Origin of the sequence: Chitinophaga alhagiae, from assembly GCF_003568665.1 — a bacterium.
Lineage (GTDB): Bacteria > Bacteroidota > Bacteroidia > Chitinophagales > Chitinophagaceae > Chitinophaga > Chitinophaga alhagiae.
In genome coordinates this window covers 1784987-1841804 of record NZ_QXMH01000001.1, presented here as the reverse complement: position 1 = coordinate 1841804, position 56818 = coordinate 1784987, and the positions used below count along the sequence as shown (strand labels likewise).

At 52.2% G+C, this 56818-nt stretch carries 56 protein-coding genes and 1 tRNA gene (2 of these 57 cut by a window edge); 29 read left to right on the top strand and 28 right to left on the bottom strand.

Features of this window, described 5'->3' with window-relative positions:
* The 4 genes in view from D3A97_RS07465 to D3A97_RS07450 are tightly spaced (at most 24 nt apart) and all read right to left on the bottom strand, a layout consistent with a single transcriptional unit that may run on beyond the window.
* On the bottom strand, positions 1-298 hold the 5' end (the start) of the coding sequence (locus D3A97_RS07465) for a Gfo/Idh/MocA family protein (RefSeq protein ID WP_119077752.1). It extends 1106 nt beyond the left edge of the window; the window shows 298 of its 1404 coding nt (coding positions 1-298); its start codon is at positions 296-298; its stop codon lies beyond the left edge, outside the window.
* Positions 299-322: 24 nt separating this feature from the next.
* Positions 323-1078, bottom strand: coding sequence for an SDR family NAD(P)-dependent oxidoreductase (locus D3A97_RS07460; RefSeq protein ID WP_119077751.1), 756 nt, complete (start codon positions 1076-1078; stop codon positions 323-325).
* A gap of 4 nt (positions 1079-1082) precedes the next feature.
* A complete protein-coding gene (locus tag D3A97_RS07455; RefSeq protein ID WP_119077750.1) occupies positions 1083-2447 on the bottom strand; it encodes a putative oxidoreductase C-terminal domain-containing protein in 1365 nt (454 codons plus the stop codon).
* A gap of 17 nt (positions 2448-2464) precedes the next feature.
* A complete protein-coding gene (locus D3A97_RS07450; RefSeq protein ID WP_119078475.1) occupies positions 2465-3241 on the bottom strand; it encodes a ThuA domain-containing protein in 777 nt (258 codons plus the stop codon).
* A 280-nt stretch (positions 3242-3521) separates the two neighbouring features.
* Between D3A97_RS07450 and D3A97_RS07445 the strand changes: the two genes are divergently transcribed.
* Entirely contained in the window at positions 3522-4526 is a 1005-nt protein-coding gene (locus D3A97_RS07445; protein ID WP_119077749.1) for a LacI family DNA-binding transcriptional regulator, read from the top strand.
* 22 nt (positions 4527-4548) lie between these two features.
* Here D3A97_RS07445 and D3A97_RS07440 read toward each other — a convergent pair whose 3' ends face one another.
* From D3A97_RS07440 to recQ, 3 genes are all read right to left on the bottom strand, one after another.
* Entirely contained in the window at positions 4549-5556 is a 1008-nt protein-coding gene (locus D3A97_RS07440; RefSeq protein ID WP_119077748.1) for a hypothetical protein, read from the bottom strand.
* Between the two features lie 343 nt (positions 5557-5899).
* A tRNA-Phe gene (locus D3A97_RS07435) sits at positions 5900-5972 on the bottom strand.
* A 103-nt stretch (positions 5973-6075) separates the two neighbouring features.
* Positions 6076-8256, bottom strand: coding sequence for a DNA helicase RecQ (recQ, locus tag D3A97_RS07430; protein ID WP_232825877.1), 2181 nt, complete (start codon positions 8254-8256; stop codon positions 6076-6078).
* Between the two features lie 198 nt (positions 8257-8454).
* Here recQ and D3A97_RS07425 point away from each other — a divergent pair, with 198 nt between their 5' ends.
* Together D3A97_RS07425 and D3A97_RS07420 are read left to right on the top strand one after the other, a co-directional pair.
* Entirely contained in the window at positions 8455-9429 is a 975-nt protein-coding gene (locus D3A97_RS07425) for a KpsF/GutQ family sugar-phosphate isomerase (RefSeq protein WP_119077746.1), read from the top strand.
* A 3-nt stretch (positions 9430-9432) separates the two neighbouring features.
* Positions 9433-10524, top strand: coding sequence for a mannose-1-phosphate guanylyltransferase (locus D3A97_RS07420; protein ID WP_119077745.1), 1092 nt, complete (start codon positions 9433-9435; stop codon positions 10522-10524).
* Between the two features lie 55 nt (positions 10525-10579).
* On the opposite strand, the gene D3A97_RS07415 is transcribed toward D3A97_RS07420, so the two are convergent.
* From D3A97_RS07415 to D3A97_RS07405, 3 genes are all read right to left on the bottom strand, one after another.
* Positions 10580-11254 carry a carbonic anhydrase gene (locus tag D3A97_RS07415; RefSeq protein ID WP_119077744.1) on the bottom strand — a complete coding sequence of 225 codons (675 nt, stop codon included), beginning with the start codon at positions 11252-11254 and terminating at the stop codon, positions 10580-10582.
* Positions 11255-11278: 24 nt separating this feature from the next.
* Positions 11279-12925 (bottom strand): SulP family inorganic anion transporter, encoded by a 1647-nt coding sequence (locus tag D3A97_RS07410; protein WP_119077743.1) that lies wholly within the window; start codon positions 12923-12925, stop codon positions 11279-11281.
* Positions 12926-13135: 210 nt separating this feature from the next.
* Positions 13136-13441 (bottom strand): hypothetical protein, encoded by a 306-nt coding sequence (locus D3A97_RS07405; protein WP_157986400.1) that lies wholly within the window; start codon positions 13439-13441, stop codon positions 13136-13138.
* 376 nt (positions 13442-13817) lie between these two features.
* On the opposite strand from D3A97_RS07405, the gene D3A97_RS07400 reads away from it, so the two are divergent.
* The 4 genes from D3A97_RS07400 (at position 13818) to D3A97_RS07385 (ending at position 19190) form a co-directional block, all read left to right on the top strand.
* Entirely contained in the window at positions 13818-14159 is a 342-nt protein-coding gene (locus D3A97_RS07400; protein ID WP_119077741.1) for a PadR family transcriptional regulator, read from the top strand.
* A gap of 39 nt (positions 14160-14198) precedes the next feature.
* Positions 14199-15980, top strand: a complete 1782-nt coding sequence (locus D3A97_RS07395) for a PspC domain-containing protein (RefSeq protein WP_119077740.1) — start codon at positions 14199-14201, stop codon at positions 15978-15980.
* Between the two features lie 154 nt (positions 15981-16134).
* A complete protein-coding gene (feoB, locus tag D3A97_RS07390) occupies positions 16135-18261 on the top strand; it encodes a ferrous iron transport protein B (protein WP_119077739.1) in 2127 nt (708 codons plus the stop codon).
* A 41-nt stretch (positions 18262-18302) separates the two neighbouring features.
* A complete protein-coding gene (locus tag D3A97_RS07385) occupies positions 18303-19190 on the top strand; it encodes a M28 family peptidase (protein ID WP_119077738.1) in 888 nt (295 codons plus the stop codon).
* A 47-nt stretch (positions 19191-19237) separates the two neighbouring features.
* On the opposite strand, the gene D3A97_RS07380 is transcribed toward D3A97_RS07385, so the two are convergent.
* Genes D3A97_RS07380 through D3A97_RS07370 form a run of 3 tightly spaced genes read right to left on the bottom strand, consistent with a single transcriptional unit; the run spans position 19238 to position 21785 of the window.
* The gene (locus D3A97_RS07380) at positions 19238-20665 is read right to left on the bottom strand and encodes a S41 family peptidase (protein ID WP_119077737.1); all 1428 of its coding nucleotides are present in this window, start codon (positions 20663-20665) and stop codon (positions 19238-19240) included.
* A gap of 33 nt (positions 20666-20698) precedes the next feature.
* Positions 20699-21154 (bottom strand): carboxypeptidase-like regulatory domain-containing protein, encoded by a 456-nt coding sequence (locus D3A97_RS07375; protein WP_119077736.1) that lies wholly within the window; start codon positions 21152-21154, stop codon positions 20699-20701.
* Positions 21155-21164: 10 nt separating this feature from the next.
* The gene (locus D3A97_RS07370) at positions 21165-21785 is read right to left on the bottom strand and encodes a hypothetical protein (protein WP_119077735.1); all 621 of its coding nucleotides are present in this window, start codon (positions 21783-21785) and stop codon (positions 21165-21167) included.
* A 110-nt stretch (positions 21786-21895) separates the two neighbouring features.
* On the opposite strand from D3A97_RS07370, the gene paaA reads away from it, so the two are divergent.
* The 5 genes from paaA to nadD all read left to right on the top strand — a co-directional run bounded on the left by paaA (position 21896) and on the right by nadD (position 25163).
* The gene (gene paaA / locus D3A97_RS07365; RefSeq protein ID WP_119077734.1) at positions 21896-22894 is read left to right on the top strand and encodes a 1,2-phenylacetyl-CoA epoxidase subunit PaaA; all 999 of its coding nucleotides are present in this window, start codon (positions 21896-21898) and stop codon (positions 22892-22894) included.
* 68 nt (positions 22895-22962) lie between these two features.
* On the top strand, positions 22963-23340 hold the full coding sequence (locus tag D3A97_RS07360) for a 1,2-phenylacetyl-CoA epoxidase subunit B (protein WP_119077733.1): 378 nt from the start codon (positions 22963-22965) through the stop codon (positions 23338-23340).
* The gene (paaC, locus tag D3A97_RS07355; protein WP_119077732.1) at positions 23337-24092 is read left to right on the top strand and encodes a 1,2-phenylacetyl-CoA epoxidase subunit PaaC; all 756 of its coding nucleotides are present in this window, start codon (positions 23337-23339) and stop codon (positions 24090-24092) included. Before D3A97_RS07360 ends, paaC begins: the two co-directional genes overlap by 4 nt.
* Positions 24086-24568, top strand: a complete 483-nt coding sequence (gene paaD / locus D3A97_RS07350; RefSeq protein WP_119077731.1) for a 1,2-phenylacetyl-CoA epoxidase subunit PaaD — start codon at positions 24086-24088, stop codon at positions 24566-24568. Before paaC ends, paaD begins: the two co-directional genes overlap by 7 nt.
* A 22-nt stretch (positions 24569-24590) precedes the next feature.
* The gene (gene nadD / locus D3A97_RS07345) at positions 24591-25163 is read left to right on the top strand and encodes a nicotinate (nicotinamide) nucleotide adenylyltransferase (RefSeq protein WP_119077730.1); all 573 of its coding nucleotides are present in this window, start codon (positions 24591-24593) and stop codon (positions 25161-25163) included.
* Between the two features lie 16 nt (positions 25164-25179).
* Here nadD and D3A97_RS07340 read toward each other — a convergent pair whose 3' ends face one another.
* Complete coding sequence (locus D3A97_RS07340; RefSeq protein ID WP_119077729.1) at positions 25180-26259, bottom strand: AI-2E family transporter; 1080 nt, start codon at positions 26257-26259, stop codon at positions 25180-25182.
* A gap of 225 nt (positions 26260-26484) precedes the next feature.
* Here D3A97_RS07340 and D3A97_RS07335 point away from each other — a divergent pair, with 225 nt between their 5' ends.
* The 3 genes from D3A97_RS07335 to D3A97_RS07325 are packed head-to-tail and all read left to right on the top strand — an operon-like array spanning position 26485 to position 27558.
* Positions 26485-26679 (top strand): YtxH domain-containing protein, encoded by a 195-nt coding sequence (locus tag D3A97_RS07335; RefSeq protein ID WP_119077728.1) that lies wholly within the window; start codon positions 26485-26487, stop codon positions 26677-26679.
* A gap of 34 nt (positions 26680-26713) precedes the next feature.
* Positions 26714-27139 (top strand): hypothetical protein, encoded by a 426-nt coding sequence (locus D3A97_RS07330; RefSeq protein ID WP_119077727.1) that lies wholly within the window; start codon positions 26714-26716, stop codon positions 27137-27139.
* A 56-nt stretch (positions 27140-27195) separates the two neighbouring features.
* A complete protein-coding gene (locus D3A97_RS07325; protein WP_119077726.1) occupies positions 27196-27558 on the top strand; it encodes a hypothetical protein in 363 nt (120 codons plus the stop codon).
* Between the two features lie 11 nt (positions 27559-27569).
* Here the strand turns inward: D3A97_RS07325 and D3A97_RS07320 are convergent, their stop codons facing one another.
* Positions 27570-28595, bottom strand: a complete 1026-nt coding sequence (locus D3A97_RS07320; protein ID WP_119077725.1) for a radical SAM protein — start codon at positions 28593-28595, stop codon at positions 27570-27572.
* Between the two features lie 110 nt (positions 28596-28705).
* Here D3A97_RS07320 and D3A97_RS07315 point away from each other — a divergent pair, with 110 nt between their 5' ends.
* Positions 28706-29464, top strand: coding sequence for a glycoside hydrolase family 25 protein (locus D3A97_RS07315; protein WP_119077724.1), 759 nt, complete (start codon positions 28706-28708; stop codon positions 29462-29464).
* Positions 29465-29473: 9 nt separating this feature from the next.
* Positions 29474-29725, top strand: coding sequence for a hypothetical protein (locus tag D3A97_RS07310; protein ID WP_119077723.1), 252 nt, complete (start codon positions 29474-29476; stop codon positions 29723-29725).
* A gap of 8 nt (positions 29726-29733) precedes the next feature.
* Here the strand turns inward: D3A97_RS07310 and D3A97_RS07305 are convergent, their stop codons facing one another.
* Positions 29734-30267, bottom strand: coding sequence for a CAP domain-containing protein (locus tag D3A97_RS07305; RefSeq protein WP_119077722.1), 534 nt, complete (start codon positions 30265-30267; stop codon positions 29734-29736).
* A 208-nt stretch (positions 30268-30475) separates the two neighbouring features.
* Positions 30476-30970 carry a CAP domain-containing protein gene (locus tag D3A97_RS07300; RefSeq protein ID WP_157986398.1) on the bottom strand — a complete coding sequence of 165 codons (495 nt, stop codon included), beginning with the start codon at positions 30968-30970 and terminating at the stop codon, positions 30476-30478.
* Positions 30971-31523: 553 nt separating this feature from the next.
* On the opposite strand from D3A97_RS07300, the gene D3A97_RS07295 reads away from it, so the two are divergent.
* The 3 genes from D3A97_RS07295 to D3A97_RS25230 all read left to right on the top strand — a co-directional run bounded on the left by D3A97_RS07295 (position 31524) and on the right by D3A97_RS25230 (position 33208).
* Positions 31524-32195: a DUF4241 domain-containing protein gene (locus D3A97_RS07295; protein ID WP_119077720.1), complete on the top strand. Its 672-nt coding sequence runs from the start codon at positions 31524-31526 to the stop codon at positions 32193-32195.
* A gap of 75 nt (positions 32196-32270) precedes the next feature.
* A complete protein-coding gene (locus D3A97_RS07290) occupies positions 32271-32984 on the top strand; it encodes a DUF4377 domain-containing protein (protein ID WP_119077719.1) in 714 nt (237 codons plus the stop codon).
* A 95-nt stretch (positions 32985-33079) separates the two neighbouring features.
* Positions 33080-33208, top strand: a complete 129-nt coding sequence (locus D3A97_RS25230; RefSeq protein ID WP_262697034.1) for a hypothetical protein — start codon at positions 33080-33082, stop codon at positions 33206-33208.
* A gap of 107 nt (positions 33209-33315) precedes the next feature.
* On the opposite strand, the gene D3A97_RS07285 is transcribed toward D3A97_RS25230, so the two are convergent.
* The 4 genes from D3A97_RS07285 to D3A97_RS07270 form a co-directional block, all read right to left on the bottom strand.
* Positions 33316-34347, bottom strand: a complete 1032-nt coding sequence (locus D3A97_RS07285; protein WP_157986397.1) for a BamA/TamA family outer membrane protein — start codon at positions 34345-34347, stop codon at positions 33316-33318.
* A 645-nt stretch (positions 34348-34992) separates the two neighbouring features.
* The gene (locus D3A97_RS07280; protein ID WP_119077717.1) at positions 34993-35685 is read right to left on the bottom strand and encodes an NUDIX hydrolase; all 693 of its coding nucleotides are present in this window, start codon (positions 35683-35685) and stop codon (positions 34993-34995) included.
* Between the two features lie 19 nt (positions 35686-35704).
* Entirely contained in the window at positions 35705-36088 is a 384-nt protein-coding gene (locus tag D3A97_RS07275; protein WP_119077716.1) for a hypothetical protein, read from the bottom strand.
* A gap of 23 nt (positions 36089-36111) precedes the next feature.
* The gene (locus tag D3A97_RS07270) at positions 36112-37725 is read right to left on the bottom strand and encodes a M20/M25/M40 family metallo-hydrolase (protein ID WP_157986396.1); all 1614 of its coding nucleotides are present in this window, start codon (positions 37723-37725) and stop codon (positions 36112-36114) included.
* Between the two features lie 136 nt (positions 37726-37861).
* On the opposite strand from D3A97_RS07270, the gene gcvT reads away from it, so the two are divergent.
* The 3 genes from gcvT to D3A97_RS07255 all read left to right on the top strand — a co-directional run bounded on the left by gcvT (position 37862) and on the right by D3A97_RS07255 (position 40254).
* Positions 37862-38950 (top strand): glycine cleavage system aminomethyltransferase GcvT, encoded by a 1089-nt coding sequence (gene gcvT, locus D3A97_RS07265; RefSeq protein WP_119078474.1) that lies wholly within the window; start codon positions 37862-37864, stop codon positions 38948-38950.
* A gap of 88 nt (positions 38951-39038) precedes the next feature.
* Positions 39039-39512 carry an SRPBCC family protein gene (locus D3A97_RS07260; RefSeq protein WP_119077714.1) on the top strand — a complete coding sequence of 158 codons (474 nt, stop codon included), beginning with the start codon at positions 39039-39041 and terminating at the stop codon, positions 39510-39512.
* A 16-nt stretch (positions 39513-39528) separates the two neighbouring features.
* Positions 39529-40254 carry a 2-phosphosulfolactate phosphatase gene (locus D3A97_RS07255; protein WP_119077713.1) on the top strand — a complete coding sequence of 242 codons (726 nt, stop codon included), beginning with the start codon at positions 39529-39531 and terminating at the stop codon, positions 40252-40254.
* Between the two features lie 70 nt (positions 40255-40324).
* Here D3A97_RS07255 and D3A97_RS07250 read toward each other — a convergent pair whose 3' ends face one another.
* A complete protein-coding gene (locus D3A97_RS07250) occupies positions 40325-40765 on the bottom strand; it encodes a DoxX family protein (protein WP_119077712.1) in 441 nt (146 codons plus the stop codon).
* Positions 40766-41059: 294 nt separating this feature from the next.
* Between D3A97_RS07250 and D3A97_RS07245 the strand changes: the two genes are divergently transcribed.
* A complete protein-coding gene (locus tag D3A97_RS07245; protein ID WP_119077711.1) occupies positions 41060-44788 on the top strand; it encodes a DEAD/DEAH box helicase in 3729 nt (1242 codons plus the stop codon).
* Between the two features lie 22 nt (positions 44789-44810).
* On the opposite strand, the gene D3A97_RS07240 is transcribed toward D3A97_RS07245, so the two are convergent.
* Both D3A97_RS07240 and D3A97_RS07235 read right to left on the bottom strand, forming a co-directional pair.
* Entirely contained in the window at positions 44811-45494 is a 684-nt protein-coding gene (locus tag D3A97_RS07240) for a response regulator transcription factor (RefSeq protein WP_119077710.1), read from the bottom strand.
* A gap of 1 nt (position 45495) precedes the next feature.
* The gene (locus D3A97_RS07235) at positions 45496-46926 is read right to left on the bottom strand and encodes a sensor histidine kinase (protein ID WP_198673889.1); all 1431 of its coding nucleotides are present in this window, start codon (positions 46924-46926) and stop codon (positions 45496-45498) included.
* Between the two features lie 126 nt (positions 46927-47052).
* On the opposite strand from D3A97_RS07235, the gene D3A97_RS07230 reads away from it, so the two are divergent.
* Together D3A97_RS07230 and D3A97_RS07225 are read left to right on the top strand one after the other, a co-directional pair.
* Positions 47053-47901 (top strand): GLPGLI family protein, encoded by an 849-nt coding sequence (locus D3A97_RS07230; RefSeq protein WP_119077708.1) that lies wholly within the window; start codon positions 47053-47055, stop codon positions 47899-47901.
* Between the two features lie 197 nt (positions 47902-48098).
* Entirely contained in the window at positions 48099-50846 is a 2748-nt protein-coding gene (locus tag D3A97_RS07225; RefSeq protein ID WP_119077707.1) for a TonB-dependent receptor, read from the top strand.
* A gap of 8 nt (positions 50847-50854) precedes the next feature.
* Here the strand turns inward: D3A97_RS07225 and D3A97_RS07220 are convergent, their stop codons facing one another.
* Positions 50855-51175 carry a hypothetical protein gene (locus D3A97_RS07220; RefSeq protein ID WP_232825876.1) on the bottom strand — a complete coding sequence of 107 codons (321 nt, stop codon included), beginning with the start codon at positions 51173-51175 and terminating at the stop codon, positions 50855-50857.
* Positions 51176-51439: 264 nt separating this feature from the next.
* On the opposite strand from D3A97_RS07220, the gene D3A97_RS07215 reads away from it, so the two are divergent.
* Positions 51440-52333, top strand: a complete 894-nt coding sequence (locus D3A97_RS07215; RefSeq protein WP_119077706.1) for a hydroxypyruvate isomerase family protein — start codon at positions 51440-51442, stop codon at positions 52331-52333.
* A gap of 2 nt (positions 52334-52335) precedes the next feature.
* Here the strand turns inward: D3A97_RS07215 and D3A97_RS07210 are convergent, their stop codons facing one another.
* The 3 genes from D3A97_RS07210 to mqnC all read right to left on the bottom strand — a co-directional run bounded on the left by D3A97_RS07210 (position 52336) and on the right by mqnC (position 55152).
* Positions 52336-52878: a GNAT family N-acetyltransferase gene (locus D3A97_RS07210; protein ID WP_119077705.1), complete on the bottom strand. Its 543-nt coding sequence runs from the start codon at positions 52876-52878 to the stop codon at positions 52336-52338.
* A gap of 83 nt (positions 52879-52961) precedes the next feature.
* Positions 52962-53609: a glycosyltransferase family protein gene (locus tag D3A97_RS07205; protein WP_157986395.1), complete on the bottom strand. Its 648-nt coding sequence runs from the start codon at positions 53607-53609 to the stop codon at positions 52962-52964.
* 418 nt (positions 53610-54027) lie between these two features.
* On the bottom strand, positions 54028-55152 hold the full coding sequence (gene mqnC / locus D3A97_RS07200) for a cyclic dehypoxanthinyl futalosine synthase (protein ID WP_119077703.1): 1125 nt from the start codon (positions 55150-55152) through the stop codon (positions 54028-54030).
* Between the two features lie 119 nt (positions 55153-55271).
* Between mqnC and D3A97_RS07195 the strand changes: the two genes are divergently transcribed.
* Positions 55272-56483, top strand: coding sequence for an aspartyl protease family protein (locus tag D3A97_RS07195; protein WP_119077702.1), 1212 nt, complete (start codon positions 55272-55274; stop codon positions 56481-56483).
* An 86-nt stretch (positions 56484-56569) separates the two neighbouring features.
* Positions 56570-56818: the beginning of a M16 family metallopeptidase gene (locus D3A97_RS07190; protein ID WP_119077701.1), read on the top strand. Its footprint extends 996 nt past the window's final position; the window shows 249 of its 1245 coding nt (coding positions 1-249); the start codon lies at positions 56570-56572; its stop codon lies off the right edge, out of view.

Below are 56818 nucleotides of genomic sequence, written 5' to 3'. Positions count from 1 at the left end.
AATAGTCCTGCACCAGTTTTTGTGCGGACTGCAGGCGGTTTTTGTCCAGGTCGCATACCGCCATAATACGGGCGTTATCATGCTTCCATACGCCCGGCATGTCATGCTCGCGTGAAATACGGCCATTGCCGATGGCGCCTACGTTGATGCGGTTGCTGGGGGCCATGGGGCCTTTCAGCACATGCGCCGGCACAATTGTAGGGATATTTACCAACGCCAGCGAACCTACGGCGCCTTTGATGGAGTTTTTCAGGAATTTCCTGCGGGAAGATTCCGTACCAGTGTTTTTCTTATTCATGTGGAATACGATTTTACGTGTTCATTAAAAACCAATGGCATTGCCACCGTCTACCGGCAGCACAACGCCTGTAATATATTTGGCAGCCTGCGAGCTGAGGAAAACGGCGGCCAGGCCCACGTCTTCCGGCTTGCCCAGGTGCTGCATGGGCGTGCGTGACAGTACCCTGTTCTTTCTTTCCGGGTCGTTGTTCAGCGCTTTGGCAGACATATCTGTTTCTATAAAACCAGGCGCTATGCAATTGATGCGGATGCCCATGGGTGACCATTCTACCGCCAGCGCCTTGGTGATGCCTTCCACGCCGGATTTTGCGGCCGTGTAAGCTACCACCTTGGGAATGCCGTATTGTGAGGCCATGGAGCTGATAAGCAGTATGCTGCCCTTACCCCGTGGAGACATTTTTGCCACCGCTTCGCGGCTGAGGGCAAATACGGCCTGCAGGTTTACCTGCAGAATGTTCTCAAACTCTGCGTCGCTTACTTCCAGCGCCGGCTTTTTCAGGTTGATGCCGGCGTTGTTCACCAGTATGTCTATAGGCCCAAATTCCTGTTCTATGTTCTCAATAAAAGCCCCCAGGCCAGACAGAACAGACAGGTCGCACACCTTGTAAGTGGCGTTCTCTCCCAGCTCTGCTACTGCGGCCTGCAGTACTGCTTCGCGGCGGCCCGCAATTACCACTTTTGCGCCGGCTTCAATGAAAGACCGTGCTATGGCCAGCCCTATGCCGGAGCCGCCACCCGTTACAAGGGCCAAACTTCCTTTTAAACTAAATGCGTTCATGTGTTTATTTTTCTTTGGCAACGGCCAGGCCTGCTGTAGTGATATAATATTTGGCCAGCATGTTCTTCACTTCCCACTCCGGCACTTTACCTTCTTTCAGGAACTGCAGGTAACGCTGCATTACTTCCGCAAAATGCGCCTCATGGCCGGTTTTCAGGTTGTCGGGGATCACCACCTTCCAGCGGTTGCCCTTGTTCTCCAGGCTGATACCGGGGTATTTGGCGGCCAGCTGTTGGATAACGGCCTGCAGGTTTTGAGCGTAGGCGGTGTCTTTTTGCAGCGGTTCAATGTACAGCTCCGGTTTCCAATTTTCTTCCTTGCCCTGGTTGATGACCAGGTTGGCCTTGGTACCGCGCATAATAGCGTAGTGGCTGTCTCCTCCACCGGCGGGCGCCTCGTAGTTCCACAATGCGGTGGCGCGGATGTGTACCCCTTTCAGGGAATAGTAGATGGTGCCGTTGGCAGGTACGTCCAGTATGGTATCCTGCTTTACAAAACCCTGGAGGAACGCAGGGAAGGTCTTTTCTCCGGTGATGGCGGAAAACTGGGAGAGGCTCAGGGGCGTGCGCCATTTTTCGCCTTTGGAGATCTGAACGTCTTGGTGGTAGTCAATTATGGCCGTATCAAAACAGATCCACTGGGCCAGGTCTACCAGGTGCGTATTGACGTCTACAATGGCATCTCCCTGTTGTGATGGATCAAAGAACCAGGACGGGCGCTGCAGGGTTTTGCCAGAAACGGATTTGTAAAAGTGGTGGATGCTTTCTATTTCCACCGCGGGTTTGTCTGCCGTGCCTTTCTCCAGCTCCCCGAACACGGAAGGCTGATGGAGCAGTTCTTTCTGCAGCACATTGGTGATCTCTGAGCGTTCGGTCATGATATCATATACCAGCACCTTTTTCCCCGCCGCAGCGGGGAAGATCTGTTCCAGTTTTTTGAACCCTTCTTCGGAAATCACCATGGGTTTGTCTGCCAGCACATTCATGCCGGCATCTACCGCGGCACTGATGTAGGCTGTTTTCTGCTGGTTGTTGCCAGCCAGCACTACCACCGCGCCTTTTGGCTCAGCGGTCATTTTTTGCAGGAAATCGGTACCCGTATATACTTCTTCTTTCCAGTGCGTGGGATTTTCCGGGCGGGTGTTGTATTGTTCTATGAGGCTGAGGTGTGCTTTCAGCTCCGGCCCTTCCGGGGCAAAAACTTTCACCACACTGTCCAGTTCCGGGTACATAGACTTTTGCACCAGGGCGGCATGAAAGTGACCCGGCGCCAGGGTAATGAGGCGTACCATATTATTGTCTTCTTTGGGCCCGCTGTTGTTGCAGGCCATCATCATTAGCCCTGCGGCCAGTACATAGCTATATTTCATCTGTCAGTTAATTTATTCTAGTAACGTACCGGGGTGTTTGGGCTGGTGGCATAAGCGCGGGAAAGGTCCCGGTGATGCGTCTGGCTCACTACCCAATGCAGGCCCTGGTAGAGGTGGTGCAGGTAGGTAGGCTCCTGGTAGTCTTTTTTGTCGTGGCCAAAGGTGGTGTACCATACGTGCCCCCCGTCAAAATGCTGGTACCATACGGCGGGATAGTTATTGCCGAAGGAACCTACATTTTTGACCAGCACGGAATCATGCGGCCTTACCTTCAGGCTGCTCACATCGTGGGCAATCAGGGTTTTGATACCGGGATACATTTCTTTGCTGAAATAGCATTCGTCTTCCCGCATCCACTCTTTGGGCACGCCCTGCATGGAGGGGTGGCCCGGGTCTATCACCACTACTTTGAACGGCTGAAAACGGGCATGCCAGGAGAAGGTACCGCCCAGCATCATTTTAAACCAGGTCCATTTCCGTTCGGTGCCAATGGCGGAGTGTACCCCCATAAAGCCGCCGCCGGACTGGATGTAGCGCATGAACGCTACTTTTTGCGCATCCGTGTCAAACACGTCGTTGTTGGTGCTGGTAAACACCAGGGCATCATATTTTTTCAGGTTATCATCCGTAAAAACTGCGGGATTGTCAGAAACGTCAACAGCAAACCCATGCTCCTGGCCCATCTTCTGAAAGGCGGCCGAGGCAAAAGGAATATTGTCATGCACATAGCCTTTCCCGTTTTTGGTGTACACGAGCACGCGGGTTTTTTTCCAGTTAACTTTCCCGGTATCCATTTTTCCCGTGGTACTGCAGGCCGAAAAACCGGCAACCCCCAGGAACAGCAAAAAAAACATAATTGATCTGGCAAAACAGGTGCTCATCATAAATTAAATTAGAATGAATGTGGAATTAAATAATGTCATCTGCAGATGTTTAAAAGTAATCAACAACGGCATGCAAAGCAACAGTACCGGCTTGGGGTGCGGAAAAGGCAGTTTGTTACAACGATACCGGAATCGTTTGCATTAAATATATTACATTTAATAGCGGGAAAAATTAACAAATCATCATCCGGTGACCAGGAAAAACGCCACAACCATCAAAGACATTGCGCAGCAGCTCAAGATGGCGCCCTCAACCGTATCTCGGGCGCTGCGGGGCAGCCATGACATTAACCCGGCCACGCGGCTGCTGGTGCAGCAGGTGGCGGCAGACCTGCACTACACCCCCAACCCCATCGCCCTTTCCCTGAAAGAAAAACGCAGCAAGATCATAGGCGTGGTGGTACCGGAAATAGCCAATAACTTCTGCGCCGCCACCATAGCCGGCATTGAGGATTACGCCTACCGCAAGGGTTACCATGTGATGATATTCCAGAGCCATGAGGAATATGAGCGGGAGGTGGCCAATGTACGGCTGCTTGCCTCCCGCCGGATAGACGGGCTGATCATTTCGCTGGCCAATAATACCCGGCGGTTTGACCACCTGGAAGAAATGGATACCCCCGTAGTGATGTTTGACAGGGTGTACGAGGGGCTGGGCGGCCCCCGGGTGGTGGTAAACGACCACGAAGGCGCCTTCAGGGGGGTGGAGCACCTGCTGGAGCGGGGCTGCCGCAAAATAGCCATTCTCTCTATGGCGCCATGGCTTTCCACCTCTCAAAAACGCCTGCAGGGCTACCGCGATGCGCTGGAGCAGTACAATATCCCGGTCCGGGAAGAATGGATTGTGCAAAGCTGCGAAACGGAAGCCCCTATTGAGCAGCTTTTTACCAGCGGCGCCGATCAGCCGGACGCGCTCTTTTTTTCCATGGAACGGCTGGCTATCATGAGCTTGCAGGTGTTGAAGAAACTGGGGCTCCGCATACCCGAAGAGGTAGCGTTGGCCGGTTTCTCGGATAACCCGGCCAGTGAGCTGTTCTCCCCTGCCCTTACCACTATCCGCCAGCCAACTTTCGAGATAGGCAGGCAGGCGGCGGAATTGCTGATTGCACAAATAGATGGTATTGCAACAGACAACCAGGTGGTGCAGCTTTCCACCATCCTTGACGTACAGGCCAGCAGTTTGAGAAATGGTTAGAGCGTTGCCCTTTCCATGCGGCTTACTGGTAATTTACCAGTTGTTTTACCTGCCGCACCCACCGCGCCTTCTGTGAAAAACTGTCCATATCACATACCAGCGCCTTGCGGCCAAGGGCGGCCAGCTCTTCAGGGCATTGCACGCCGCGGGCATTTTCCTTTAACTGTTTTAAGGCCATCCATCCCATGGCATGCAATGCATGAATGGTAATGCTGTATTTGTTTTTGGCGGGTTGCTGAAAGGGAAGCGCGGCAAGGGAGGTATTGAACAGGGCTACATCTTCAAGGAATTTTTGCATGATCTTGTCAAAATCCAAGTAACGATTGGGCACTGTGTAAATGCCGCTGCCAAGATCTCTGTACACATCAAAAGCATCGTTGGTGAGCTGCAGCAGCCCGGCCATGGGGTACAGCATGGCCCGCACATTTTCAGGCGGGTAATAGTTGAGCGTGGAATAACAGAGCAGAATGGAATAGTAGCTTTTTTTATAAGTGATCTCGTACAATTCTTCCTCGCCTACCTGGGCAGACATTTGTTTCAGTGAAGCTTTCTGCCAGTTGAAAACCTGGTGCAGGTGCGCTATGACGCGGTTGCGGCAGGGAGACAGGGTGAGGATGCGCAGGTACAATTGTTTCACGGCATGCTCGGTGAAGCTGGCGGGGCGGTGCTTTTCCGGCTCCAGCGTGAACGCTTCCAACTGGTGAAGCGGCAGGATCTTTTCATCGAACAGATCGTCATACAACAGCCCAAAAATACTGAGCAGCAAAATGCGTTCATGCTCTTCCTGGCTCAGTTGTTTATTCATCAACAGGTACAGGCTGTCACAAACAACATTCAGGCTTAACTCCCAGTATTTGGAAAACCGCCTGATGCTGGAAGGGGGAAAACTTTCGTTGCTTTCGTTGGCGTGTAAGGTCTGCAGCAGCGGCGGCAGCCGTTGTTTAATATAATGCCGTTGTTTCTTTAACCGGCGGTGCAGCAGGTATAGGTGCCTGGCGGTGTTGTAGGTATTAACAGTGCTTGGTGGCATATTGGTTGTAGGGATGAACGCCGAAAATTATGAAAAGCGACGGAAAAAAAAGAGAAAAATCCGGATCAGGTTGAGAAATTGGGGAAGGCGTAATAAAGCAGAACGGTATTATAGGACGTTGAGGATCATAACTATAATGATGGTTTAAATTTTACATAGAAAGGGGCGGCCATCTTCTTATCGGCTTCTTATCGCCTTGTTGTCGGCTTGGCACCCCGGGCTTATCGGCTTCTTGTCGCCTTGTTATCGGCTTGGCACCCCCGGTTTATCGCCTTTAAAATCGTCATACACATATACCAGTAAAGCGCATAAAAAAAGCCCCCGGAAACCGAAGGCTTTTTTGTGGTGTGGGCCGGGATCGAACCGGCGACACAAGGATTTTCAGTCCTTTGCTCTACCAACTGAGCTACCGCACCAGGTACCCCTTTTTCGTAAGGGGACTGCAAAAGTAAGACAATCTTTTAAAAAACAAAAAGTTTGAGCAAGAATTTCTTGCAGGGCCGGTTCTGGCGCGCGGCATCAATTCCCGTACTCTACCAGGAACTTGATCCGCATCAGCTTTAATTGCTCAATGGTATAGTTGCCTTCCGTGAGCTCGTCTTTGGCTATCTGCAGGCTGGAGGTTTCGCAGCCTTTGAAATATTCGATGATCTCGTCCTGGGCGTAATCGTCCAGTTCTTCGTCAATGCAATAATCCAGGTTGAGGCGGGTGCCGCTGGCTACAATGGTCTCCATTTCGTCCAGCAGCTCGGGAATGCTCAGTTCCTTGTTCTTGGCAATGGTTTCCAGCGGCATTTTTTTGTCTATGTTCTGGATGATGAACACTTTCAGCCCGCTTTTGTTTACCACGCTTTTCATCACAAAATCATCCGGTTTGATGATGTTGTTTTCCTCTACGTAGGCTGCAATAACATCCATAAACTTCTTGCCGTAGCGGATGGCCTTGCCTTTGCTCACACCCTGTATTTTTTCCAGCTCCTGCACGGTGGTGGGGTATTGTGTGGCCATATCCTCCAGGGAGGTTTCCAGGAAAATAACGAAAGGCGGCAGGTTCTTTTCTTTGGATACCTTTTTGCGAAGGTCTTTCAGCATCTCGAACAGCACGGGGTCCGCGGAGGGCTGCACTTCGCCGCCGGCGCCATCTTCCTCCTCTCCTCCACCTTCTTCGTCAAACTGGTGGTTGAGCGCAACGTAAATGGAGTAGGGTTTTTTGATGAATTTGCGGCCTTTTTCCGTGATCTTGAGCAAACCGTATTCTTCAATGTCCTTTTCCAACAGCCCTTCCAGCATCATTTGCCGGATGAGGGAGTTCCAGAAATGGGCGTCAAACTCTTTCCCCTCCCCGAATACATCCAGCTTGTCGTGCCGGAAAGTGGTGATCTGCGGGTTTACTTTACCTGTAATGATGCTCACCACGTACTCTGTGCCAAACCGTTCTTCCAGCCGCTGTATGGCTTTCAGTACGATCACCACGCGGTTCTTCACCTCTATTTTCTCCTTCGGGTTTCGGCAGTTATCGCATTTGCCGCAGTTTTCCTCCCCGTACTTTTCGCCAAAGTAGTGCAGTATTACTTTCCGGCGGCAAACGGCGCTTTCTGCGTAAGCTACGGTTTCGTTAATGAGCTGTGCCCCCATTTCACGCTCGGAAAGCGGTTTGTCCCGCATCAGGTGCTCCAGCTTCTGTACATCCTGGTAGGAATAAAAGCATACGCAAATGCCCTCCAGCCCATCTCGCCCGGCGCGGCCGGTTTCCTGGTAGTAGTTTTCCAGGCTTTTGGGAATGTTGTAATGTATAACGAACCGCACGTCAGGCTTGTCTATGCCCATGCCAAAAGCAATGGTGGCCACTATGACCTCCACCTCTTCCAGCAGGAACATGTCTTGCCGTTGCGCGCGGGTGCCGGGGTCGAGGCCGGCGTGGTAAGCCACCGCCTTGATGCCGTTGGCTACCAGCATATCTGCCAGCTCTTCCGTGGTTTTACGGTTCAGCGTATAAATGATGCCGCTTTTGCCTTTGTGCAGGTGAATGAATTTGACAATTTCCCGGATGGTCTGTTCCTTTTTGCGCTTGGGCCTGATCTCGTAGTACAGGTTGGGGCGGTTGAAGGAAGACATGAAGATCTCCGGGCTGCGCAGCTCAAGGTTCTTCACAATATCGCTCTGTACCTTGGGTGTGGCGGTGGCCGTAAGGGCTATAACAGGCAGCTTGCTGCTGATCATGTCTATCATTTCCTTGAGGCGGCGGTATTCCGGCCGGAAATCGTGCCCCCATTCAGAGATGCAGTGGGCCTCGTCTACGGCAATAAAGGAGATGTTCAGCTCCTTGAAAAAGTCTATATTTTCCTGTTTGGTGAGTGTTTCCGGCGCTACGTACAGCATTTTGGTCTTGCCAGACAGCAGGTCTGTGCGCACCTTTTTGATTTGCGCCTTGGTGAGCGTGGAGTTAAGGAAATGCGCCACATTGTCTTTGCTGCTGTAAGAGCGTACCAGGTCTACCTGGTTTTTCATCAGGGCAATCAGCGGGCTTACAATGAGCGCCACGCCAGGGCTCATCAGTGCGGGCAGCTGGTAACATAAAGATTTACCACCCCCGGTAGGCATGATCACGAATGTATCTTTTCCGGAAAGTATGCTTTTAATGATCTTCTCCTGGTTCCCTTTAAAGGAATCAAAGCCAAAGTGTTCGTGTAATGCATCCAACAAACTTACCTTTGCAACAGCCATCACATAATTAATTTAACGAATGTAATTCTAGAGCGTAAAACAGAATCGATAGATGAAAAATTTTCAACATGTTTTTTTGGGGGACACGAAATTACTTAAAAAACTAGTTTGTGTCAATATAAATTATATGGCGGCCCTGCTTATTTAAAAAATGATAAATTTGTGGTTACTGCAATGAAAGAGAAGACTACCGTAAACATCCGGGAAACGGCGAAGCGCACAGTAAGGCTGGAATCTGCGGCTATTGGGAGTTTGGAGCAATTTATCAATGACGATTTTGAACAAACCGTGGAATTGATTGCCCACTGCCGCGGCAGGGTGGTGCTCACCGGCATTGGCAAAAGCGCCATTGTAGCCCAGAAAATTGTGGCCACCCTTAATTCTACCGGTACGCCGGCGCTGTTTATGCATGCTGCAGACGCCATTCACGGAGACCTGGGGATGATCACGGCAGAGGATGTGGTGATATGCATCTCCAAAAGCGGGGAATCTCCGGAGGTAAAGGTGCTGGTGCCACTGGTAAACAACCTGGGCAACAAGCTGGTGGCCATTGTAGGCAAGCCAGACTCTTACCTTGCGCAGTCGGCACATTTTGTGCTGAACACCTTTGTGACCCAGGAGGCCTGCCCCAATAACCTGGCCCCAACTTCCAGCACTACGGCCCAGATGGTCATGGGCGATGCCCTGGCGGTTTGCCTGATGGAACTCAGAGGCTTCACCGCGGAGGATTTTGCCAAATTCCACCCGGGAGGAACGCTGGGCAAAAAGCTGTACCTGAAGGTGGCAGACCTGAGCCGCCTGCACCAGGTGCCGAAAGTATTGAAGAGCAGCCCGTTGCGGGAGGTGATCGTGGAAATTTCCTCCAAAATGCTGGGCGTTACCGGTGTGGTGAATGAAAGCGGCGGCCTGGAAGGAATTATTACCGACGGCGACCTCAGGAGAATGCTGGAAAAAAATATGGACGCTTCAGGCGTAAAAGCGGCAGACATTATGAGCCGCAACCCTAAAACCATCCAGCACGATGAACTGGCGGTGAATGCGCTGGACCTTATGCGGGAATACGACATTACGCAGCTACTGGTGATGAAAGATGATCAGTATCATGGAATTATACATTTACACGATTTAATCCGAGAAGGAATTATTTGAGCGATGACACCGTTGAACAATCATTTTTATGTGGCCATCATGGCCGGAGGTATCGGTAGCCGTTTCTGGCCCTACAGCCGCACGGACTATCCGAAACAGTTCCTGGACATTCTGAATACAGGAAAGACCCTGTTGCAGTGGACTTACGAACGATTTACACAGTTTATCCCGGAGAAGAACATCTACGTGGTAACTCACCACCAGTATGCCGGAACAGTGGCCAAACAATTGCCTAACCTCCCGCAGGAAAATATTGTGAGCGAGCCGTCCCGTAAAAATACGGCCCCCTGTGTGGCATATATTTCCCACAAGATCCACAAAAAAGATCCCAAGGCCAGCATGATATGCGCCCCGGCAGACCACCTTATCATGGATGCCACCGCGTTTACCAGCACCTGCCTGAACGCGCTGCTGTTTGCACAGAAAAACAATGCGCTGCTTACCCTGGGCATCAAGCCTACCCGGCCTGATACTGGCTATGGTTACATCCAGTTCGAGACCCAGCAGGTGGCAGACAATGTGTACCAGGTAAAGACCTTTACGGAAAAGCCCAACCTAGAGCTGGCAAAAACGTTCCTCAAAAGCGGGGACTTTCTCTGGAACGCGGGCATTTTTGTGTGGAACACGCAGAGCATCCTGAAAGCGTTCAACACTTACCTGCCTGAAATGGACGAGCTGTTTGTGCTGGAAAAAGCGGCGCTGAACACCCCGCAGGAAAAAGATGTGATAGAAAAGATCTACTCCCAGTGTACCAACATCTCCATAGACTACGGTATTATGGAAAAGGCGGATAACGTGTATGTAATACCGGCCAACTTCGGGTGGAGCGACCTGGGCACCTGGGCCAGTGCTTACGAGAACCTGGAGAAAGACTACCTTGGCAATGCCGTGCAGGGTAAGAACGTGATGGTGATAGATGCTACCAAATGCATGGTGAAAGCACCGAATGACAAGCTGGTGCTGCTGCAGGGGTTAGATGACATGATCGTGGTAGACACCACGGACGTGCTGCTGATCTGTAAAAAAGAGAACGAGCAGCAGATCAAGGAATATGTTGCAGAAGTGAAGCGGCACAAAGGAGACAAATACATGTAAACATAAAAAAAACCGGAAGTGACTGCTCTTCCGGTTTTTGATTTATACAGGCATCTTACGCTGATTTTGCCTCTGCTTCCGCAAGCGGCTGTCCGGTCCGCCTGGTATGCTCAAGGAACGTAACGGTGCCCGTTTCTACATCATACACGGCACCAATAATGCCTACCTCTCCCTTCTCAATCATTTCAGCAAGTATTATGCTTTGTTCTATAATGGCTTGTACAGATCGTTCGGTGTGTATATAGGTAACCGCTTTCAGAAACTCCTGGTTGGAGGAGGTGCGGTTTTCTTTGATGCTTTTTTCCTGGAAGATAGCGGGCCTTATTTTGCCCAGCAAACCGGTGAGGTTGCCCATCTCCACATGGTCACAAGCGCCCTTGATGGCGCCGCAATGCGTATGGTTGAGTACCACAATCGCCTTTGAGCCGGCTATCTTGCAGGCATATTCAAGGCTGCCCAGCACGTTGTCTGAAATAACGGCCCCGGCCAGGCGGATGCTGAAAATGTCTCCCAACCCCTGGTCAAAAATAAGTTCCGCGGAGGTGCGGGAGTCCATGCAGCTCACAATGGCCGCAAAAGGCCACTGGCCGGTCCTGGTCTCGTTCACCTGCTGCAGCAGATTGCGGTCTGCCCGGAGGTTGCCTACAAATCGTTCGTTGCCTTCGCGCAGCAGCTCCAGGGCGCTTTCGGGAGTAAGGTTTGATTGGGTATATTTGTTATGTGCTTTCATGTTTCTTTCAGTTTAGTGGGTGATTTAATTCACAGTCAGTTCCTTCAGCAGGTCCTTGTGCGTGCCGTTGCTGACAACGCTTACCGGTTTTTCTTTTTCCTGCGATTCCAGAAAGACATGCTCCGTATTATTGATCTTGTATGCTTCTTTGAATCCTCTGAGCACAACTTTTATATTTTTTTGCGGCGCTTTGATCTGGGAAAATTCACGGATAATGTCCAGTACATCCTGATCTATATAAACCGTTTTACCGGCATCGATCACTACGGTCGTGTTTTCCGGGAGGCGGTCAAGCGTAAGCAGGATGTTGGCCTTGTTCAGAAAAGATACCTCCTGAGACAGTTCCAGTTTGATGAGGTCTCCCGTACGGTATTTTTCCCGGTGGAAGAAGTAGGGGCTTTTCAGGTTCCCCCACATAATGAACAGCACGCTGGTAGCCAGGCCTACGCCTACGCCAATCAGCAGGTCCGTGAAAACGATAACGGCTACCGTTACCACAAAGGGTACCCACTGGTATTTGCCTTTGGCAAACATTTGTTTGAATACCGTGGGTTTACAGAGCTTGTAACCGGTAACCAGCAGTACGGCCGCGAGGGTGGCCAGCGGTATCATGTTCAGCACGCCGGGTATCAGCGCAGCGCATACCAGCAGCAGCAGGCCGTGCGTAATGGCGGCGAGCTTGGTGCGGCCGCCCGCGTTAATATTGGCAGAAGAGCGTACAATTACCGACGTGATGGGAATACCGCCAATAAGGCCGCTGATCATGTTACCGATACCCTGGGCCTTCAACTCCTTGTTCGGGGGCGAATAGCGTTTCTGCGGGTCCAGCTTGTCTGTTGCTTCCAGGTTCAGCAGTGTTTCGAGAGATGCTACAATGGCAATGGTAGCGGCCACCGTCCACACGTTGCCGTTAGCCAGCTGGCTGAAGTCAGGGAAGGTGAACTGGCCTATAAAATCCCCGAAAGAATCTGCTACCGGCAGGGTTACCAGGTGGCTTTGCGCCAGCCCCAGCGGAGAACCCATGGCTACAAAAAGCTGGTTAAGCCCCACACCCACCAATACGGCCACCAGCGGCGCCGGAACCACCTTCAGCTTGGGGATCTTGGCCCAGTACAACAGAATGAGGATGGAAATGATGGTGATAATAACTGCCCCCAGGTGAATGTGGTTCAGCGTGCTCAACAGCGCGGAGAAAGTGTTCTCGCCGTCTGTTTGGATAAACGCAAAATCACCTTCCGCATCAGCATCGTACCCGAAAGCGTGCGGTATTTGCTTGAGAATGATGATAAGGCCAATGGCCGTGAGCATGCCCGTAATAACGTTAGACGGAAAGTAGTTGGCCACAGAGCCGGCTCTTACCAGCCCCAACACCAATTGTATGGCGCCGGCCAGCACTACGGCCAGCAGGAACGTTTCAAAAGCGCCGAGAGACATCACGGCAGACAGCACAATGGCCGTCAAACCGGCGGCGGGGCCGCTCACGCTCAACTGCGAGCCGCTTAACGCGCCTATTACAATGCCACCCACAATACCGGCAATCATCCCGGAAAACAGCGGCGCGCCTGAAGCCAGTGCAATACCCAAACATAACGGTACGGCAATCAGGAACACTACAAGGCCGGAAGACAGGTCTCCCTTAATATTTGAAAATATAGAAGTTTGCTTGTTCATAATGAACGATGGTTTATGATTACGGACAGGAAATGCAGCAGTCATGATGCATGTTGCCAAAGTGCCGGGACCAGCGCAACCCGCCGCATCCTGCCAGGAATGCCGCATGGCGCAAATCCGCTACAATAGCAGAAACCAGTGCGTAATGCTGATGTAGAATAAAAAAAGTCGGGAACGCGTCAGCTACCGTGGGCAGCCGCGCAGCAGTTATTAACCAAGGTGGTTGTTGGGAGGCGGGGTCTGTATTTCTTGTATGGGACTGGCCGGAATATCTTCCCGGTAGCCATAAGAGAAGTTGGTCAGGAACAGGTCCGGATTCATTTCTGTTTCGTAATCGGAGTAACGGTGGCAGTTGATATCACCATTGGAAAGCTTTGCGCCTTTCGAAGATGATGAAGATCCGTCAACGTGCTCTTCCACGATCTGATTATTAAACAGCAGTTTCCCTACTTCCTTTATAGGAAGTACCTGGATACACATCAGGCTCATGAGGAATATACTGAGTAACTTTTTCATCCGGTCTACAATATCCAAATTTTTTCTCAAGCAAAAGTAACCCCATGGATCAAAAAATCATACTTCCGTGCGTCAAAAAAATGTTAAATCGCTATACATCGCATTATAAACCTGTCAGTTACAGCAGTTTCTGGTGCTCATCCCTCCCTGTTACCGTTCATCACAATTCAAAAAACAGGCATTTAGCCCTCCAGAGCACACAAGAATATGTCAATCAATCAATTAGTTAAAATATGCAGTAATATTCAAAGCAAGTTATTTTGCATTGTTTGGTATTGTGTATTGCATAGTAGTAAATTTTCTCTACCTTTGAGTGGTGAAGATGATAAAATGATCATCTGCCGTTACAAAAAGATTTTTTAAAAGCTCACTTGCCATGAACATAGATAACACGCAATCACAGATGAGGAAGGGGGTGCTGGAGTTTTGCATCCTTTCTATCATCAAGCAAGGCGAGGCTTACCCTTCAGACATTATTGAAAAAATGAAAGAAGCAAAGCTGGACATCCTGGAAGGGACATTATATCCCCTGCTGACACGCCTTAAAAACGCGGAGCTGCTCACGTACCGCTGGGTAGAAAGCAGTTCTGGCCCCCCGCGCAAATATTTTTCCATGACGGAAAAAGGAGAAGCCTTTTACCTGGACCTGGAAGCTACCTGGAATGAACTGGCCAACGCCGTACACCAGCTCACGCAGCAAAACAATACCATCCAATAAAGCCATCCGGTTACCTAAAACCTAAATCAGTATTAGAAGATGAAAAAGATTATTAACATAAACCTGTCCAGTCGCCTGATCCCCATCGAGGACAGCGCCTACGAGATACTGCGGCAGTACCTTGACAGCCTGAAGCGGTATTTCTCGCAGGAGGAAGGAGCAGAAGAGATCGTAGGAGATATAGAGAGCCGTATTGCCGAAGTTTTCCAGGACAAGATCCGCAAAGGCGCGCATTGCATCACGGACGAAGACGTGCTGGCCATCAAAACTTCCATGGGCACGCCGGAGCAGTTTGAAGACGAGCCCCTGAACACCAACAGCGGCAAAACCGAGTCTGCCGGCGCTGAAAGCTACGCCAGGTACATCCGCCCGCGCAAACGTTTTTACCGGGATGGAGACAATAAAGTACTCGGTGGCGTATGTAGCGGCCTGGGCGCATATTTTAACGTAGACCCCGTAGTGTTCCGCATTCTTTTCGCCATCATGGCCATTGGCCTGTGGGGCGGCGGCATCCTGCTCTACTTCATTCTCTGGTTTGCTACACCCGAAGCCTCCACCGCTGCTGAAAAGCTGGAAATGCGGGGGGAGCGTGTAGACCTGAACAATATTAAAGCCACTGTTCAGGAAGAGATGAATTCCTTTCGTTCCAGGATGGAAAGGATGGGAGACGATGTAAAAAATTTTTCAGAGGGCCGCGGGAAACAGTTCGGTAAAGACGCCGGAACTGCGATAGAAAGCTTCTTCAGGGGACTGGCCAATGCCATCGCATTCATTGCAAAAGGCTTTTTTGTGTTCCTTGCTGTAGTGTTGCTTTTCATATCGGTGGTAGGCCTGATTGTGGCCGCTATCTTTTCCGCGGCCCTTTTCCCGATCAAAGACCTGGTTTTTGACGCCGGTACCCAAAGCATGCTGTTCTGGCCCGCGCTCACCCTGGTGATCGGCATCCCCATCCTGGCGCTTATCATGTTCCTGGTCAGGAAAATGGTGGGCATCCGCCAAACCAACAAATACGCAGGGTATACCCTGGGCTTCCTCTGGTTGCTGGGCGTAATTTTCAGCGTATGGCTGGCAGTGTCTGTTACCCGAGATTTCAGTGCCGGCCGCATATCCGAGCATGAAGACTTCCGGATCACCCAGCCTACTTCCGGCAAACTGGTGATCCGCAAGGCGGAAGACCTCTTTGAAATGGACGACCTGAACATTTTTGACGGTCACCTGCGCGTAGTAGATGATACGGCCATCATTGGCGATATCAGCCTGGACGTCAGGAGGAGCCCTACAGACAGCTTTGCCGTGCGGATAGAAAAAAGCTCCCGCGGCAGAACAGTAGCGCAAGCTAAAATGCTGGCCCGCGAAATAGAATACCACCTCCAGCAACGGGATTCCGTGCTGCTCATTCCATCCGGGTTCTCCATTCCCCGTAACTCCCTCTACCGCAACCAGCGCATCGAGATCACCGTGCTGGTGCCCGTTGGCAAGAGCATTGTGGTAGACCGCGAGGCCCGGAACCACTTCCACTTCAGGCGCAACTGGCGTAACGAATGGTGGGATGACAGGGATAACGAGTGGGACAATAATGACCAGATCGATGTGAAAATGAATGAAGACGGCTGGGAAAGAAAGGTGCCGCAGGAAGAGCAGAAAGCCAGATCGGAGCAAGACTCACTGCACCAGCATTACCGTTACAAAGGCCCGGAGCAGCCGTCTACCACCCCGGTAGAAGACAGCTCCGAGAAAGAGAAAAAGCAGAGCGGCAGCACTACCGCCGTGCGCCTGGCTTCTTTCCTCTTTGAAAGCACCTTTAGCAACATAGCGCAATAAATCGTCACAATAAGTTTAGTTTCAATGTATTACCAGGCCGCGGTCTCCACCGCGGTCTTTTTCGTGTTGTAACTTAATTTTCCCGATCCGATCATTCCGGTACCCTTATTATTGCTAGTTTTGCATATTCAAAAATTCAGGAGATCAGATAAGGATGAAGGTACCAATTAATATAGCACTGGTAGGCAATCCGAACAGTGGTAAAAGCTCTCTTTTTAATGCACTCACGGGTTTGAATCAGAAAGTCAGCAACTTTCCGGGTGTAACGGTAGATAAAAAAACCGGTAGCGCCCGTATATCCCCCCAACTGGAAGCCAATATCATTGACCTGCCCGGTACCTACAGCCTGTATCCTAAAAGTGCGGACGAATTTGTGACCTATGACGTGCTCCTGAACCCTACCGGCGCAGACCGGCCGGACATGGTGCTGATCATTGCCGATGCCTCCAACCTCAAACGCAACCTGCTTTTCTGCTCCCAGATCATAGACCTGAAAATGCCCGTGATCATTGGCCTTACCATGATGGACCTGGCCAAGAAAAAAGGCGTGGAAATAGATCTGGCCGGGCTGGAGCGGGAGCTGGGCGTACCAGTGGTGGCCATCAATCCCCGAAAGAACAAGGGCCTTCCGGCACTGAAAAAGAACATAGAGCTGATTGCGCAGGAAAAATTTGGCGCGCCGGCCAGGGATTTTATCGAGAACCATGCGCTGGCGCCCGCCGTTGTAGACGATGTTAACCGCCTTTTCCCCGTCAGCAGCGATTATGCCGCCCTGCACGTAGCCGTGAACCATGACGAGCTGAACTTTCTGGGGAAAGAGAAACAGGCCGCCATCCGCGGCGTATTGCAACAGCACGCGTTTAACAAAACCAAGGTGCAGGGAGACGAGATCATGCAGCGGTATGCCCGCATTAAACAGATCATGCATGGCACCGTGGTGGAAACAGACCCCCTGCAAAAACAGTTGCAAACCGAGCGCATAGATAATGTGCTGCTGCACCGCTTTTGGGGGTATGCCATTCTGCTGGCCGTTCTCTTCCTGCTGTTCCAGAGCATTTTCTGGATAGCCTCCTACCCTATGGACCTCATAGACGGGGGCTTTGCCTCCTTCAGCGGCTGGCTCTCCGAAGTACTGCCTGATAACAAGATCAGCGATATTTTCATTAACGGCATCATTGCGGGCCTGGGCGGCATTGCCGTGTTCATTCCGCAGATCATGATACTGTTCGGCCTCATTACCGTGCTGGAAGACACCGGCTACATGGCGCGCATCAGTTTTCTGACAGACCGGCTCATGCGCCAGGTGGGGCTCAACGGAAAATCTGTGATGCCCCTCATCAGCGGCGTGGCCTGCGCCGTACCGGCCATTATGGCGGCGCGTAACATTGAGAACAGGAAGGAGCGCCTGATCACTATCATGATCACTCCGCTCATGAGCTGCTCCGCCCGCCTGCCCATTTACACCATCATGATCGCCCTGGTCATTCCAGACAGGAATGTGCTCGGTTTCCTGAACCTGCAGGGGCTGGTGATGATGGGGCTCTACCTGATGGGGTTCTTCATGGCCGTACTGGTGGCGGCAGTAATGAAGCTGTTCGTAAAGATCAGGGAGAAAAGCTACTTTATTATGGAGCTGCCCGTTTACCGCGCGCCGCGCTGGAAAAACGTGGGCACCACCATGATAGAAAAAGCGAAGATCTTTGTGACAGACGCGGGCAAGGTGATCATGGTGATCTCCATCATACTCTGGTTCCTGGCCTCTTACGGCCCCTCCCGCCCCATGGAAGCGGTACACGCCAAATACGAGCAGCTGCAGGCGCAAACTACAGACAGCATACAACTGGCCGAGCTGGACAAACAGTTCCAGTCGGAAAAACTCGGCGCTTCCTACGCCGGTATATTGGGTCATGCTATTGAACCGGTAGTAGAGCCGCTGGGCTTTGACTGGAAAATAGGCATTGCCCTCATCACCTCTTTTGCCGCGCGCGAAGTGTTTGTGGGTACTATGGCCACCTTGTACAGTGTGGGCGAGGCCGATGAAACAGACGCTACCCTGCGCGAAAAAATGGAATCTGCCACGCGCATAGACGGTACGCCGGTATATAATCTGGCCACCGGCCTTTCCCTTATGATCTTTTACGCCTTTGCCATGCAGTGCATGAGTACGCTGGCCATTGTAAAAAGGGAAACCAAGAGCTGGAAGTACCCCGTTATCCAGTTTGTGTATATGACGGCCCTGGCTTACATCTGCAGCCTTATTGTGTACCAGCTGTTCAAATAGCCGCTTAAAAGCAGAATGCTTATTTTTGGGAAAAGCCCGGCATGAAAAAACTGCTTTGCGGCATTAGCTGCCTTATCTCCCTTTCGGCATTTGCCCAGCTGGATTCCGTGCAGCTGATGAAAGATGTGGAAACACTTGCTGCAAACAAGATGGAAGGCCGTAAGACCGGTACGCGCGGTAACCGCATGGCCCAGTTTTACCTGCTTGACCGCTTTTCCCGGATCCCCCTGCAAACATTCAGCAATACATTTGAGCAACCTTTTTATTTCACCCGCGGCGGCCAGCGTATTATGGGTACTAACCTGTACGGCTATGTGAAAGGGCAGGTAGACAGTTTCATGGTGATCTCCGCCCACTATGACCATGTGGGCACCGGCAAGCCCAATGCGGCGGGAGACAGTATCTATAACGGCGCTGACGATAATGCATCAGGCGTGGCGGCATTGCTGGCCATTGCGAAATATTATGCAACCCGTTCCCCGAAATACAACCTCATTTTTGCCGCCTTTGACGCGGAAGAAATGGGCCTGCAGGGCGCTAAGGCTTTTGTTGCCCGGCCGCCTGTTCCGTTAGGCCGCATAGTGGCCAACCTGAACATGGACATGGTAAGCCATAATGACAAGGACCAACTGTACGTATGCGGTACCGCCCATTACCCGCAGCTGGAAAAATATGTAACGGCGGCCGCCGCCCGGAGTGGCATCAGCCTGCCGCTGGGCCATGACCGGGAGGCAGACGGCCACCAGAACTGGACCAGCCAGAGTGACCATTATGAGTTTCACAAGGTCAACATCCCATTCCTGTATTTCGGCGTGGAAGACCACCCGGATTATCATCAGCCTTCAGATGAGTTCAGCCGCATCAACCCGCGGTTTTTTTACCAGGCCGCGCAAAGCATACTGGATGTGGTGAAAGCGATGAATGAATAAAAAAAGCGGCGCAGGCCGCTTTTTTTATTACTATGTTATCAATATACTCACTGCCCCGGTTTCTGTTCAATCAACTGGTTAGCATAAGCCCGTCTCTGCTGGGAGGCGCCTACTTTCCGCAAGGTGCTGCGTGCCGGTGCCTGTACCTGCGCCATACGCGCCGGCGCCACGCCCAGAATATGCGTGAGGGCCGCATACAGCATCGGCTCTTTGACATCTCCCAGCACGCCCATCCGGAAACCCTCTTTTAATACCTGCTGGGGCGGAAAACCGTTGGTGTAGTCTGAATTGCCTTCGGAGTTGAAGGCCTTGGTAACAATAGGCTGCAGGCCCCACGAGTTGCGGCGGTCATTGCGGGCATAGATGGTCCATGAACCTACGTTTTTGCCATAAGTGGTATCCCCGATCAGGTAGACCTGCATGTACGGCCGCAGGCCGTTGACCAGCAGCTCGCTGGCAGAAGCAGTGGTACTGCTGGTGAGCACAACAAAGTGCTGTAGCTGGTTGCCGATGTTGTTGCTTTTTGGGGTGAATTTTTCAACAAGGAAATCAGCGCCATAGTCTTTAACGATCTCGTCTTCAATGGCCTTGTTGTATTCCCGCCGGTAAAACACCTTGCCGGGGCTGAACCCTTTAATGATGTTGCTGCCCAGGTTAAGCATGGAACGGGAGTCTCCGCCGGGGTTATAACGCAGGTCCAGCACAAGGTCTGTAATGCCTTTGGCCTTGAAACGGCCAAACACGGCGTCCATCTGGTTATCATACAGCAGGGAAGAATCCCCTTTGTCTGGCGTAAAAAAGTTGTACATGAAGTACCCTATTTTTTTGCCATTGATCTCGTATACGGAATCCAGGTATACGGGGTTTTCCGCGTATTCCTGCACGGTGAGCTGTATAGGATTGCCGGGCGCGGTAGAGCTGTCCCGCCCGTCCGCACCGGGAATGATCTTGGAAATGCGCAGGGTGTGGTTCTGCTCCAGCGCGCTGAGAAACACGTCTACATCCGCGCCGGAAGCGTAGGTGTACTCTTTGCCGTTAATGGCCCAGAACACGTCTCCCCGTTTTAGCCCGGCGGCCTCCGCGGGGGAGCTCCGTTTTACATACTGGATCTGTGCGCCCAGCTTGGACTGGTCAAACAAAAACAGGGTGACGCTGTAACCCGCCTCCTTCACTACGCCGTTGAGGGAAGACACCAGCGTTCTGTAATCCGGCACGATCCAGGAGAACCGGTCATCCGGCCGGTTCAGCAAGCCGTAGAAAAAGGTTTCGGGGTCCTGGCTGCGGTCAGGGCTGGCGGGGAGCTTGTCTGTCCAGAAATAATCAGACTTCATGCTCTGGTAGATCCAGTCGTTTACATACTGGTTATTGTCCGGCGTAACCGGATCAGATGGCGCGTCTTTCTTTTTGCAGGAAAAGAGCGCCACTCCTGTGGCGGCGCAAAGCAGGTACCGGAGCGCGGCAGAACTTTTTTTCATACTGTCAGTCTATATTTTTCCGCTAGGGAGTAATTATTCTTTTTGCAATGTAACGGTTATTACGCCATCAGGGCGCTTGAAAATATTCCTGGTTTCCCGACGGTAGCCCTTGCGGCTAACGGTAAGGGTGGAGCCGGTTTTGAGCGCGGCTATCCGGAAGCGGCCCCGCCGGTCTGTTTTTACGGCCTTCTGCCCGCCATCGGGCTTTATTTTGACACGGCGCAGCGGCTGGCCCTGGTTGTTCGTTACCATGCCCTGTACGTCAAACAGCTCCTCTTCCAGCGTTACCAGTATGATCCGTTTGCCGCCGGCATGCATGATACCGGCCGCCCTGGCCCCCTGCAGCACATCCATCTTTTTGATCTTCAACCCGGCCATGTCCGCGGAATCCGCCACCTTGCCGTTAATGATGTACAGCGATCTGTTGTTTTCCTGTGCCTGTGCCGCGCAACAGGCCAGTAGCAGCCATAATATTAAAAACGGTTTCATATTTAAATTATTATATGCCGTACCCGGCGGGCTTTACGCCTTCGGCCAGCAGCGCCTGCCTGATGCGGTTGCGCCATTCTGCCTGCCGGGCGGCGTTCTGACCGCTGTGTACCTCATCGTCAAACTGCTCCTGCAGCCGGTTCATTTCCCGGAAAGACTCCAGGTATTCGTACTGGATGCGGCTGTCATGATCTTCCATGGTCAGCGGCAAACTGACGATCTTTTTTCTGAAACGCTCGGCCACCAGCCGCGTAATGTCAAAATGGATCTGCTCATGCTCCAGCGTGTGGTAGCTGGGCGGCATGGTGCGCGTCCAGGAGGCGCTTTTTACCCAGAACACCTGCAGTACCAGCCTGATTTCCAACGTGTCCCTGAAACGGCGGGTACCACCGTCAAAGGCAAAACTGGTGAAGCTGACGGCTTCACTTTTACTGCCCGGGCGGGCTTTCCCGCGGTAATCTCTCGCCTCCACGGTGCGCTGGTGGTAAAACAGCGTGTCCGAGCGTTCATCTTCCGGCCGGCTGTCTTCTACAAACACCACTTTCACTACTTCCTGCCCTGCTGTTGGGCGAAGCGTGGTATCTGGGCCGGTATGGCACAAACTCATCAGTGAAAAAAGCGGGAAAAGCATCCATTATAAAGTTCGGAAATTCCCCGGAAATAGTGCATCGGCGGGCCGGGGCCGGAATTGGGCAGAAGCGCAAAAATCCGTAATTTACAGTAACCAAAACAATCAGTTCCATGTACGGCGGCGGATACATTTTTGACGAGCCCAATAAACGGCAGTTAAAGGACGAGCAATTACATGACGACCCGGAGAAACTGGCTGCATTTGAAGCACGCATAGCCCGGGGGGAGAAAATTGAGCCCGGAGACTGGATGCCTTCCGAATACAGGCGGCAGCTTATCCGCCTCATAGAACAGCATGCTCATTCAGAGATCATTGGCGCCCTGCCGGAGGGCACATGGATTACGCGCGCGCCCGGCTTCAAGCGGAAACTGGCGCTCATTGCCAAGGTGCAGGACGAGATAGGCCACGGGCAACTTTTATATAACGCCGCGGAAACGCTCGGCAAAAGCCGGGAAGCCATGATCAATGACCTGCTCAGCGGCAAATCCAAATATTCCAACGTATTTAATTACCCTGCAGAAACCTGGGCAGACGTAACGGTGATCGGCTTTCTGATTGATGCCGCCGCCATTGTGAACCAGGTGGCCAATGCCAAAGGGTCTTACGGCCCGTATTGCCGCGCGCTGGAGCGCATTTGTTACGAGGAGAGCTTTCACCTCAAACAGGGGCACGATGCTTTTATAGAACTGGCCACCGGTACGCCCGCGCAACGCGCCATGTTGCAGGATGCCCTCAACCGCTGGTGGCAGCCCATCATGCATTTCTTTGGCCCGCCAGACAAGAGTTCCGTACACAGTGAAAAACTGATGCAATGGAAAGTGAAAATGGCCAGCAACGATGAAATGCGCAACCAGTTCCTGGACACGTACGTGCCTAAAATATGGGAGCTGGGCCTCAGCCTGCCAGATCCGGCCCTGCGCAAAAATGACAGTACCGGCAAGTGGGAGTTTTCGGATCCGGACTGGGAGCTGTTCAAAAAAGTGATCAACGGCGGCGGCCCCTGCAACAAGGAAAGGCTGAACGTGCGCAAGTGGGCGGAAGAACATGGGCGCTGGGTGCGGAAGGCGCTGATGCACCCCGGGGAGAAGATAACCGCGCCTGCTGCGTAACCAGGAAAAAGAAACGGCAAAAGGAACATGTCGCCCGATATGCCCACAGCATAAAAAGACTACCTGCAATGGAAAACAACCAATCATTAGACCCACGCGTAAACCGCCTGCAGTTAAGCATTTCAGGTGACCCGGTAGTAGTGCGTGACGGGGAGAACTGGAATGTGTTTGAAGTATTTCACCAGGAAAAACGGGGCGCCCATCACGAACATGTGGGCTGCGTGCATGCCCCCAACGCACAACTGGCGCTGGTGTTTGCCAAGGAACAATTCGGGCGCCGCAAGAAGTGTGTGAACCTCTGGGTGGTGCGTAGCGCAGACATACTGGCCTTCAACACGGAAGATGAAGACATGTTTGCCAACAACCTGGAAAAAACCTACCGGGACGCCAGCGGTTTCAAGGTAATGGAAAAGATCAACCGCTACAAAAAATCAGGAAAGGAATGAGCCATGCTATCAACAACCTGCTTACCGCCATGGCAGATGACGCCCTGATACAGGGCCACCGCAACTCGGAATGGACGGGCCTGGGGCCGGTCATGGAAGAAGACATCGCTTTTTCTTCCATGGCGCAAGACAAGATAGGCCATGCCTGGGCATTGTACCGCATATTGCAGGAAGACCTGGGTGGTAGCGACCCTGACCACTTTGCTTTTTTGCGCAATGAAAAAGATTACCGCTGCTGCCACCTGGCAGAGCAGCCGAACGGGGAATATGACTTCAGCCTGCTGCGGCATTTTTTGTTTGACCATGCGGAAGCCGTACGGTACGGCCGGCTGGAACAAAGCACCTTTGCCCCCCTGCAACCGCTGGCCCGCAAGCTGAAAGGAGAGATCAAGTACCATCTGCTGCACGCCAATGCCTGGGTTTCACAACTTTGCCGGGCCGGAGACGAAAGCTATGCCCGCATGCAGGCGGCGCTCAACCGCTGCTTCCCGCTGGCGCTGGGGTTGTTTGAGCCGCAGGAAGGAGAGGAAGAGCTGATGGCCGCCGGCGTATATCCCGGGGAAAAAGCGCTGCAGGCAGAGTGGCTGGACCGTATTTACAATATTCTCTCCCCGGCAGGGCTCAACCTGCCCGGCGTGGAGGCTGTAACGCCCGCCTACGGCGGCCGCCGGGGATATCACACGGAATACCTGCAGCCCCTGCTGGACGAAATGGGGGCCGTATTCCGTACAGACCCGGAGGCCATATGGTAAACAGGGAACAGATCTACAAAGCGCTGGAGCAGGTGATGGACCCGGAAATACCGGTGCTGAACGTGCTGGACCTGGGCATGATCACTACCGTGGAACCGGCGGCAGACGCCGTGCTGGTAAAAATGATACCTACCTTTGCCGCCTGCCCCGCCGTGGAGATCATTCGCCGCAATATTGTCACCGTGCTGGAAAAGGAGCTGCATGTACCTGTTACGGTTGAAATAGACAGGGTGGCGCACTGGAGCAGCAACCGCATGACGCCCGAAGCGCGGGAGAAGCTGCTGAACTTCGGCATAGCGCCGCCGCAGGTGCATAACGGAGAGGCCTACTCGGAAATATTGCTGCAAACACCCTGCCCGCACTGCCACAGCAGAAATACGTACCTCCGCTCGCCATTCGGCTCCACGCTATGCCGGGCCATCCATTTCTGTAAAGACTGCGGGCAGGTGTTTGAGCATTTCAAGCCGCTGGAGTAACATTTTCTTGTATCTTGCCGCCATGAAAATCGGATTATATTTCGGCTCTTTCAACCCTATACATACCGGGCACCTGATCATAGCCAGCTTCATGGCTTATCATACGGACCTGGACAAGGTATGGCTGGTGGTATCACCCCATAACCCGTTGAAAGCCTCTTCCAGCCTGCTCAATGAGCACCATCGCTTCCACCTGGCGGAAATGGCCGTGCAGGACGAGCCGCGGCTGCGGGTGAGCAATATAGAGTTCTCCCTCCCCCGTCCTTCTTTCACTATAGATACGCTTACGTACATGACGGAGAAGTTCCCTACCCAGCAGTTTGTGGTGATCATGGGCAGTGACAGTTTTCAGAACATTCCCCGCTGGAAAAACTATGAGCAGTTGCTGGCCAACTATGAGATCTACATCTATAACCGCCCGGGCCATGAGGTAAAAGATACCTACGGCGGCAAGGTAACGGTGGTAGACGCCCCTATGCTGGACATTTCTTCCAGCAACATCCGCAAATGGATACAGGAAGGTAAGTCTGTCCGCTACATGGTACCTGACACTGTTTGGAAATACGTGGCGGAAAACAATTACTACAAGGGTTGAGCAACAAAATGTGGAATTATTCCCCCGGTTGTTGTTTCATTTTCTTTTCCTTGGCGTGATGGGTCTTTACGATCTTCACCTCCCGCTTTTTCACGAGATATTCGTTGGAATAGATGCGGATGAGCACAATGAAAAGGGAGATGAGCAGCGGCCCGAAGATCAGTCCGATAAAACCGAACAGGCTCACCCCGATAATAACGCCAAAAATGGTGATAAGCGGGTGTACATCCCCGATCCTTCTGGCCAGCAGCATCCGGAAGAGGTTGTCTGACGTGCCTACTACACCAAAGCCATAAGCCAGTACGGCAATGCCCTGCCATGTTTCTCCGGCGCTGAGCATATACAGTCCCATGGGCACATACACCGCGGCCGCCCCAATAATGGGCAGCATGGCGGTAAACGAAGTTACCACAAACCAGAAAACAGCCTCCGGCACCCCAAAAATAAGATAGCCGATAAGGGAAACCACGCCCTGGATCAATGCGATGAGGGGTATGCCGATGGCGTTGCTGACTACCATGTTCTTCATTTCTTTTCCCAGCAACTCCACGTTCTCGTCTTTGAGAGGAATATACTCGTATAGCGCTTCCTCCATTTCCCGGGCATTTACCAGCATAAAATAGAGGATGAAATACATGATGGCCACGGCCGTGAGGGTGTTGAAAGTGGCGCCCACAAAGCCTGGCAGTACGTTGGTAATATACTCCTGCAGCTTGTGCAGGCGGTCATCCGTCATCAGGTCTATGCCCATACTTTCCTGCAGGCGGGCATTGATGGCTTCAATGCCTTTTATCAGTTCAGAGGAGTGGGTGATGGCATATGTTACCTTGGCCGTAAGCATGTTTACCAGCATGCTGATAGGAAGCAGGATGATGAGGAAAGAAAGCACCATGACAAGCGCCGCCGCCCAGTTCTTGCGCCATTTGCGCACTTCCACCAACCTGAACATGGCCCGCCGCGAAAGCACGTACAGGGTTACAGCCCCCAGGAAGCCGGGGAAAAAGGCGTACAGCTCCTTGAATAGCAAAATGCCCAGGAAGGCGATGATCAGCAGGAAGACGATCTGTTTGAGGCGTTCATTGTCCAGGTAGCTCATAGCGGTAATTTGGTAATGGATTCAAACCTACGTGATTTCTGAAAGATCACAAAGTATGCCATTAGGTCAGGGAAATGAGGCTCACAGGGTATTATATGGCCGTTTTTTCCATTATTGGCATCATTTGAACAATTATGGAACAAAGTTTGTAACCATTATTGCGGAGCAGGAAACACCCCGTACTCCCTTGAACCCGAATCTTTCACATTTTAAAAACTCTAAACTATGAGCAGAAGTTCAAAAGCGGTGGTATCTTTTATTGTAGGGGCCGCTGTAGGCGTAGCTGTTGGCTACTTTCTCAACTCAGACAAGAAAGACGAGCTGGTAGAAAAGCTGCGGTACCAGACCGGCAAGTTGAAAGATAAATTCCGTGCTAAAAAGCAGCAATTCGAAGATGCTATAGAAAATGAATTAACTTAAAGGTTACATTGAGCATCTTTTTAAATTCACTTGCATGGAAGATAATTTTTCCAACTATTTTTCAGAGACGGGCAAGGTGGCCAGGAATTACCTGGAAACCCGCCTTGATCTGATCAAGTTACAGGCGGCCGGAAAGCTGTCTAAAGCGCTGGGTTTGTTCTTTTCGCTGATAATGGCTTTCCTGCTGTTCTTTTTTGTGATTGTTTTCCTGGGAATGGTAGTTGGCTTCTGGATCGGGGAAATGACGAACAGTTTTGCCATTGGTTTTTCCTGCGCGGCAGGTTTTTTCGTGATCCTTTTCATCGTCATCATCCTCTTCCGCAAAAGCCTCATACAGCGCCCCCTGGCCAATTTGCTGGCGGCGGAGCTGGTAGAGGAAATTGAGGAAATGGATGAGCGCAGGGAAGAAAAGAAGGAAATGCGGAGAGAAGAAAAGGAAAGACAACAGGCTGCCGGGTAACGGCGGGCCGCAACCATAAAATGATACCTTGATGATCTATTCATACACACCTTCTCATGCCTAAAGTCAAAGTAAAAAACATGGAGCAGCTGGATGTGGAGATCCAGCGCCTGCAGGAAAAAACACGCCGTCTTGAAAACGAGTTGGGAGAAAGGCTGGATTACCTGAAGGGCAATTACAGGTCCATGGCCATGAACACCGTAGTGCCCGGTATTGCTAATAGCGGCGTAATGGGCATTGTAGGCGGCATTGCAAAAACCGCCTGGAAAAGCGGTGCGGCAAAATCAGTGCTAACGTCTGCGCTGATGACGGCTATAGAGTTTATTGGCGTACGCCTGGGCATTAAATTGTTCAATAACATACGCGGCAAGCGCCACCGCAGGAAAGCAGCGAAGCAGCAACAGGGAGGCGCGGATTGACGCGTCTTTTTTTAACCCCACACCTTGGTGCCTTCGCTGCAGTTGGCACAAATATCAATATGCTTGCGCCCTTTCAGTATCTGGCTGCGGAAACGCACATAGTTATCATTATGCCATAATGTGCTGAAGCTGCTGCTTTTCAGGTCTCCCAGCCGGTGCTGGGCATCTTTGTCAAAACAGCAGGGCACCACCAGCCCGTCCCAGGTAATGACCGGGGAATGCCAGAGCCGCCAGCAATGGTTACCCAGTTTGTTCTTGATGGCGTAGGTACCGTCTTCGTTCTTGCTGTAACGGGAGTATTTATCTATAGTAGGGATAAGCCGGTTGCCTTCTTCATAATCATATACCTGCGCGGTTTTGAAACGCACTTCATCTACCCCTATTTCAGCCGCCAGTTTTTTCACATCTTCTATCTGGTGCTCGTTAGGCTTTACTACCAGGAACTGGAAGAAAACGAAGGGTTTTTTGGAATTGAGCTCTTTTTTCCACTTCACAATGTTCCGGGCGCCTTCCAGCACTTTGTCCAGCTTGCCGCCCACGCGGTATTGCGTGTATACGTCTTGCGTAGTGCCGTCTATGGAAATGATGAGCCTGTCCAGCCCGCTTTCCACGGTTTTCCGGGCGTTCTCGTCTGTCAGGTAATGCGCGTTGGTGGAAGTGGCGGTGTAGATGCCCTTTTCGGAAGCGTATTGCACCATGTCAAGGAACGCCGGGTTGAGGTAGGGCTCTCCCTGGAAATAAAAGATGAGGTACAGCAGGTCACGGTGCAGCTCATCAATCGTTTTACGGAAAAAATCGTTCTGCAGCATGCCTGTTGGCCGCGTAAACGCCCGCAGGCCGCTGGGGCACTCCGGGCAACGCAGGTTGCAGGAGGTGGTGGGCTCAAAGGAAATGGAAATGGGAAACCCCCACTGTACAGGCTTGTTCGTCCATTTGCTCCAATAGTAGCTGCCCAGCACCTTTCCGGCGTTCCAGCCGCGGCGTAAGGTGAATTTGGACAGGAAGTTGAGCGCATCGTTAATGTTCGGTCTGGGCATGTACAATGTTCTTTAGGAGCATAAATTTACAACAACAATCCGGCCTTTCGTGCATAGCACAAAAAATTGCCCTATACTTGCTGCTGATTTTCATAGGATACCCATAGAGCATGGCTACACGTAAACGCGCCCGCCCCTTTGTTTATTTGATCATATGCATGGCACTGGCCGGTGCCGCCGCCTGGTGGTGGCTGAGGCCCGGCACGCCGCTGGAGTTTGTGCGGTATGAAGAATTTGGAATAGACATACCGGTCAACTACTCCATCCATGGCATAGACATTTCCAAATTCCAGGGTAACGTGAACTGGCGCGCCGTGAGGCAGATGCAGGTAGATGACATCCGGATCTCCTTTGCCTTCATCAAAGCCACGGAGGGCATTACAAGACAGGATGCCACTTTTCAGCGCAACTGGGAAAAAGCCAAGGAAGCCGGCATTGTGCGGGGCGCGTATCATTTTTTTTATTCCACCCGTGACCCTGTAAAGCAGGCCATTAACTTTAAAAATGTGGTGCAGCTGGAAACAGGAGACCTGCCGCCCGTGCTGGACGTAGAAGTGCATAACAACCAGCCGCCGGCCGTTATCCGCAGCACCGCCCGCATCTGGCTGGAAGAAATGGAAAAGGCTTATGGCGTAAAACCCATTATTTATACCAACATTCACTTTTACGAAAAGTACCTGGGCAAGGAGTTTGACGATTACCCGTTGTGGGTAGCCCATTATTATCAGAAAGACAAGCCCCGCAGCGCCCGCAACTGGGTATTCTGGCAGCATAGCGATATTGGCCGGGTAAACGGTATCCGTACTACGGTAGATTTTAATGTATTCCGGGGAGATAGCGCAGACCTCATGAAACTCTGTATTCCGTAACTTTATAGGATGGAAGAAGAACCCAAAGACAATTTTGACTGGCAACTATTGCAGTTTTTTATCAAGATTGTCCGCACCGTGTTTATCGGCATGTTCTGGATGCTGATCAATATCTTTTTCGGGTTGTACCTGGGGTTTGCGGACCCGGCAGAATCCACTCCCCTGCGGATGTTCCTCTTTTACACGTGGCTGGTATTAAGCCTGGCCGGGTACGTTTATTATCTCTGGCGCCTGTGGCGGCACAAAATGCCGCCGCCCTGACTATCTATCTATTTGCCGGCGGGCGCGGCAAATACCTGCGTCCACACTCCATTTGCGCGCCCAACGCCCATTTCCTTATAGTTGGCGCTCATCAGGTTTTTGCAATGGCCTTCACTTTTCAGCCAGCCGCTGATCACCTCCGCTTCCTTTGAAAAGCCGGAGGCAATATTTTCACCAGACCAGGAGTATTTATAACCGGCAGCGGTAATGCGCGCTTGCGGGGTGGCGCCATCAGGGCTGGTGTGGGAAAAGTATTTGCGGTCTACCATGTCTTTACTGTGTTTGGCGGCAGCCAGCTCCAGCAAAATATTCCATGAAAGCGGCTGCACCGGGGGCATTACGGAATTGCCGCAATTGCAGCCCTGTGAGCGTACTTCATTCACCATATGCAGCAGCAGGTCCTTATTCACATTGTTTTCTATCACTACTACCGTGCCCGGCTCCTCTGGTGCGGGTTCCGGTTGTACGGGGGCTTCTTTGGTGCAGGCAACGGCCAGCAGTAAAAAAGCAAAGGGGGTAAAACGCTTCAATTTAACAGACATTAGAATCCCAGTTAATCATCAAAATTGTTAGTACCGGGTTCTTGATAGGAAGAGGTTAAAGCACGTTGGCTTTTTCAGAGGAGAGGGTTAAATATTACAGCATTTTCATGCGGTATAAAGGTAAGGCGCCGGTTTGAATAAACTAGCGCCCTTCCTGCAAAAAAGATGTTAATGAAAATAACAAATTATAAATCAATATACTGTGAAGCTAGTGCAGGATTTTCGGACTGGCCATTTCCTGGCTCCAGAAGTTACCCACTTTTGCCACGCCCATTTCCGAGAAATTATTATCCATCAGCACTTTGCAGTGCGTAACGCTTTTAAACCAGCCTTCTACCACAGTACGCTCGCTGAGCACTCCCAGCGCAATGTTCTCTCCCCATGCGCGCCACTGGTAACCCATGCGCGCAATGCGTTTGCCGGCGTTGTTGCCTTCCCGGTCCTTATGACTGAAATAATTATACGCTTTCATGTCTGTGCTATGTAGCCAGGCAGCCCTTTCCAGTGCGGTGTTCCAGCGGATGGGCGCTACAGGCGGCATCAACGTGTCACCGCAATTGCAGCCTTTGGCCCGTACTTCGTTGACGAGTGCCAGCAGTATATCCTTGTTGACCGGGTTGTTCATGATAAAAGTAGTGTCTTCTATGGGAACGGGCGGCGGCGGAATGATGGACGTGAGCGGTTCTTTACTGCATCCTGACATTAAGATGCAAACGATTGCAATACCTGCGCAGAGGCGCACGAATACAGAATTCATGTGTCTGAGTAATTAAAAAGTTAACTAATTGATTTTCTGGTGGTTTAGCGGAGGTTACGGTTCAAAATACTACCAGATGGGTTTTTCAAAGGGATGGATAAACCGTAATTAGATACAGCATATAGTAGAGGATGCAAAATTACCACCTGATTTTGTAAATACGCTTTTAACAAAGTAAAATTTCTGTTAACGCCCTGATTGTTAATCAATTGTAAATATATGGTATAGGTTTTTCCCTGGCTGTTCGGCCTCTTGTATGTATCTGTATTTAATACAGCAACAAATATATACAATAAATATAAAATGTAAAAAAATAAATATAAATAATTAGCTGGCATGTTGAGACCGGTACGGTACTTTTGTGCCCCGTAGCCCCAACCGGATCAACCTCGCCGGGCTCCAGACAGAGAGAATGGATATGAAACCTTTGGCCAGTATAGATCGCCTTTTGACTGTTGGAGCATAACACCGTCAAAAGGCCTGGCTTCAAACGTGCCACATGAATTTTTTTAAACAGCTCTGGAAAAGATACAAAACACGGTACGTCCGCTATGCCCCGCTGGACTACGGCTTGTTCTTTGAACAGCCGGTAGTGCATGGCATAGGGCTGGAAAGCTGTTACCTGGGCAAACTGGCTATGCCAGGTGGTTTTGTAGTGGCGTGTGATCCATTGCTGGGGCTGCATAATGCGCAGCCTTATACCCGCCGTGTACCGCCCGGGCAATACCCCGTTACCATGCTGGTGGCCGGCAACAACGGGAGCAAAAGGAATGCATTGCTCAAAATGAATTTTTCGGAAGAACGGCCTTTACAATGGGAACTGGCCTTGCTGCCCGGCCAGACCTTGTCTGGCAGTGAGCATGCATGGCATGGCTTTACAACAGACGCGGGCATTGGATGTTTGTGTGACGGGCAGGCGCAGAAACATTTTTTCCGTTACCTGGAGCGTTTTTTCAAGGAGCAGCCGGAGGGAGACGTATATACTTCCCTGTTTGCGGAAGCCTTCTCCAGCAACGGGGGGCTTGCCACCGCCTTCCATCTCCCGTCTTCCCCGTCTTCCAATGTGATCCTGTTCCACACCGGGTATGGAGACGGTATCTATCCGGCGTATTGGGGCCTGGCGGAAAATGGCAACGTATGCAGCCTGGTGATAGACTTCCTTGTACTTTAGCAAGCCGAAGGAAATAGCAGCAAACCGCTAAACACAATGGCCCCATTGTTGTTGTAATTCCGGTAAACCCATCATATGAAAAACATCCGATTGTTGCTGCTGGCTGTACCCCTGCTTTTGGCGGCATGTCAGAATAGCCGCCAGCCTGGCGCGGCAGACAGTACGCAGGTTATTACCACCGCCGCATCTACCCCGGAAGGTTATTATGAGGCCAGCCTCCCTGCCGCCTCCAGCCCCGGCCGCCTTATTGCGCTAACCCTCCGCGCGCCGGCGGAAGTGCAAATGACCACGGATTACCTGAACGGTACGCCCGAAATTTTGCAAATGGGCAACTGGTCTGTGCAGAACGATGGGGGCATACTGATAACACTGGTAACCGTAGGCAGCGGCAACCCGGAGAAAGATACGCTCTATTTCCAGCCGGATGGTGAAAGTCTTCGTTATGAAGGGAGCAATTATGGGTCAGACGGGCTGACGCTGGTAAGAAAAGAACAGCCCACACCTGCTGTGAAGGAACTGCTAATTTGGGTGAAAAGCGAAGGTGAGTGCGACCGTGGGCCCGGCTTCGGCAAAACAAAATGTTATGAAGTGCAGTATGGAGAGAAGCCTGCCACCCCTGTTGCAGGCGCCTGGGAAAAATTGATGGAACCAATAGAAGGGCTCACCTTTGAAAAAGGGCATATTTACAAGCTGCGTGTAAACCGCATTCCGCGTGACCCGCGTATACAAGACATCGGCGCTTATGAATACAAATTGATAGAGATCATGTCCAAAGAAAAGGCAAAATGATATGATGGTTCTTCCGGGCGAAATTCCACCGGTATTTTGTGTTTTTGAGCATAAAGCGCTAACTTGCCTCCTGAAAATTCTTAAAACTGTATATCATGTTGTTGAACGTTTTACTCTCTGCTTATGAGATCGGCAATAAAATCGGCCATTATGGCGCCTGGTTTTTCATCATCCTGTTTGGTCTGATGTTTTTGTACGCCATGGTGAAGTACGTAAAACGTTAATAATTAAATACGATATTCTGCAAAGGCTGCCGCAAGGCGGCCTTTCTTTTTGCCGCTACCTGCATGGCAAATGAAACAGGCGGCAAGCCCAGGCGCGCTTTTCCCGTCTAAAATGCTTCTGAAAGTGAAAGGTAAAATCCTGATTGCCTTTTTTCTCCCGGCCTCTTTTCGCCCCAGCCATAATCCAGCCGCACAGTGATGCGTGCAGACTTGTCATAAAAATACCGGATGCCCAGCCCATAGTTGGGTTTGAGGCGGGAGAAGGAAAACCCTCCGTTCTCGAACACCGTGCCGGTGCCGGCAAAACCGGCCAGTGCAAAGGTGGGCCGCAGGTCAACGAACCAGAGCTTGATGCGCATTTTTGGGTCAATGAAATAACGGTATTCAGCCTGGGCCGCCAGGTAGTTCTGGTCACGGTAGCGGCCGGTGTAGTAGCCGCGCATGATATTATCGTTGCCCAGCTCCGGCAGCAGGTAAAAAGGTAGCGTGTTCCCCTGGAGGCTGTGTGCATAACCGTTCAGGCCCAGCGTGCTTTTGTGCGTAAGCGGTATAAACTGGCTAGCTTTTAACTCAAAGCGCCACAGCGGGTGTTTGCTCAGGAAAGACGGGGCGTAGGCCGCGTTGAAACGCACGTAGGTGCCGTTGGTACAATAGTTCTGGTTGTCCCGGTTATCATACACGCCGGTCACGCCCAGGAAGGTGGCATAGCCGCCGGTTTTGTCCACCAGTTCGCTTTCCGGGAATACGCCTTTGTCGTTATCTGCTGTATACACATCGTGCTGATAGGTAACGGACAAACCCGCATAAAAGTGGCTCGTAACACGTTTTTCCGCTTCCACGGCCAGTTTGTAGCGTTTATTGCCTATGAGGGAACGGTTATTGTACCGGGTGGTATCTCCCAGGCCGTAGTAATACACCGGGAAGTTATGATAGCGGAGGTTGGTCTTGATATGATAGTCGTTATTACGGGTCCAGTTGTCTGACTGGAAGTTCAGCTTGAACTGGTGATTGGTGGTAAAAGTAGCCAGCATTGCCAGGGTGGAATTGCGGGTATCGGGAGAGGGGTTCCGCTTGTCCCCGTAATAGGAGTAAAGTGACGCCAGGCCAAACTCAAACCCTTTTTCCGGGGAATACCCCAAAACCGGCACCGTAAAAAAACTGCGTCGCTTCAGGGTGTCTTTTTCAAAAGGAACGGCCGGTGGGCCATCTTTTAACCGTGCGGAATCCTGCGCCTTTAGGCATGGGGCCGCCAGCATACAAAAACTAAGCACTGCTATCTCTTTCCGCATAGGTTTGCAATATCCATAAAAAAGCTGAAATACGGAAACGGCCCGCTGAGGGGGGCTTTTGGCCCTGTACCGAGAGCAAAGTTTCCGGTTTTATACATAACGCGCCTGCGGCGTAGTACCCCCACTTGAGGCGGAAAAATAGACGTTAATGGGCGCTGGAACGGCCTGTTAGCGACCGGCTGCGTGGATACAGCACTGGCTGTGGACAACTGATCTTTCGCATGCCCGGCCCGTGCTGATAGCCGGGTGTTTTATTAGCGTACTACCAAGAAAGAATGTGAGTTGCGGAAACCATTCTTCGTACGCCCGGCCCCGGGAGCTTCATTTTTCACTTACACCTCCTTCAAATGGCCCATTCTAATGAAAATCAGCATGAATAAGGGTTTGCGCTAATGCATAGCGACTTTATTGTAAGAGGCACACAAAAAAATGCCGGTCTCTTAGCGCCGGCAAATTTTTTTGTGTAAAAAGCTCTTAAAATTGATAATCAGCATGTTAAGAAAAAATCTCAATATATGACTCTTTCTCCCTCAATTCTATGAACCGCTCCCGGTTAAAGCTATATAATTGTGCCGGGCGGCCCTGCAGGGGGTGCTTCAATTTTTCCTGTTGGGTGGTAAGCAGGCCCAGGTTATGGATCTTTTTCTGGAAGTTGCGGCGGTCTACCGAGCGGTCGTACAGCCATTCATAGAGTTTTTCCAGTTCGGATACGGGGAATTTGGCATCCAGCAGTTCAAACGCCAGGGGTTCGTTGCGCATTTTAAGGCGCAGGTGGTCCAGAGCGGCGGCAATCACCACATCGTGGTCAAATGCCATCTGGGGCAGCTCGCGTACGGGATACCAGCGGGCCTCCTTGTTGCCCGCGCCGGGAACGAGTTTGGTAGCCGAGGGTTTGATAAGCCCGATATGCGCCACACAAAGCACGCGGCCGCGAGGGTCTCTCTCCGGCTCGCCAAAGGTGCGGAACTGTTCCAGGTAATTGACACGCAGGCCCGTTTCGTCCCGTATTTCCCGGTGTACGGCGTCTTCCACCGGCTCGTCGTTACGAATGAAGCCGCCGGGGAGGCCCCATTTGAAAATGTGCGGAGGAATGCTTCGTTTGCTGAGCAGCACCTTCATGCCTTCTTTGGAAGTAAAGCGCAGCACTACGGCGTCTGCCGTCACCCTGATGTGTTGATGAACTGGCAAGGGATAAGAGTTTTCTGGTTTATTGCCCGCTGATGTACTGCTGTACCTGTGACGTGCCCTTGCGGAGGTTCACGAACAGCGGATTTTTTTGCGGATCAAATACAATGATGGTATTGGATTCCCAGGCATCCCGCGGCGTTGGCAATACAATTTCCACTTCCAGCGCGTTGGCGCGGCGGAACAGGAGACTGTCTTTCTGCACGTATCTTGCCGGGAAGTTGTTTTGCTGCAGGTAGCGGATAATACTGTCACGGCCGGCATTCACAGCACTGTCTGCCGTGGAGTGTTTTTCGCGCAGCACAAAACATTTTTCACTGATCACTTCATAGCGGCTGGTGTCTGTTTTCTCACGGGTGGGATTACAGGCAGCCAGTACAGCCAGGGAAAGTAAAAGATAACGCATACCGCAAGTTATAAAAACCGCGTTTAAAAATGGATATCAAATACCTTCTCTTCTTTTCCGCGCTTTACTTTTACGGTAGTACTATCCCCGGCCTTAAACGCGGAAAGCGCCCCCATGTAAGATTCTACATCGCTGACTGCGTTGCTGCCAAGCTGGAAGATAACGTCTCCGGGCGCTATACCGGCCTTCTGCGCGGGTTTGCCGTCAGACACGGCTTCTACCCGCACGCCGCCCTGGCTAAAGGTGTAATCAGGCATAATGCCAAGCGTAACGGAAAAGCGGGTGTTGCTCATCTGCCGCTCCCGCGTTTTGGAAAAGGCCAGTTTCTGTTGCCCGTTGGTTTTTTCCACAATGTTGTATACCAGCTTCACTATTTTGAGGCTGCCGTCGTAATTGATCTTGGCGGCATCGTCTCCCGGTTTGTGGTAGTCCGTATGTGTGCCGGTGAAGAAAAACAGCACGGGCACATCTTTCCGGTAAAACGAAGTATGGTCTGAGGGGCCGGTGCCGGAAGAGTCGTAACTTACCTTGATGGAGGAAGGTACGGTGCTTTTGAGGATGGGTCCCCACGCCGGCGATGTGCCGATGCCGCCTATCTGCAATCCTTTATCGTCCGTAAGGCGGCCCACCATGTCCATATTCACCATATAGTTCATGTCTTTGGCGGCAATACCGCCGTTTTCCACAAAGTATTTGCTGCCAAACAGGCCCAGTTCTTCGCCGGAGAAGGCCACCAGCACATAATTGTTCTTTTTCAGGCCGGAGCTTTTCAGGAGGCGCCCCAGCTCCAGGAGGGCCGCGGTACCGCTGGCATTGTCATCCGCGCCGTTGTGTATGGCCTTTTCTGAAGGGGCCATGGAGTTATGGTCTTCACCGTAACCCAGGTGGTCATAGTGGGCGCCCAGTACAACAGTGGCAGGTGCGCCATTGTCAATATAGCCTACCACGTTGGTACCTGTTCTTTTACTGGGTTTGAAATCCACTTCAAAGTCTACCTGGAAGCCGTTGGCATCATCTGCGCTGAACGTTTTGCTCAGCTCCGGCCCTGCCCACAGGGCGGGGATGGGCTGCGGGCTGGTTTTTTCATCCAGCCAGCGGGTTACTTCGCGTGTATTTTCCGGGCCATTGAAGAAAATAACGCCGGTGGCGCCGTTCTGTTTGGCCTCTTTTGTTTTCTTGATGTAAAACTCCATGGGGGCATGGGGGTTCATGTCTTCCGCCGTTTTCACGTCTATTAGCCAGACATTGTCCAGGTCATTCACGCCCGGCAGCACTTCTCCTTTGGCGGCTTTTTCAGCGCTGAAAGGCAGGGGTATAAAGCGATCTGCGGCCTGGGGCTGCTGGTTGACCAGCAGCCGTGTTTTAGGGCCGGCCTCTTTCCCTTCCCGCACGGTGAACACCTGCAGGTAGCCTTCGCTGCCCCTGGGGCTGAGACCCGCGGCCTTCATCTGTTCTGCAATGTAGGCTGCCGCCAGCTGCTCGCCGGGAGTGCCGGTACGCCGGCCTTCCAGCTTGTCACTGGCCAGGTAATTCACATGCAGTTGCAGGTTGCTGATAGTTTTGCGGTCTGCTTTCCTTTGCGGGTATGCTGCCAGCGTTAAACAAACAAGCGGGCACAAAAGGTATATCTTTTTCACTGCCGGGAGTTTTGCCGCAAAAATACGGTTTATCACGGGATTGTCTGGCTGGCCGCCCCGCTTTGTTTAATACTCAAATTAAATACTAAATTTGCCGGGCCTTGAAAAGGGATACAACAAAACAAGCGATAATAACATGAAAAACACACCATTTACACAAAAACACATTGCGCTGGGAGCCAAAATGGCGCCGTTTGCCGGGTACAACATGCCTATTTCCTATACGGGCATTAATGATGAACATGCGGCCGTGCGCAACAGTGTGGGTGTGTTTGATGTGAGCCACATGGGAGAATTTATCCTGAAGGGAGAAAATGCGCTTGACCTCATTCAGCGTGTTACCAGCAACGACGCCTCCAAGCTCTCGGCCGGCAAGGCGCAGTACAGTTGCCTGCCGAATGATGAAGGCGGTATTGTGGATGACCTGTTGATATATTGCATTGAAGAGAACAAGGTATACATGCTGGTGGTGAACGCCAGCAATATTGAAAAAGACTGGGAGTGGATCAGCCGGTACAACACCAAAGGTGTGGAAATGCACAATATTTCCGATAAAACCTGCCTGCTGGCCATACAGGGGCCTAATGCCACCAGCGTGCTGCAGTCCCTTACAGATCAGGACGTGGTAAACCTCAAGTACTACACCTTTGTAAAGGGCACCTTTGCGGGGGTAGACAATGTGCTGATCAGCGCCACCGGTTACACCGGCGCGGGCGGGCTGGAAATATATTTTGAAGATAAGGACGGGGCCGCAGACAAGGTGTGGGATGCTATTTTTGCTGCCGGCGCCTCCAAAGGTATCAAACCCATAGGCCTGGGCGCGCGGGATACCCTGCGCCTCGAAATGGGCTTCTGCCTTTACGGGAATGATATAGATGACCGCACCAGCCCGCTGGAAGCCGGCCTGGGCTGGATCACCAAGTTCACCAAAGACTTTACCGCCCGCCCCATCCTGGAAAAACAGAAAGCAGCGGGCCTGCCGCAGAAACTGGTAGGGTTTGAAATGGTAGACAAGGGTATTCCCCGTCACGATTACGAGATAAAAGACGGGGAAGGCAACCTGATAGGCCGCGTTACCTCCGGTACACAGTCTCCCACGCTGCAAAAGGCCATTGGGCTGGGGTATGTGAAAACAGCCTTTGCAACACTGGATACGGAGATATATATTGCAGTGCGGGACAAGCTGCTGAAGGCAAAAGTGGTGAAAGCGCCTTTCCTGGGATAAACCGGGGTGCTTTTGCAATGTGGCGGAGAGGTGCAGCGTTATTGAAAACCGTTCAACCATCGTACCATATCTTAAACTGTATACTGCTATGCCGCTTATTCATCTCACCACGGTTATTCACGCGCCGCTGCCCAGGGTATTTGACCTGAGCCGGAGCATCACGCTGCACAAGCGCAGTATGGAACATTTAAAGGAAGAAGCCATCCGGGGGAGGACCAGCGGCCTGATCGAACTGAATGAAACGGTCACCTGGCGCGCAAAGCACCTGAACAAAATGCGGGAGCTCACCACGCGGATCACTTCCATGCAAAAGCCGCATTATTTTTGCGATGAAATGGAAAAAGGCGATTTCACCTTCATGAAACATGAGCACCATTTCAAGGAGATCGAGAACGGCACCATTGTAATAGACATTATGGAGTTTGGCACGCCTTACGGCCGCATGGGCCGGTGGCTGGAAAGGCTCTATCTCAGGAAATACATGAAACGGCTGCTGCAGTTGCGCAACAAGATCATCAAGGAGTACGCGGAGAGCGAGAAGTGGCGGGTGATCCTTGACTAAAAATAAAGATGAAAGAATGAGCGAGATCATTAAACCGAGGCTGGAAGTATGTTTATCACCTGCCCTCCTGCACCTGTTCGACGTGAAGAACAGTATTGTGGTAATTATTGACGTGCTGCGGGCCACCTCCACTATCTGTACCGCCCTGCACAACGGTGCGGCCAAAGTTATTCCCGTGGCAACTGTGGAAGAATGCGTCAATATTGGCCGCCAGCTCAACGCCATTACGGCGGGCGAGCGGGACGGGAAAATTGCTGACGGGCTGCTGCATGGCAACTCCCCCTTTGAATACCCTGAAGAGTTCATAGCCGGCAAAGTGCTGGTGCTCACCACCACCAACGGTACCAAGCTGCTGCATATGGCAAAAGATGCCGTGCAGATCATCACCGGTTCTTTTCCCAACATTTCCGCCGTTTGCGAATACCTTATTTCCCAGGGCCAGCCCGTTATACTGGGCTGCGCCGCGTGGAAAGACCGGGTCAATATGGAAGACACGCTTTTTGCGGGGGCGGTGGTAAGCCGTATCAAAGCGCATTTTGATGTGAACTGCGATTCTGCCCTGGCTGCGGAAACCCTTTACCAAAGCGCCGGGAACGATCTGTTCGGGTTCATGAAAAAGGCTTCCCACTATCAGCGCCTGGCCCGGTATGGCCTTGAAGAAGACATCCGCTTCTGCCTTACGCCAGACGGCGCCAATGTGCTGCCTGTACTGCGGAACGGGGAACTGGTGAAGGAAAAGTAGGCCTGGCGGCTTATCAATAAAAAGAGGGTGCATCAATGGCGCACCCTCTTTTTTTATGCGGTTTTTGACCTTATGCGGCCAGCTGCCTGCGCTGGCGGAAGTAATTGTCCAGCGAGTACGCCCCGCCACCGTACAGCAGGAAAAAGATATTGACCAGCAGCATGGTAAGGGGAGAAGAATATTCCACCAGCCCGCCGCCCAGGCTTACTTTCAGGATCACGGCCACTATCATGGTAATAACCAGGGAGAGCGCTGCAAACCGGGTGAACAGCCCGAAAACGAGCAGCAACCCGCCGGCAAATTCGGCAATGGTGGCCAGCAGGCCCCAGAAAGCAGGCCATGCGCTGATGCCTATGAACTTCATGGCGCCGCCTACCCCGGTCCAAACGGGCTCGCCGCCGGCAATTTTTATCCAGCCGAAAATAAAGAACAGTACCCCTATGCCCACTCTCAGCAGCAGGAGGCCAAGATTCGCATTTTTTGTGTTGTCAATGTTGAGTGTGTTTCTCATAGAAATATTTTATGCAAAATTACCGCTGCGCCACCCCCTGCCGCAATGGATATTTTTATGTTTCAGTTGCACATTTTTCAAATATATGCCCCGCCCCGGCCGTTCTTCGCCCCCGTTTTCTCCCCTTCGCCGCTGGCTGTTTGAATTTTTATGCTTACTTTTGTGGATTGCCTTTTCATGAGCCGCGAAGCAGGAAAAGTGGATAAAACAGACCGGGTAAACGGATGACAGCCTTATTAATATTTGTTTTTATAGCCCCGGCTCATACAAAAAAAGGATAATAGCAGGAAAAGCATGTCGCTTCCCCATTTATTAAAATATGTTTATAATAACGGCACCGACGAGGTGATCCGCCGTGGCAAACGCATATTTGCCACGGGAGGGGTAGAGCTGCTGGAAGGGGACCCGGTGCTGCGCTCCGCTATTTTCCGCGTAAAGAGTGACACGCATGCCAACTATTACAAGGTGTCCATCAGCAAATACCATGAGCCCTCCACCATGAGCGTTCGCTGCCAGTGCCCCTACAACCTGGGAGATATTTGCCGGCACGAAGCGGCGGCCCTCTTCCAGCTGCAGGAAATGCTGGACCGTAATCACTTCGAATCATATGAAACACAATATGATCAGCAGCATACGCTGATCAAGATGAAGTCCATAGATCTCAAAACGATCAAGCTGCTCACCTCCAGCGCCATGATGGCGGAGGCGGAGCGCATCCTGCGCAAAACGCAGGCGGTCATCAAATCCGCCAAAGACGAAAAGGTGGAGGCGGAGCTGAAAGTGGACAATAAAAAATACCCGCTCATCCTGCAGCGGAACGAAGAGCGCAATTTTGACACACACTGTATCTGCGATGAGCATGAGCACCCTCTCTGTGTGCACAAAACAGCCCTCTTTCTCCAGTTGCTCAACGCGCATGGCCCGTTTTATTTTGACACCCTGCGTAACTGGGACAAGGAAAAGAACAAACTGCTTTCTTCTTACGGGTATTCGTTGAATGACGACCTGGAGGGGAAATTCACTTTTTCATACCTCAACGGCAAGCCGTTCCTGCGGGTGCTGGACCCCTCTATCAAAAAGGTGGAGGCCCCGGCCGCCGCCAAACCCGAGCCGGAAGAGGCACAAACCATTACGGCTACACGCCGCCTGGGCGTGGTGCTGAACGCCAACGAGAAACTGTTTCCCTACTTCCAGACGGAGCTTATCAGCGGGGATGCCAACGAGGATGAGTCCGAGTTCGTATCCCTTATCAGCCGCGTAGACCTGGGCAAGTATGTGGACTTTTACCAGTTCAGGGAAAAAGACCGGGACCTGATCACCCCCATCCGCAAGCTGCAGCAGGCAGAAGTGAGCAAGTTCCTTAACAAGAACTCCCCTTTTGCTGGCATCTGGGAAAACATCATGCACGAAAATGAAGACGGCCTGCCCATGGAAACCATGGAGCTGATCGTTGAATACCTGCATCCCAAACTGGGCAAGCTGTTCCCGTTGCTGGCAGATCACCGGCTGGTATTTTTGCTGCGCGAAGGGCAGCCCTTCAAAACCAAAAACCTACAGCCGGTGCAGGTAGATGATACGCCGCTGCAGCCTTATTTCAAGGCAGACCAGGTAGACGGGCATGTGGAGGTGACCGCCTGGGTGGATATTGACGGCGAAGCGGTGAACGTGTCTGAGAACCAGTGGGGCAGCCCCATGCTGTTCCTCCACAAAGGCATCATGTACCAGTTCAGGAACCCGCAAGACAGTATCAACATCATGCGCTACCAGCAGATGAACGCCCTGCGCGTGCCTGCCGCCGAGTGGCAGGATTTTCTGAAGGAGGTGATGCTGCCCCTGGGCAAAAACTATCCCGTGCAGTTTGACTCCGCCCTGCTGGCGGAAGTAGACGATGTGGTGCCGGAAACCAGGGTATACCTCAAGGAACTGGGCGAAACTTTTGTGATACAACCCGGCTTTGCCTATCACGGCCACGAAGTGGAGTGGAACGAAGAATCCCGGATTACCGTACAGGAAGGCAACAAGGTGCTGGTGATACACCGGAACAAGGAAGCGGAAAACGCCTTTGTGGCCAGCTTGCGCACACTGCATACCAATTTCGCCAATCTCAATAATTACAACTACTTTTTCCTTCGCTCCAAGGAAGCCCTGAAAAACAACTGGTTCTTCCTCTTCTTTGACGCGCTGAAGGAAATGAACGTGCGCATATTCGGGTTTGAACAGCTGCGGAATTTCCGCTTCAACCCGCAAAAACCGGTCACCAACCTGCAGATCAGCTCCGGCATAGACTGGTTTGACGCGCAGGTGGAGGTATTGTACGGAGATCAGAAAGTAGGCATCCGCGATATCAAGCGCGCGCTCGCCAACAAACAGAACTACGTACAGCTGGCAGACGGCACCCTGGGGCTGCTGCCGGAAGAATGGCTGAAAAAATATTCCCTGCTGTTCAAGATAGGGGAAGAAAAAGATAAAGGCGCCGGCCTCAAGCTGAGCAAGTACAACTTTTCCGTGATAGATGAGCTGTACGAGTTCATTGACGATGAGGCCATTCTGGTGGAGCTGGACGAAAAGCGGCGCAAGCTGCTGCAGTTTGACGAGATCAGGAGCGTAAGCCTGCCCGTCAACCTGCAGGCCAATCTGCGCCCCTATCAGGAAAGCGGCTTCCAGTGGCTCAACTACCTGGATGAAGTGAAGTGGGGCGGTATTCTGGCAGATGATATGGGTCTCGGTAAAACCGTTCAGGCCCTTACTTTTGTTCAGCATTATAAAAATGCCAATGCCAACTGCCTGGTGCTGGTGGTATGTCCTACCACGCTGATCTACAACTGGGAGAACGAGATCAGGAAATTTACGCCAGACATCCGCTATCACATCCACCACGGCCCGGCCCGCCTGCGCGATTCAGACGAGCTGCAAAAGTTTGACGTGCTCATCACCACGTACGGCACCCTGCGCAGCGATGTGCAGCTGCTGATGAAAATGGAGTTCGATTATGTGATACTAGACGAATCGCAGGCCATCAAGAACCCGCAATCCAAGGTGACCAAAGCGGCACAGCTGCTGCATACCCGCAACCGGATTGCGCTCAGCGGTACGCCCATGCAGAACAACACCTTTGACATATATGCGCAGATGAACTTCCTCAACCCCGGCATGCTGGGCACGGTAGACTTTTTCAGGAACGAGTTTGCCACGCCCATAGACAAGTTCCAGGATGAGGAGCGGAAAGAGCATCTGAAGAAGCTGATCTATCCTTTCATTTTGCGCCGCACCAAAGAGCAGGTGGCCAAAGACCTGCCGGAGAAGATCGAAACGGTAATATTCTGCGAAATGGACCCCGAGCAGCGGCATATTTACGATGCTTACCGCAATACCTACCGTTCCAAGATCCTGGGCGTGATAGAAGACCAGGGCATGGAGCGCAGCCAGCTGACCATTCTGCAGGGCCTGATGAAGCTGCGGCAGATATGCGACTCGCCCGCTATCCTGAACGAAACGGAGAAATACCCCAACCACTCCGTGAAACTGCACGAACTGACACGCGAGATAGCGGAAAACATCGGGCATCACAAAGTGCTGGTGTTCAGCCAGTTCCTGGGTATGCTGGGCCTTATCCGCGACAGGCTGGCGCATATGAAAATACCATATGAGTATTTTGACGGCAGCACCTCTACCATAGACCGGGAAAAAGCGATCCAGAACTTCCAGAACAATGACGATTGCAGGGTGTTCCTGATCTCGCTGAAGGCGGGCGGCGTGGGCCTCAACCTCACCGCGGCAGACTATGTGTACATTGTTGACCCCTGGTGGAACCCCGCTGTAGAACAGCAGGCCATTGACCGTACCCACCGTATTGGCCAAACAAAAAATATTTTTGCCTACCGCATGATCTGTAAAGACACGGTAGAAGAAAAAATACTGGAACTGCAGGAGCGCAAAAAGTCGCTGGTGAAAGAGATCATTGCTGATGACAGCGGTTTTATCAAGAAGCTCACGAAGGAAGACGTGCTATACCTTTTCAGCTAAACGATCATGCAGCGGCCTGTTTTCAGGAGATCAGCTTATACCCTACTCCCCTGATGTTCACAATTTGTATCCGCGGGTCATCGCGGAGGTAACGGCGTAGCCGCGTAATAAATACGTCCATACTGCGGGCATTGAAGAAATTATCATCTCCCCAAAGGTCCATGAGTATAGATTTACGTTCCATTACCTGGTTGCGGTGGCGGCACAGGCGCCAGAGCACTTCCGCTTCGCGGTGAGATAAGAACTCCTTGTGGTTATTGCGGGTGAGGGTCTGTTTGGTATAATTGAAGGCGTACTGGCCAATCATGACCTCATCACTTTCCGGCTGCGGGGCAGGCTGGAAGCGGCCCAGGAGGGACTTGATGCGCACTATCAGCTCGTCCATGCTGAAAGGTTTTTTCAGGTAATCGTTCCCGCCCAGTTCAAACCCCTTTACCACGTCTGCCGTTTGAGACTTGGCCGTGAGAAAAATGATAGGAATGGATTTATCAGTTTTCCTGACCTCCGTGGCCATGGTGAACCCGTCCATATCAGGCATCATGATGTCCAGCACCAGTATGTCTGGCTTGTGTTGCCGGTACAGCCGCAGGCCTTCCTGGCCGTTATATGCGCAGAACATGCGGAAGCCTCTCATTTCCAGGCTGTCTTTTACGATCTGTGCCAGTTGCGTTTCATCTTCTACAAGCAGTACGCCAGGGTTCATCATATCAGTTTAAAGGAATTTCGAGGGTGAACTCACTGCCCCTTTCGGGGAAACTTTTTACGCGGATGGAGCCGCCGTGCATTTCGGCTATTTTCTTCACATAACTTAACCCCAGCCCAAAACCTTTTACATTATGGAGGTTGCCGTTGGGCACCCGGAAAAATTTTTCGAAAATACTCTCCTGGTAGTTGGAAGGGATGCCCATGCCATTGTCTTTCACCATCACCTTCAGGCGTTCCGCTTCCTTGCCTATATGTATGTTGATAATGGCGGGATTGCCGGAGTACTTGATCGCATTATCCACCAGGTTGTTGATGGCATTGGCCAGGTGCGTACGGTCTGCCGTTACGAGCGGGTCAGACAGCATGGTATAGCTGAAATCAACGTTCTTGTTGGCTTTCAGCCGGTGGTTGGCCACTATGCTGCTTACCAGGTCATTAATATTGACAGGTTCGTAGCTCAGTTCAAAATTCTCTTTTTCTTCCGCAGCAATGTGCAGTACTTTCTCCACCAGGTCGCTGAGGCGCTGCAGCTCCTGGCGTGAGATGGCCAGGTAGGTTTGCGTTTTCTGCGTGTCGTTCAGCGCATTGAAGTTCTGCATGGCCTCTACCGCCGCGGATACGGTGGCAATGGGGGTTTTCAGCTCATGCGTCATGTTGTTGATAAAATCGTTCTTTACCTCGGAGAGTTTTTTTTGTTGCAGGATGGTACGCAGCATGTAGATAAAACACCCGGTGGTGAGCAGCAGCAGCGCCGCGGAACCGAGCAGGGAGCCCAGCATCTGCTGCAGGATGTGGCGCAGGGGGCTGCTGAAGCTGGCCCTCACCGCCATATCACTGAAAGGGTTGAAGGGCATTACGTGAGACCGCAGCGGGTCCGCTTTTGCCCGGTTAATGATCTTGAGGGCGGGAATGTCCAGCTGCATGGAATCAAGCGTATAGGAGGTGCTGATGCCCCTCGCCGCCAGCTCTACCGCGTAGGCGGAATCAAGGCTTTTGATGGAGAAGCGGTTGTCATAGTACTTGTTTACCATCAATATGTTCGAAATGTTTTTGGAGAGCGAATCCGCAAACCGCTTTTTTACGGAATCTCCGGCCATCATCTTCAGTTGTATCTTCCCGTCTACAGACTCTATTACCCGGGTAACAGACACCTGGCCGGAATCCGTCCAGTTAGTGGTAGCATGGAAGTTGAAAATGCGTGGTTTGGCGCCGGGCACGGGGGCCCTTTCCGCCGGTACCGCGCGGCCCACAAGGCGCCCCATTTCTGTTACCTGGTTATTTTGCAGGGCGGTGCGCAGCGCATCGTTAATATCCCGGTTAAAGTCCTGCAGCCTCACCTGGTAGGCGTTGTAGATCCAGTAACCCTGGAATATAAATACCCCCAGAATGCAGGCGCTCATCAGCACCAATATGTTCCTGATCCTGTTCCGCATGGTTGTAAAACTATCCAATCCCTGGCAACTGGCGGCAGGGCTTAACATTAATTAACACTAAATAATACTGGTTAACCATTGCCCTGCGGCAGAAGCCGCAATTTTATGCCATAAAAAAAACAGGCCATGAAAATACTGCTTTATGCCTTGCTCGGGGCCGCCTTGCCTGCCGCCGCGCAGCAAACCTCCGGTGTAATAGAATATGAAATGACGGCCCGGATAGAGCCCGGCCAAATGAAGATAGTGCGCTTTGGCCCCGGCGGGGCGCCGTTGCCGGCAGATGCGCCCATGCCGGAGCTGCCGGACCTGATGACCACCAAACAAACGCTGTTTTTCTCCGGCAGCAAGGCAAAAATTGAATCGGAAGCCATGACGGCCAACGTGATGGTCACCAGCACCGGCGGCGCACAGGGGCAAACCGTAACTGCCGGCGGAGGCATGCCGTCCCTGGCCGTGGGAGGGCCCGGTACCATGAAAAGGCCGGCACTGCGGCCCCCTGTCAGCAACACCATGTATATTGATCTTGCAGAAAGGAAGTACCTGTCTGTTACCGAAGAAAAGAAAGACAGCACCGTAGTAGGCAGATGGTATACAGAGGAGCCTTACAAACAGTCAGGCGAGTTCAGGACCTCCGGTAAAACCAAAACCATAGCGGGCTACAAATGCCGCCGCGCCACGGTAAAAGTGGGAGATGAAAGTTTTGTGGTATGGTATACAGAAGAAATACCGGTACTGTTCTCTCCTGTAAACGGTGTTTTGCCGGAGAAAGGAGTAGTACTGTCTATCGAAAGCAGCAAACGCTCTTATGTTGCCAAAAAAGTAACCCTGCAGCCCGTGCCCGAAGCCAGTGTAAGCCTGCCTGCCGGCGCCGAGAAGGTAACGCCTGCGGAGCTGAAAGAAAAGCGGCGCCAGATCATCGAAAAGTTCCATAACGAACAGCTGAAGAAATTCCAGGAAGCAGAGGGGCGGCCTTGATGCAGCGTTGTTTCCGGCGGCCGGATGACCGGAAAAAGCATTGATATAAGCCCGGCCTGGCAAAAAAATCTCCGGCTATTGTGCTGCAGTTACCGGAGGCGCCGGCGCAAAAATGCACTGTGCCGCGGGAAATTCCCGGGTTAACACGTAACCCCGGCAAGCCGGCAAAGCTGCCGGAGATATTAAGACACACCTGTATGAAGCAACTATTTCTACCCATACTGACGGCGCTGCTGCTCCTTGCCGCCTCCGCTTCCGCGCAGCGGGAGGCTGCCCGCATTACCGGTTCACTCACAGACCGGGTGAACAGGGAGCCCCTGCCTAACGCGGCGGTAGCCCTGCTTTCCGCCCAAGACTCCGCGGTGCTGTTCACCACGGTGGCAGACGGCAAGGGCGCCTTCTCCTTCAGGAGCACGCCGCCGGGCCGGTACGTGCTTTCAGTAACGTACCTGGGCTATACCCCGCTGGCCCGCAACATCCGGGTAGATGATACCACGCGGCTGCTGGCGCTGGGTACACTGGCGCTGCTGCGGAAAGGGGTGAACCTGCAGGAGGTGGAGATCGTGGAGGAGAAACCGCCTATCACCATCAAGGAAGACACCATTGAGTTCAACGCCGGCTCCTTCAAAGTGCGGGAGAACGCGCTGGTGGAAGACCTGCTCAAAAAACTGCCCGGCATACAGGTGGAAAAAGACGGTACTATCAAGGCCAACGGCGAAACGGTGAAGCGGGTGCTGGTAGATGGCAAACCCTTTTTCGGGGACGACCCCAAGATGTCTACCCGCAACCTGCCGGCAGATGTGATAGACAAAATACAATTAATAGACCGCAAAAGCGACCAGGCGCAGTTTACCGGCATCCCGGACGGGGAAACGGAAAAGGCGCTGAACCTCACCATCAAACCAGACCGGAAGAAAGGGGTGTTTGGCCGGGCCTCCGTAGGTTACGGCAGCGACGGCCGTTTTTCCGTGCAGGGCAACGCCAACCGTTTTCGCAATACGCAGCAACTGGCTGTGGTGGCCAGCGGCAATAATGTGAACAACACCGGCTTTGGCGGTTCCGGCGGGCGGGGCGTGATGATGAACAACGCCAATTCCGAGGGGCTGATGCGCAACTGGATAGGCGGCATCAACTACAGCGACAACCTGGCCAAAGGGCTGCGCCTGAGCAGCAGTTATTTCCTGAATGACCTGCGGCGGGAAAATGAAAAAAGGGTGGAAGGCGAAACCCGCCTTTCTACCGATTCTTCCCGTTTTACCAACAACCTCAACGGTTCGCTGAACGGCACTACCAATCACCGGCTGAACATGCGTATGGAATATGACATTGATTCTTTCCATTCTCTAATTGTAACGCCTCATGTTGCCTGGAATACCGGCAACGCCTATTCAGAGAACCAGAACACTACATTGTTAAATAAAGACACGCTCAATACCGGCCGCAGCCTCACCCGCTCATCCAGCAATACGCCCAACCTGAGCGGGAGCGCCCTGTTCCGCAAAAAATTCGATAAAAAAGGCCGTACTTTCAGCACCAACCTTACTTTTGGCGCCGGCGGCTCCGATGTGGAATCCATTAACCAGTCCCGCACGGCGTATTATGAGCAGAACGCTGTGTCTGAAGTGGATACCATAGATCAAAAGGTAACACAGCGCAACCGCTCCAACAACCTGGGCCTGCGCATGAGCTATACGGAACCGGTGCTTAACGACCGTTACCTGGAATTGAACTACGGGTACAATTACAATTTCAGTTCTTCAGACCGCCGCACCTTTAACCGGAGCAAACCGGGTGAAGGTTATGATGAGCCGGATGACAGTCTTACCAACTCTTTCAGCAACGTGTACAGCAACCACCAGGCCGGCCTCAGCCTTATGACGCAGCGGTTGCGCTATCATTATACGCTGGGCATGAATGTGCAGTTTAACAGCCTGAACAGCGAGAACCTCACCAAACACAACGAAATACGCCAGAGTACTGTTAACGTTTCGCCCCTGGCCCATTTTAACTATAATTTTTCCGCCAAAAAACGGTTGCGCGCCGCTTACCGGGGGCAAACCAAGCAGCCTACGCTGGAGCAGCTGCAGCCGGTGCCGGACAACTCCAACCCGCTTTTTATCAAAGAGGGCAATCCCGACCTGCGGCCTTCTTTCAGCAATAACGTGAACATCAGCTACAACGCCTACAACCAGGAGAGCATGCGCAGCTTTTTTGCCGCCATGAACGGGAGTTTTGTGCTGAACCAGATCGTGAACGCCACCTCGCTGACAAATGACGGGCGGCAGGTAACGCGCCCGGTGAATGTGAACGGGAGTTACAACCTGAGCGCTTTTGTGGTGAACGGCTTTTCCATGAACCAGGGGCAAGACCGGCGTACGGCCATCAATACCAATACCAACCTCACCTATAGCCGCGAGGTGAGTTTCCTGAACGGGCGGCAGAACTTCACCAACACCCTGAACCTCACGCAGGGCGCCAATTTCAATTATAGTTACAAGGAACTGTTTGACATAGCTGCCGGTGGAAGCGTGAACTACAACCGGGCGCGCTTCAGTGTAGACAAGCGGAACAATACGGATTATTTCAATTTCGGCCTCAGCCTCGATTTCAATATCAACTTGCCGCTGGGGTTCATTATTGGGGCTGACGTGGACTATACGGCCAATACCGGCCGCAGTGAGGGTTATAATCTGCAATACACGCTGATGAACGGGTTTGTGTCCAAATCCCTGTTCTCAAAAAAGCAGGGCCAGCTCCGTTTCCAGGTGTATGACCTGTTGAACCAGAATGTGAGCGTAAACCGTACGGTAAGCGGCAATTATATAGAAGATGTGGAGAGCAGGGTGCTGCGGCAATATTTCATGCTGAGCTTTTCTTATTTCCTCAACAGCTTTGGGGGCAAAGCCTCCCGCGTGGTGGGCGGAGCGCCGCCACCGCCCATGTAGGCCGGTGTTTACGCCCGTTTGCCGGCCTGGAAGTTGTTAATTGCCCGCTTTTTGGGATTGGCCTGCCATTGCTGGTTGAGGTACACTACCAGGCGGGCAATGGTAAAAGTGGGAATAAAATCGAGACCGGGAAACAGTTCCTCAATGAAATTGAACACGCTGCCAAAGGCGCCTACCGGCCCGCCGAACATCCGGTAAAAGATGAGGGCTGACAGCGGCGCCCAGATCACGTCACTCACTTCCCCCAGCAACGGTACCGCATAGCTGGCGCAGCCAATGAGGTCCATCAGCACGCAAACCAATAAACTGGGTGTGGTTCTTCTTTCCATACACGCACGTTTTCTATATATAATCAAATAACCTACCAAAATGTTACAGGCTGCCACGCGGCCCGCCGGGCGCATGGCCGGAAGCTGGTAGGAAACCCTTGCTGGTAAAGGGTTTGTATACGAATGCAACTTATCACCTGGTTGTACGCAAAATAAAAAAAAGTAATTCTACGCAGGCGGCCGCGGGTTTCTGCCGGCCGGCACGCGGGGCCCCTTGCATATGGGCAATAATTCCATTAAATTCATGCCGCAAACCGTCACGTTATGACATATTCTTCCTCCCGCAGAGATGCGATCAAAAAAGTAGCAACTATGGCATTGGCAGGCTCCGCCCTTACATCCCTGACAACCCGCGTGGCAGCCCACGAAGGGGCCGTTAACGAAAAACTGAAAGGCAAGATCAACCACTCCGTGTGCGCATGGTGCTACAACAGCATCCCGCTGGAAGAACTGTGCAAGGCCGCCAAAAGCATGGGCATGGGGTCTATAGACCTGCTGGGCCCCAAAGACTTTGCCACTGCCAAAAAATATGACCTGACCTGTGCCATGGTGGCACTCAGCCATAAAGACTGGGGCATTACCCGCGGCTGGAACCGTACGGCCCACCATGAGCCGCTGATAAAGGTCTACGAGCACCTGATAGATGAAACCGCCAAAGCCGGCTTCACCAACCTCATCTGCTTCTCCGGCAACCGCGAGGGCCTGGATGATCAGCAGGGCATAGAGCATTGCGCCGCCGGCCTCAAAAAGCTCATGAGCTATGCGGAAAAAAAGAAGGTGACCCTGGTGATGGAACTGCTGAACAGCAAGGTAGACCACCACGACTACCAGTGCGACCATACCGCCTGGGGCGTGGAATTGTGCAAGGCAATCGGCTCCGAGCGCTTCAAGCTGTTATACGATATTTATCATATGCAGATCATGGAGGGCGATGTGATCCGCACCATCAGGGAAAATCAGCAATACATTGCCCACTACCACACCGGCGGCGTACCCGGCCGCAATGAAATAGACGAGACCCAGGAGCTGTACTACCCGGCCATTATGCAGGCCGTGGCGGATACGGGTTTCAAGGGATTTGTGGCGCAGGAGTTCATTCCAAAGCGGCAGGACAAGCTGGCCTCGCTGAAGCAGGGCGTGTTGATCTGCGACGTTTGAGGCTAGTACTTCCAGTCCTTCCGCAGCATGCCCATTACCACCGTATCTACATACTGGCCATGTAGCTTGGCGCTTTGGCGCAGCACCCCTTCCTTGGTAAACCCCAGTTTGATGGGTATCTGCGCGCTCTTTTCATTCTGCAGCGCAAAGCGTACTTCTACCTTGTTGAGGCGTAGGGCGCTGAAAGCATAGCCCACCAGCGCCTTGCACGAATCTGTTACCAGGCCCTTGCCCTGATGCGCTTCCACTATCCAGTAGCCGATTTCGGCCTTTTGCAGCGCGTGGTCCCAGCCGTGGAGGTCTATCACCCCGCAAAGCTCGCCTTGATGCCAGATGCCAAAGGCTACCGCCTCCTGCTCATCTGCCTTGCGAAGCATCAGTTCAATAAATCGGAGGGAATGCTCTTCCGTGGTATTGTAATCCACCCAGGGCAAAAAACGGCGCAGGGTCTTGCGGGAAGAGTTGATCAGCTGGAATAGCGCAGGCGCATGCTCCGGTTGCAATTGCCGCAGGCTGGTGGTATTGTTGACGGTCAGTTCGAGCATAATAGGCAGGGTAAACTTACAAAAAAAAGGTAACCCGCCCGAAGGCAGGTTACCTGTTGATTGATTATGACGGTACTGTACTACTAGCGTTTTGAAATAAGTTGTTGCCGCGTCATGTCCTTCACCACCTGCTGGCTGTATACCACGGCCATTCTTGCGGCGGAAGAGGGATCAAAGGTTTCAGTTTGCACGGAATAAAGCAGTTGTTTGTTCCGCACGTTGTACAGGTTGCTTTCCAGGAAGTACTTGGTGTTGGTGGTATAATAACCCGGTTCGTACACCCTGTCATACATGCTGCTGTAGTACCACCAGAACCGGCCGTAAAACGGCGGAAACGGGCGGTAAAACCTGTTATTCGGCACATAGTTCTTTTCCTTGCTCTTGTCAAGCATCACAATGGTCATCACCTGGTCAATATCTTTCTGGCGTATCTTGTTGAGCGCCTTTTGTTCGTTCAGCCCTTTAAACGCGCCGGGGCCGTATTCTGCAAAGGCGGATACCGCCTGGTAACCTTTTTGTTTCAGCGCCGCCACCATCTCTTTTTCCATATTGGCTTTCAGCGCGCCTTCTTTATCTGCGACCAGCGCCATCACCATAATTTTCTGGCTGGGGTGCAGGGAAATTTCCGGTTCCTTCCAGGAGGATGTTACCTTGGTGCCAGAGCAGGCTGCCAGGAATAACATGAACCCTGACAGCACACCCGCAGTTAAAAATCTCATCTTATTCTTCATAGTGCTGTGTTTTTATACTGGTAAGACGGCAGATGAGGGGCAAAAGATACATGGGGCGGGGAGGTTTAACATATTTTTGGAGGAACTGTTAAAGAAATGAAAAAGTTGATAGTCCGGCACAATAAAAGGAGAACGCCCGCCGGGAACGGTGTTGCGGGCAGTATGTCAGGAAGGCGGCTCAGCCCGCGCCCCTGCCTGTTTTGAGCATTGTTCCGGTATAGCCCCGGCATAGCTGCCCATGACCTCGCTATGGATGGAGCATAGCTGGTCCATACCTGGAGCATGCTAACCCAATTATTCACTTAATACACAGGTTGGCGGCGGGAGGTACAATTGTGTACACCCGGCTGCAGCTGCTTCCGGCCAGCAAAAAGGCCGCTGCGCAATCCGCAGCGGCCTTCCATATGGTAAGAGTTGTTTAGTAGTTGATCACCTGCTCTTCAATGGCCTGCGGTATTTCCCTGAACTCGTACAGCTGCGTGCGCAGTTGCGGCTCAAAACCGGCTTCGCGGATAGCGTCCTGTATGCTTTTGTAGGTGAAGCGGTGAGGGGCGCCGGCCGCGCTTACCACGTTCTCTTCTATCATGATGGAGCCAAAATCGTTGGCGCCGGCATGCAGGCAGAGCTGTGCTACGGCCTTGCCCACGGTGAGCCAGGAGGCCTGTATGTTCCTGATATTGGGCAGCATGATGCGGCTCAGGGCAATCATGCGGATGTACTCTTCGGAGGTGGTCATGTTATGCACGCCACGGATGCGGGCCAGCAGGGTATCCACATCCTGGAACGTCCAGGGAATAAAGGCGGTGAAACCGTAGTGGCCCTCGGGCTTTTCACTTTGTACCTGCCGGATGGCCACCAGGTGCTCAAAGCGCTCCAGCACGGTTTCCACATGGCCGAACATCATGGTGCCGGAGGTGGCGATGTTCAGCTTATGGGCGGCGCGCATCACGTCCAGCCACTCCTGGGCGCCGCATTTGCCTTTGGAAATGAGGCGGCGCACCCTGTCATTCAGGATTTCCGCCCCGGCGCCGGGCAGGCTGTCCATGCCCGCTTCCTTCAGCGCCTGCAGCACCGCTATGTGTGTGCTTTTTTCCAGCTTGGTGATATGCGCCACTTCCGGGGGACCCAGGGTATGAAGCCGCAGGGTGGGGTACAGCTGTTTCAGCTGCCGGAAAAGCGTGGTGTAGAAACTGAGGCCCAGCTCAGGGTGATGGCCGCCTTGCAGCAGCAACTGGTCTCCCCCGTATTTCAGGGTTTCGTCTATTTTGCGCTTGTACTCCTCAATATCCGTGATATAGGCCTCCTTATGGCCGGGGATGCGGTAAAAATTGCAGAATTTGCAATTGGCCGTACACACGTTGGTAGTATTTACGTTCCGGTCAATCTGCCAGGTCACCTTGCCATGCGGCACCTGTTGCTTCCTCAGTTCGTTGGCTATCTGCATCAGTTCCGTCAGCGGGGCATGCTCAAACAGGTATACACCCTCTTCCGCCGTCAGGAACTCAAAATGCTGCGCCTTTTTGTATAAGTCCTCTAATTGCATCTTGGCAACAAAGTTAGGGCTTCCGGAGAACTATTTTGCCACTTGTAACAATTAGGTGAGCGTCTAAAGCCCAGAAATGTTAAATTTATAGAAGCCGCCGTGCGTCACACCCAAAACTTATGCGCATCCAGATATTTCACGTTTTAGTCCTTTGCCTGCTGTTTTTTAGTGTTGATGTGAGGGCCCAGGAGCAGGAGAGCATACCAGAGGAGCCGGAAGCCCGGCTCATTACCCGCTTTCCCTTCAAGCAGTATTACGGTGGCGTGGTGGTGATATCCGCCCGGCTCAGCAACTACCCTGATACCTTGCAGTTCCTGCTTGACACGGGCAGCGCCGGCATTTCGCTGGATACCGGCACCTGCATCGGCCTGGGCATCAAGCTCACCCCGTCAGACAAAATTGTAAGGGGCCTGGGCGCCAGCAAGAACATTTCCTTTGCCACAGACCATACCCTGCACCTGCCGGGGCTTTCGGTAGACAGTCTTGACTTCCACGTGAACAACTATGAGCTGATCAGCCAGGTGTACGGCATCCAGATAGACGGCATCATCGGCTACAGCCTGCTGAGCCGGTACATTGTACAGGTGGATTACGACAAGGAGGAAATAGTGATCTATACCCAGGGCCGCTTCCGGTACCCGCGCGGCGGGTACATGATGAAGCCCAACCTCACCTTCATACCCGTAGTGCCGGCGCCGCTGCGCAGCGGCAAAAGGAACGTGAACCACCGGTACTATTTCGATACCGGCGCCGGCATGTGCCTGCTGCTGAGCACGCAGTTCGTGAAAGACAGCTCGCTGCTGGTAAAGCGCAAAGTCAAAGTGATACCCACAGAGGCGCAGGGCCTTGGCGGCAAGATGCAGATGTTCATCACTACCGTGAACGAGTTCAGGATCGGCAATTATACCTTCCGCAACGTGCCTACCTACCTGTTTGATGATGTGACCAACATTACCTCCTATCCCTCCCTGGGCGGCATGATCGGGAACGACCTGTTGCGCCGCTTCAACCTCACGCTCAACTATGCCCGCAAAGAAATTCACCTGCTGCCCAATACCCACTTCCGGGACCAGTTCGACTATTCCTACACCGGCCTCATCATTTACCTCATAGACAACCGCATTGAAGTAACAGACGTGATCCGCAACTCCCCCGCGGAAAAGGCCGGTTTCAAGCCCGGAGATCTAATACTGGCCGTCAATAACAACTTCACCAGCAACCTGCAGGTGTACCGAGACATCCTGAAGAACATCGGCACCCGCCCCACCCTGCTGCTGATGCGCAACGGTGAGCTGATGCTCAAAAAGCTGCCTATCCGGAGCATATTGTAACGAATACTGTCATTTGTCGTAAATTTGTATGTTTGGGCTGGCCCGCTCCCCGGCGGAACGGCTATATGTTTTTATCAAAATCGATTATGATCCATTTTAACAGGTTTACTTTAGATAACGGGTTGCGGGTGATCGTTCATGAAGATGCCACTACGCCCATGGCGGTGGTGAACGTGCTGTACGATGTGGGCTCCCGCGATGAAAACCCCGCGCAAACAGGCTTTGCACATTTGTTTGAGCACCTGATGTTTGGCGGCTCCATCAACATACCGGAATATGACGAGCCGCTGCAGATGGCCGGCGGCGAAAACAACGCTTATACCACCAGCGACCTC

Bases quoted from the DNA above. Each gene is read 5' to 3' on its own strand.
- D3A97_RS07440 (WP_119077748.1), bottom strand. From the start codon at position 5,556: ATGCCACCAAGCACTGTTAATACCTACAACACCGCCAGGCACCTATAC.
- D3A97_RS07455 (WP_119077750.1), bottom strand. From the start codon at position 2,447: ATGAAATATAGCTATGTACTGGCCGCAGGGCTAATGATGATGGCCTGC.
- D3A97_RS07340 (WP_119077729.1), bottom strand. From the start codon at position 26,259: ATGAGCTACCTGGACAATGAACGCCTCAAACAGATCGTCTTCCTGCTG.
- D3A97_RS07260 (WP_119077714.1), top strand. From the start codon at position 39,039: ATGCCGCTTATTCATCTCACCACGGTTATTCACGCGCCGCTGCCCAGG.
- D3A97_RS07315 (WP_119077724.1), top strand. From the start codon at position 28,706: ATGGCTACACGTAAACGCGCCCGCCCCTTTGTTTATTTGATCATATGC.
- feoB (WP_119077739.1), top strand. From the start codon at position 16,135: ATGAAGGTACCAATTAATATAGCACTGGTAGGCAATCCGAACAGTGGT.
- D3A97_RS07395 (WP_119077740.1), top strand. From the start codon at position 14,199: ATGAAAAAGATTATTAACATAAACCTGTCCAGTCGCCTGATCCCCATC.
- D3A97_RS07250 (WP_119077712.1), bottom strand. From the start codon at position 40,765: ATGAGAAACACACTCAACATTGACAACACAAAAAATGCGAATCTTGGC.
- gcvT (WP_119078474.1), top strand. From the start codon at position 37,862: ATGAAAAACACACCATTTACACAAAAACACATTGCGCTGGGAGCCAAA.
- D3A97_RS07405 (WP_157986400.1), bottom strand. From the start codon at position 13,441: ATGAAAAAGTTACTCAGTATATTCCTCATGAGCCTGATGTGTATCCAG.
- D3A97_RS07400 (WP_119077741.1), top strand. From the start codon at position 13,818: ATGAACATAGATAACACGCAATCACAGATGAGGAAGGGGGTGCTGGAG.
- D3A97_RS07235 (WP_198673889.1), bottom strand. From the start codon at position 46,926: ATGCGGAACAGGATCAGGAACATATTGGTGCTGATGAGCGCCTGCATT.
- D3A97_RS07240 (WP_119077710.1), bottom strand. From the start codon at position 45,494: ATGATGAACCCTGGCGTACTGCTTGTAGAAGATGAAACGCAACTGGCA.
- D3A97_RS07370 (WP_119077735.1), bottom strand. From the start codon at position 21,785: ATGCTTTTCCCGCTTTTTTCACTGATGAGTTTGTGCCATACCGGCCCA.
- paaA (WP_119077734.1), top strand. From the start codon at position 21,896: ATGTACGGCGGCGGATACATTTTTGACGAGCCCAATAAACGGCAGTTA.
- D3A97_RS25230 (WP_262697034.1), top strand. From the start codon at position 33,080: ATGTTGTTGAACGTTTTACTCTCTGCTTATGAGATCGGCAATAAAATC.
- D3A97_RS07245 (WP_119077711.1), top strand. From the start codon at position 41,060: ATGTCGCTTCCCCATTTATTAAAATATGTTTATAATAACGGCACCGAC.
- D3A97_RS07320 (WP_119077725.1), bottom strand. From the start codon at position 28,595: ATGCCCAGACCGAACATTAACGATGCGCTCAACTTCCTGTCCAAATTC.
- D3A97_RS07220 (WP_232825876.1), bottom strand. From the start codon at position 51,175: ATGGAAAGAAGAACCACACCCAGTTTATTGGTTTGCGTGCTGATGGAC.
- D3A97_RS07215 (WP_119077706.1), top strand. From the start codon at position 51,440: ATGACATATTCTTCCTCCCGCAGAGATGCGATCAAAAAAGTAGCAACT.
- D3A97_RS07275 (WP_119077716.1), bottom strand. From the start codon at position 36,088: ATGCGTTATCTTTTACTTTCCCTGGCTGTACTGGCTGCCTGTAATCCC.
- nadD (WP_119077730.1), top strand. From the start codon at position 24,591: ATGAAAATCGGATTATATTTCGGCTCTTTCAACCCTATACATACCGGG.
- D3A97_RS07225 (WP_119077707.1), top strand. From the start codon at position 48,099: ATGAAGCAACTATTTCTACCCATACTGACGGCGCTGCTGCTCCTTGCC.
- D3A97_RS07330 (WP_119077727.1), top strand. From the start codon at position 26,714: ATGGAAGATAATTTTTCCAACTATTTTTCAGAGACGGGCAAGGTGGCC.
- paaD (WP_119077731.1), top strand. From the start codon at position 24,086: ATGGTAAACAGGGAACAGATCTACAAAGCGCTGGAGCAGGTGATGGAC.
- D3A97_RS07325 (WP_119077726.1), top strand. From the start codon at position 27,196: ATGCCTAAAGTCAAAGTAAAAAACATGGAGCAGCTGGATGTGGAGATC.
- D3A97_RS07230 (WP_119077708.1), top strand. From the start codon at position 47,053: ATGAAAATACTGCTTTATGCCTTGCTCGGGGCCGCCTTGCCTGCCGCC.
- D3A97_RS07300 (WP_157986398.1), bottom strand. From the start codon at position 30,970: ATGTCAGGATGCAGTAAAGAACCGCTCACGTCCATCATTCCGCCGCCG.
- D3A97_RS07335 (WP_119077728.1), top strand. From the start codon at position 26,485: ATGAGCAGAAGTTCAAAAGCGGTGGTATCTTTTATTGTAGGGGCCGCT.
- D3A97_RS07415 (WP_119077744.1), bottom strand. From the start codon at position 11,254: ATGAAAGCACATAACAAATATACCCAATCAAACCTTACTCCCGAAAGC.
- D3A97_RS07385 (WP_119077738.1), top strand. From the start codon at position 18,303: ATGAAAAAACTGCTTTGCGGCATTAGCTGCCTTATCTCCCTTTCGGCA.
- D3A97_RS07420 (WP_119077745.1), top strand. From the start codon at position 9,433: ATGACACCGTTGAACAATCATTTTTATGTGGCCATCATGGCCGGAGGT.
- paaC (WP_119077732.1), top strand. From the start codon at position 23,337: ATGAGCCATGCTATCAACAACCTGCTTACCGCCATGGCAGATGACGCC.
- D3A97_RS07450 (WP_119078475.1), bottom strand. From the start codon at position 3,241: ATGGATACCGGGAAAGTTAACTGGAAAAAAACCCGCGTGCTCGTGTAC.
- D3A97_RS07360 (WP_119077733.1), top strand. From the start codon at position 22,963: ATGGAAAACAACCAATCATTAGACCCACGCGTAAACCGCCTGCAGTTA.
- D3A97_RS07290 (WP_119077719.1), top strand. From the start codon at position 32,271: ATGAAAAACATCCGATTGTTGCTGCTGGCTGTACCCCTGCTTTTGGCG.
- D3A97_RS07310 (WP_119077723.1), top strand. From the start codon at position 29,474: ATGGAAGAAGAACCCAAAGACAATTTTGACTGGCAACTATTGCAGTTT.
- D3A97_RS07210 (WP_119077705.1), bottom strand. From the start codon at position 52,878: ATGCTCGAACTGACCGTCAACAATACCACCAGCCTGCGGCAATTGCAA.
- D3A97_RS07305 (WP_119077722.1), bottom strand. From the start codon at position 30,267: ATGTCTGTTAAATTGAAGCGTTTTACCCCCTTTGCTTTTTTACTGCTG.
- D3A97_RS07425 (WP_119077746.1), top strand. From the start codon at position 8,455: ATGAAAGAGAAGACTACCGTAAACATCCGGGAAACGGCGAAGCGCACA.
- D3A97_RS07255 (WP_119077713.1), top strand. From the start codon at position 39,529: ATGAGCGAGATCATTAAACCGAGGCTGGAAGTATGTTTATCACCTGCC.
- D3A97_RS07205 (WP_157986395.1), bottom strand. From the start codon at position 53,609: ATGAAGAATAAGATGAGATTTTTAACTGCGGGTGTGCTGTCAGGGTTC.
- mqnC (WP_119077703.1), bottom strand. From the start codon at position 55,152: ATGCAATTAGAGGACTTATACAAAAAGGCGCAGCATTTTGAGTTCCTG.
- D3A97_RS07195 (WP_119077702.1), top strand. From the start codon at position 55,272: ATGCGCATCCAGATATTTCACGTTTTAGTCCTTTGCCTGCTGTTTTTT.
- D3A97_RS07380 (WP_119077737.1), bottom strand. From the start codon at position 20,665: ATGAAAAAAAGTTCTGCCGCGCTCCGGTACCTGCTTTGCGCCGCCACA.
- D3A97_RS07375 (WP_119077736.1), bottom strand. From the start codon at position 21,154: ATGAAACCGTTTTTAATATTATGGCTGCTACTGGCCTGTTGCGCGGCA.
- D3A97_RS07460 (WP_119077751.1), bottom strand. From the start codon at position 1,078: ATGAACGCATTTAGTTTAAAAGGAAGTTTGGCCCTTGTAACGGGTGGC.
- D3A97_RS07410 (WP_119077743.1), bottom strand. From the start codon at position 12,925: ATGAACAAGCAAACTTCTATATTTTCAAATATTAAGGGAGACCTGTCT.
- D3A97_RS07295 (WP_119077720.1), top strand. From the start codon at position 31,524: ATGAATTTTTTTAAACAGCTCTGGAAAAGATACAAAACACGGTACGTC.